Source organism: Vibrio anguillarum (assembly GCF_003390515.1).
Classification (GTDB): domain Bacteria; phylum Pseudomonadota; class Gammaproteobacteria; order Enterobacterales; family Vibrionaceae; genus Vibrio; species Vibrio anguillarum.
Map to the genome: position 1 here is coordinate 2,207,046 of NZ_CP031479.1, position 57,671 is coordinate 2,264,716.

Consider the following 57,671-nt stretch of genomic DNA (forward strand, 5'->3'; position numbering starts at 1 on the left):
CAGCGCGTCTTCTTCTGTGTAGTCTGGCAGCTCAAGATCCGTAAGGTCGCTCTCGTCTTCCTTTTCTTCTAGAGAAGGCTCGCTAATTGAAGCAAGTGCATCTTCTTCACTAAATTCAGGTAAGGCTTGCTCGTCAATCGCTTCAAAACTTTCTTGAGCAAGAGGCTCTGACGCCGCCTCTTGAGGCTCAGCTATCGCATCCGCCAGCGCGTCTTCTTCTGTGTACTCTGGAAGCTCAAGATCCGTAAGGTCGCTCTCGTCTTCCTTTTCTTCTTCTAGAGGAGGCTCGTTAATTGAAGCAAGTGCATCTTCTTCACTGAATTCAGGTAAGGCTTGCTCATCAATCGCTTCAAAACTTTCTTGAGCAACAGGCTCTGACGCCGCTTCTTGAGGCTCAGCTATCGCATCCGCCAGCGCGTCTTCTTCTGACTGCTCTGGCAGTTGGACTTCGGAAAGCTCGCTCTGTGACTGTTCTTCTAGCGATGGCTCATTAAAGGAAGCAAGGAGATCTTCTTCTTCTAACTCCACTAACTTGTCATCGTGGAGCTCCTCAACATGGTCCTTTGCCGATGATTCTGCTGAATTGGTTTGAAGCGGCTCAACATCAGCTTGGCTTGGTTCTTCGTCTTCCAGCTCACTAATGTCCCAGTCTTCATCTTGTGGAACTCCAAATTCGTTAGGGCTGACTTCTGGTTTGCTAACCTGTGCGGGTTCTATTTTTTCCGGGGATGTCGAGCTGCTTAGAGGTTGCTCCTCATTCGGCTTCAGATCCGGATAACTTGCCCCTTCAATTTCTGGGTTAAAATCAAATGAGTCGTCGATAAATTCTTCATCGATGTCGCCATCAACCACTCCCATCTGTTCATCATCCAGTAGAGGATCTTTTTCAGGAGCGGCACTTAGCAGATCGTCAATGAAGATGTCGCTGTTAAACTCGGAATCTTCAACGCTATCGTTTTCATTATCCAAAAACTCGCTATTTTGCTGTTCGGTCTCTTCGATATTCTGAGCATGCTGCTCGATTTCCAGCAACTCTTCAAATAATGCCGTACCATCTTCTTCAGCGAGACTATCCTTATCTTCAGCACCTTCTTGCTCTTGGTCTGCCTTTTCAAACTCAAGTGATTCAGAACCATTGTCAGTAAATAGTTCGTCCAATAGCTCTGTACTATTCTCATCCAGCTCGGTTTCAATGTCGGATTCCGTAGTTTCTTCACCCAATAACTCATACAGAGTTTGATCACCAGTGAAGTCAACATCATCAATATCTTCTTCGCTCGAAGCGATGTCTTTATCGGGCTGCACAAGTTCTTCAAGTAAGTCGGTGCTTTCCGATAAGTCTGTCTCGCTCTCTTCATCATCACCGAGTAGCTCATCGAGCAGTTCGACACTGTCACTATCAATTGCTAGGACGTCTTCATCTTGCTCTTCTAATAATTCATCCAGCAGCGCTGTTTCAGTGGAGGAATCAGTTTCTATTGAGGTGAGGTCAGATTGCGCTTCAATCGTTGCGAATAGATCATCAAGTTCACTATCCGACGCTAGCTCTGCTTCTTTTAAATCGAAGTTACCGCCGGTTTTTGCTAGCTCGGGCTCTTCTGAATCCAAGTTGAAATCATCTTCGGACTCATCCAATAATGAATCAAAGTCAAAACTATCATGATGATCGTCATCACTATTGGCGGCAAACAAATCGTCAAGTAGCGATTGATCTAAAGTATCGCTTCCGAGATCTTCAGCTTTCTCATCTCCAGCCAATAACGCGTCAATGTCGTCTTCAGAGATGGAATCATCATCATCGGATAAATCAAATTCTGTTTCGCTATCATCTTCATCTAATAACGCTTCGTCTAAAGCTCGCGCCATCTCATCGAGACCGACAGCTTTTTCGTCAGTACCAACACTGATGCCGTTACTGCTAGCGGTCAAATCTTCTAAATCCGCAGCAAGATCACCATCATCGCCGATACTCGCAAATGGGTCTTCGCCATCTTCACCTTCGAGGTTGAAGTCTAAATCTGTATCGTCTAAATCGGCAAAAATGTCCGATTCTTGCTCAGCATTGTCATCGATTTCATCATCCAGTGTGATGTCGTCACCAAATAACTTCTCACTATCATCAGACTCACCAAACAAGTCATCATCCAGCATTAAATCATCGTCAATATCTTCAAGGCTGCCAGCAGCCATTGGCGTTATGGGCTCTTGATTACCTTGAGTGACAACAGGCTGCTCCGTTGGCTTGGATCGGCGGCCAAGCAACATCACAACCAGTAAACCAATTAACAGACCAGGAATAAGGGCGAGAGCGGCGACCAACCAAGAGTTGGAAAGCAGTTGATCAAGTGCACTTGGTGCAAGCTTTTGCGCCTCTAGTGCTTTTCGACGTTCTTCATCAAGTAGCTTTTCAACTTCAGAGCGAATGCGGTTTTCGTCACCGAGTTCTCCTTTGAGTGCATCGACTTCAGATTGAACATCTGCCAGCATCAAACGTAACTTATGATTTTTCTCTTCAAGCGCCAGTAATTCAGTATCAGATTTCGCAACTTGTGTGCCAATATCTTTTAGCACAGGTTCACTCTTCGTCTTTTCAACAACTGGTTGAGCGGCAATAGAGGCAATTGTTTTTTCAGGCAAAGCTGTAGAAGCAGCAGTAACAGGCGCTGTTGGCTGCGCCGTATTAGCATTCAATTTGGCTTGATGCGCGGCCATGATATTGACCGCTTCTTGTGTGGGCGCACTATTTACCTGTGCCAATGATGGAACACGTAAGTTGCTACCCGGAATCAAACTGTGAATATTTTGATTTTCGAACGCCTGAGGGTTTAGCCGATAAATGGCCAGCAGGGTTTGTTGTACAGTGACGTTATTCGATGGGCGTAGTCGAGTGGCAATAGACCACAAAGTGTCGCTGTCTAAGGTTGGCCCAAAAAACGTCGATGGTTGGCTATTAGCCTGCTGAAGATTACGAGTTTGAGTGAGATTTTCTGAAAATTGAGGAGAAGACTGGATCTCACCATTCGGCCCAACCAGGCGAATGCTCTCGGCACTAACGATAGAAGTCTGAGTCACGGCAACCATTGCTATCGGCAACAGTAGACGCTGAAAAATTTGACGCATATAAGGCTCAGCTATGTGCTTGGAATAAATAAATACGATGATCTGTTTAATATATCGGATAACGCTAGCAAAACTATAGGACGCAAGGTAAAAAATGTGTCACGACTACGATAATCGCAGGAATCTCACACATTTTTCCCCGCTAAGTGAGCTTGCTCAGACAAAAACAGTACCATAATAAAAAGAAAGGCCAGCATTGGCTGACCTTTTTAAATAGTACTTAAGCTTACTCTGCGTCTATTTTTGCCCAAGTGTCACGTAGACCCACTGTGCGGTTAAAAACCAACGCTTCTGGTTTAGAATCTTTCGAGTCAGCACAGAAATAACCCATGCGCTCAAACTGATAACCTTGTTCTGCGCCCGCAGCAGCCAAACTAGGCTCTACAAAACCATTAATTTTAACCAATGAATCTGGGTTAATGGTTTCGGCAAAGTTGTCAGCCGCCGCTGGGTTGGGAACGGTAAATAGGCGATCATACAAACGAATTTCAGCTGGCAAGGCTTTATCGGCGGATACCCAGTGAATAACACCTTTCACTTTGCGTCCATCTGCCGGGTTTTTACCCAGAGTATCCATATCGTAAGTGCAGAATATTGTCGTAATATTGCCTTGTGCATCTTTTTCAATGCGCTCTGCTTTTATTACGTAAGCGCCGCGTAAGCGAACTTCTTTGCCTAGCACTAAACGTTTGTATTTCTTGTTGCCTTCTTCACGGAAATCTTCACGTTCAATCCACAATTCGCGAGTAAATGGAACTTCACGTTCGCCCATTTCAGGCTTGTTTGGATGATTTGCCAGCGTTAACGTCTCGACTTTACCCGCCTCAAAGTTTTCTATCACCACTTTTACAGGGTCAAGAACCGCCATGGCGCGAGGCGCATGTTCGTTTAAGTCTTCACGGATACAAGACTCTAACGAACTGAATTCGATCATATTTTCCTGTTTTGTCACACCTATGCGTTTGCAAAACTCACGAATCGATGCTGGTGTGAATCCACGGCGGCGTAAACCTGAAATCGTCGGCATACGTGGGTCATCCCAACCATCCACTAATTTTTCCGTAACCAGCTGGTTTAGTTTACGCTTAGACATTACCGTGTATTCAAGGTTTAAACGGCTAAACTCATACTGATGTGGTCGACAATCAATCGTGATATTTTCCAACACCCAATCGTACAGACGGCGGTTATCTTGAAACTCTAGGGTACAAATTGAGTGCGTGATCCCTTCCAAGGCATCCGAGATACAGTGGGTAAAATCGTACATTGGATAAATGCACCATTTGTTACCCGTTTGGTGATGCTCAGCGAAACGAACACGGTAAAGCACAGGATCGCGCATCACCATAAAGGATGACGCCATGTCAATCTTGGCACGTAGGCACGCTTTGCCTTCTTCGAAACCACCAGCGCGCATTTTCTCAAATAGGGCTAGGTTTTCTTCAATGCTGCGATCGCGGTACGGACTTGGCTTACCTGCTTGAGTCAATGTACCTCGATATTCACGGATCTCTTCTGGACTGAGCTCTTCAACATAAGCCAGACCTTTTTGGATCAACTCAACCGCGTATTGGTATAGTTTGTCAAAATAATCTGACGAATAACAAACATCACCAGACCATTGGAAGCCGAGCCATTTCACGTCGGCTTTGATTGACTCAACGTACTCCATATCTTCTTTTTCAGGGTTTGTATCGTCAAAACGTAAATTACACTGTCCCTGATAGTCCTGAGCAATACCAAAGTTTAAGCAGATAGATTTAGCATGACCGATGTGCAGGTAACCATTTGGCTCGGGCGGAAAACGAGTATGCACACTTGTGTGTTTGCCATCCGCTAAATCTTTATCAATGATTTGGCGAATAAAATTCGATGGACGAGCCTCAGCTTCACTCATCTATAGCACCTCAAAATTATTTAGTATCGTCAGAAGATTTTTCTGTATGTAAGAGCAGTAATGCTTGCAGAAACAGAAAGTTTGTCGCTAATGATCCACAATTATCCGCTCTTGCACAATAAAAAGTGGGCATTTCCTGCGATTATTTCAAGACATTGCCTTTTGTCTGGCTAGGCTAAGCAAAATTTCAGGTAAAGGGCGTAAGAAATAGGCAAAAGCTACCGTTGTGGGCAGCCTTAAATTTGAATAGCGCTCATTTGATGAATAAGAAAAACCTCTGCATAAAGCAGAGGCTTTAAAATAACCTAATCATCCGTTGCGATTAAGACTAAGGAAGTTTCACGCTAGAAAGATCTTCGTTTGCATTGATAGACTTCATCTCACCAGCAACGATTTCAGCAAGAGGGCCTAAGATAACTTGTAGGTTATTAGTACCCAGTTTCACCACACCCATAGCACCCAATGCTTTTAATGTTTTCTCGTCGATAATGCTCATGTCATTGACAGATAAACGTAAGCGAGTGATACAAGCATCGATGTTAGATAGGTTGCTGTGACCGCCTAGAGCTTTAAGGTATTGTTTAGCGAGCTCAGAAGACTCTTTCGCGCCTGATACTTTGCTATCGCTGTCGTCATCTTCGCGACCTGGTGTTTTAAGGCCAAATTTCAAAATAACGGTACGAAAAATCACATAGTACAAAGCAAAGAACACAATACCTTGAACTATTAGCATGTACCAATTAACCGCCAGTGGGTTACGTGATGACAATACCATATCCACAAGGCCTGCAGAGAAACCGAAACCCGCAATCCACTGCATTGAAGCAGCAATGAATACTGATAGACCCGTCAATGCTGCATGCAGTACATATAGTGCAGGAGCAAGGAACATGAACGAGAATTCTAGAGGTTCAGTTACACCGGTAAAGAATGAAGCAAAACCAGCTGCAATCATGATAGAAGCAACTTTCTCTTTATTCTTCGCTGTAGATGTGTGGTAAATAGCCAATGCCGCACCAGGTAGACCAAACATCATAATAGGGAAGAAGCCTGCTTGGTACATACCCGTTACGCCTGGGATACCAGTACCCTCAGCGATAGATTTTGCACCACCTAGGAAGTTAGGAATGTCGTTAATACCCGCAACGTCAAACCAGAATACTGAGTTCAGCGCGTGATGAAGACCAACAGGGATTAGCAAACGGTTAAAGAACGCATAGATACCTGCACCCGCAGAACCTAGACCTTGAATCGATTCACCAAACGATACTAGACCACCATAAACATGCGGCCATACATACATCAGAACGAAGGCGATAAAAATACCAGCAAACGACGTCAAAATAGGTACTAGGCGTTTGCCAGAGAAGAAGGCTAATGCTTTATGCAATTCTACAGTAGAGAAGCGATTGTAGATTTCAGCAGAAACAATACCTACTAAAATACCAACAAACTGGTTGTTGATTTTACCAAAAGCAGCAGGAACTGCGCTTGGATCAATACCTTGGATCTGTGCAACGGCTCCTGGAGAAAGCAAAGTCGTCACGACTAAGAAACCAACAAACCCCGACAATGCAGCAGCACCGTCTTTATCTTTAGACATACCGTAAGCCACACCAACAGCAAACAGTACAGACATGTTATCAATGATTGCAGCACCTGCTTTAATCAGGAATGCAGCCAAGGCACTGTTTGAACCCCACCCATTTGGGTCGATCCAATAACCAATACCCATTAGTATCGCGGCAGCTGGCAATGTGGCAACTGGTACCATCAACGCCTTGCCTACTTTTTGAAAGTATCCAAGAATATTCACCTTAAGTTCCCCCTATAGGATTTAGGATTTTTTGTATTTGGTTGAGCCACTTATTTTAGTCGCTCAATTTAGTCAAACTCAGTTTATGATATTAATTTTGCTCCGCAAATTAAAACCTTATCATTTGTGATCATAATCACCACAATCTGCCAAATACCAAGGTTTTTGCTAGCGAGATCATAAAACTTATTTTACAATTAAAAAAAATGGAAATTAGGCGATAATATTTGCCTGTTTCATCGTCGAATAGCATGTAAGCTAAACAACCCCGACTGGCTTTTTTCGTATAAAATGCAAACTATAACCATCAAATAACCCAGTCAAAACGAGCACTTAATTTTAATGTCATCCAGCATTGGCTGTTTGCTAGCAAGATAATTCGCGACCTAATTGAAGTAAGAAAAGAAAGCACCGTACTGGCACATTCCACCTTTCATTTCGTCGCCTCGCCAAATTTATAAAATATTGATAGATAAGGATTTGATGATTATGTACGCACTAACTAACTGTAAAATCTACACTGGCAGTGATGTGCTAGTTGACCATGCTGTGATTATCAACAACGAGTTGATTGAAGCGGTCTGTCCTATTGCGGATTTACCACAAGATATAGCGACACAAGATTTAAATGGTGCAAACCTAAGCCCAGGCTTTATCGACCTGCAATTGAATGGTTGTGGCGGTGTGATGCTGAATGATGAAGTAACGGCGACTACGATGCAGATCATGCATAAAGCCAACCTAAAATCAGGATGCACAAGCTTTTTGCCAACGTTAATCACCTCTTCAGACGAAGACATGCGCAAAGCGATTTCTGCCGCACGTGAATATCACTCTCAATATAAAAACCAATCACTGGGTTTACACCTTGAAGGGCCATATCTTAATGTGATGAAAAAGGGCATTCACAGTGTGGATTTCATCCGCCCTTCAGATGACAACATGATCGCCACTATGTGTGAAAATAGCGATGTGATTGCTAAAGTGACATTGGCGCCAGAGCACAACAATCCAGAACACATTGAACGTCTGGTGAAAGCTGGCATTGTGGTATCGATTGGTCACACTAACGCAACTTATACTGAAGCACGTAAAAGCTTTGAATCAGGCATCACCTTTGCCACACACTTATTTAATGCCATGACGCCGATGGTTGGACGTGAACCCGGTGTCGTTGGTGCAATTTATGACACCCCAGAAGTTTATGCTGGCATTATTGCTGATGGCTTTCATGTTGATTATGCTAACATCAGAATTGCTCACAAAATCAAAGGCGAAAAGCTTGTATTAGTGACCGATGCCACAGCTCCTGCAGGCGCTAACATGGATTACTTTATTTTTGTCGGTAAGAAAGTATATTACCGTGATGGTAAGTGTGTTGATGAAAACGGCACACTGGGCGGCTCAGCACTCACTATGATTGAGGCAGTGCAAAACACTGTTGAGCACGTTGGTATCGCATTGGACGAAGCTCTGCGGATGGCAACTCTGTATCCGGCAAAAGCAATTGGTGTGGATCACAAACTAGGCCGAGTTAAAAAAGGCATGGTGGCGAACCTCACTGCATTTGATAGAGACTTCAATGTTCAGGCGACGGTTGTTAACGGACAATACGAGCACAATTGATAATGAATGGCGGACAAATAGGTAACGTAGATTTAGTCAAACAACTCAACAGCGCAGCAGTGTACCGATTGATCGACCTACAAGGTCCGATATCTCGTATTCAAGTTGCCGATGTGAGCCAACTTGCTCCAGCAAGTGTTACAAAAATAACCCGCCAACTTCTAGAACGCGGCCTCATTAAAGAGGTCGCACAACAAGCCTCTACTGGCGGACGTAGAGCCATCTCCTTAACAACCGAAGTCGCCCCTTTTCACTCTGTCGCCGTACGTTTAGGCCGAGATTACATTCAGCTCAGCCTGTATAATTTAGGGGGCAAAGAACTCGCGTCGGACTATCACGAGTTTCACTATTCTCACCAAACACAATTAATTGAGGGGCTCCTTTTCCACCTCAATACCTTTATCAAACAACAGCAAGAGCGAATCGAACAGTTCATTGCCATTGGTATTGCCCTACCCGGCTTAGTCAACCCAGAAACGGGTGTCGTAGAATACATGCCCAACATTGCTATTGATGCACTCGCTTTAGGTGACATCATTCGTGATAATTTTCATGTTGAATGTTTTGTTGGCAACGACGTGCGCGGTATGGCGCTTGCCGAACATTATTTTGGTGCCAGCAAAGACTGTCAAGACTCTATCCTAGTCAGCGTTCACCGAGGAACTGGGGCTGGCATTATCGTCAATGGTCAAGTATTCCTAGGCTATAACCGTAACGTAGGTGAAATTGGTCATATCCAAATCGACCCACTCGGCGAACAGTGTCAATGCGGAAATTTCGGCTGTTTAGAAACGGTAGCCGCAAACCCGGCTATTATATCTCGTGTTAAAAAACTGATTGCTCAGGGCTATGAATCTAGCCTAGCGAATATAGAGAGCATTACCATCAATGATGTATGTGAGCACGCCAATCTCGGTGATGAGCTAGCAAAACAGAGCTTAATTCGAGTGGGTAATCAACTCGGTAAAGCCATTGCGATGACCATTAACTTGTTCAACCCACAAAAAGTGGTAATTGCAGGTCAAATTACAGCCGCTCAAGAGATCGTATTCCCCGCGATTCAACGAAATGTAGAGAATCAATCACTCAAAACTTTCCACACCAATTTACCCATAGTCGCGTCGCAGATTGATAAACAACCAACCATAGGTGCATTTGCTATGATTAAACGGGCAATGTTAAATGGTGTTTTACTTCAAAAATTACTTGGCGATTAAGCAACCGATTGAATTATAATAAAAGGCTGTGTCGTCATGACACAGCCTTTTTTACAACCAAAACATTATTTTTAAACCAAAGCATTACTAAAGGAATTTATGGAACTTATCCTAATTTCAACGGCTTTTTTCGCAGGGTTTATTGCCTTGAAATGCAATTTACCTCCGTTGGTTGGCTTTTTAGTTGCTGGGTTTGGCCTTAATGCTGCTGGCTACCACAGCAGCGATACCATTCTGACCCTAGCCGATCTAGGGGTTACCTTATTGCTGTTCACAATTGGACTTAAGCTAGAGATTAAAACCTTATTTGCGAGAGAGATTTGGGCTGGTGCCACGGTTCATAACCTCCTTTCGACAGGGATTTTCAGCATTGCTTTATTGATATTCAAATATTTAGGGGTTAGCTCTCTGGCCTCGATGTCAATTGAACAATTAGTTCTGCTTGGTTTTGCTTTGTCATTCTCCAGTACTGTTTTTGCGGTGAAATCACTGCAAGAGAAAGGAGAAATGAACGCGACATACGCCACTATCGCCATCGGTATTCTTGTGATGCAAGATATCTTTGCTGTCATATTTTTAACCGTCTCGACAGGAAAACTTCCTCATTGGTACGCTGCCACTTTATTGATCCTACCCTTTATGCGGCCACTATTTTACAAACTGCTCGACTGGGTTGGTCACGGTGAAATGCTTGTTCTGTTTGGTATATTTTTTGCCTTAGTGGTCGGAGCAGGATCATTTGAATTGGTTGGGATGAAACCCGATCTTGGTGCTCTGATTTTAGGCATGCTGCTAGCAGGCCATCGCAAAGCATCTGAGCTGTCAAAATCACTCTTTAATCTAAAAGAGCTGTTTCTCGTCTGCTTTTTCCTCAACATTGGACTATCAGAACAGCCCACAATGACTGGGTTTGCGCTCGCATTGTTGCTCTTACTGCTGCTTCCCATCAAAGGTATCCTCTATTTTTGGGTACTCAACCGCTTTAAATTCCGAGTGAGAACCTCATTGTTAGCCACCTTGTCTTTATTCAATTTCAGTGAATTCGGACTGATTGTGGGGGGGCTTGCTTTCAAAATGGGATGGATGTCGGGTGACATATTGGTCGCACTGGCCATTGCGGTATCCATTTCATTTGTAATCGCAGCCCCAATAAGCCGTAAAGGCCATGAACTCTATCAACATTCACGGCAATGGCTCAAAGAACATGCCGCTGAAAAACTCAACACCAAAGATCAATTAATTAATCCAGGCCATGCTCAGGTACTCATATTAGGGATGGGCCGCATCGGTACCGGTGCATATGATGAGTTGCGCTCTCGTTATGGCAAAATAAGTTTAGGCATAGAAGTCCGAGAAGAGGTTGCTCATGATCACCGCTCACAAGGGCGCAATGTTATTGCTGGTGATGCAACCGACCCTGATTTTTGGGAGCGTATTCTAGACACTGGTAATGTAAAACTCGTACTACTTGCTATGCCGCATCATCAGGGTAACCAAATCGCGCTATCGCAGTTACAACACCGTAATTTTAAAGGACAAATTGCAGCCATCGCCGAATACCCAGACCAATTGGAATCACTATTGGAAAGTGGTGTTGATGCGGCATTCAACATCTATAGCGAAGCGGGTAGCGGTTTTGCCCGTCACGTATGTAAACAACTCCAACCTAATTTTACTAAACCGTAATAATGTCTAGGTAAGCCATCGCAATTTTTAGGTAAAACATTGTCATTTCTATGCCCAACTCAATACGGCCCCAGAGCTTAGTTGGGCATAATTTACCCACCATCGCTCAAAAATAGAAAACAAATAGAAAAAATTCATACAAAGCGCACATTAATTAAATAAAATTCACCAAGATGCATCTTATGTGATATTAACGACACCATATGGTTGCTTTTTTTAACCAGAATGGCAAATTAGGTCCAACAGATTAAAAATCATCAAAAGGAAGTTGTATGTGTTCTATATTTGGCATTCTTGATATTAAAAGTGATGCAACAGCGTTACGCCCAATAGCGCTAGAGATGTCTAAAAAAATGCGTCACCGCGGCCCTGACTGGTCTGGCATCTATGCTTCAGAAAAAGCAATCTTGGCTCATGAGCGCCTTTCTATTGTCGGTTTAAACAGCGGCGCACAACCACTTTACAGCCCAAATAAAAAGCACATATTAGCGGTCAATGGTGAGATTTATAACCACAAAGAAATTCGTGCTCGTTACCAAGGTAAATACGATTTTCAAACCGACTCTGACTGTGAAGTGATATTAGCGCTTTATGCAGACATGGGTGCCGCGCTGCTTGAAGAACTCAACGGCATCTTTGCCTTTGTGCTCTATGATGAAGAAAAAGATGAGTACCTCATCGGGCGTGACCATATTGGTATCATTCCTCTTTACCAAGGCCATGACGAACACGGTAACTACTACATTGCATCCGAAATGAAAGCTTTGGTAAGCATTTGCAAAACTATCAGTGAATTTCCTCCTGGTAGTTACTACAGCTCGAAAGAGGCAGGTGCACAACGCTACTATATTCGAGATTGGAATGAATATGCGGCAGTCCAAGGCAATAGCAGCAGTAAAGAAGAGCTAAAACAAGCATTAGAAGCGGCCGTGAAGCGCCAACTGATGACAGATGTACCTTATGGTGTTTTGCTTTCTGGAGGATTGGACTCTTCAATTACGTCAGCCATTGCGAAACGTTACGCTGCAATGCGAATTGAAGATGATGAACAATCAGAAGCATGGTGGCCACAGCTTCACTCTTTTGCGGTGGGTTTAGACGGTGCCCCAGACCTTAAAGCGGCTCGCGAAGTTGCTGAAAAAATTGGCACTGTACACCACGAAATGACGTATACCATCCAAGAGGGTTTAGATGCTATTCGTGATGTTATTTACCATATTGAAACGTATGACGTGACGACAATTCGAGCCTCTACTCCGATGTATTTGATGGGGCGAAAAATCAAAGCCATGGGTATCAAAATGGTACTTTCCGGCGAAGGAGCGGATGAGATCTTCGGTGGTTACTTATACTTCCACAAAGCACCAAACGCGCAAGAATTCCACGAAGAAACTGTGCGTAAACTGCTGGCGTTGAACTTGTTTGACTGCGCTCGCGCTAATAAATCTTTAGCGGCTTGGGGAGTGGAAGGACGCGTTCCTTTCCTAGACAAAGAGTTTATTGATGTTGCAATGAGGCTTAACCCTGCTGACAAAATGTGTGGCAATGGCAAGATGGAAAAACACATTCTACGTGAGTGCTTTGAAGATTATCTGCCAGCCTCGATTGCTTGGCGTCAAAAAGAGCAATTTTCCGATGGTGTGGGCTATAGCTGGATTGACACACTAAAGAGTGTTGCTGAAGAAAAAGTTACCGATCAACAGATGGAAACAGCAAAATACCGCTTCCCATATAATACTCCAGCGACAAAAGAAGGGTATGTTTACCGCGAGATCTTCGAAGAGCTGTTCCCGTTAGAGTCTGCTGCACAATGCGTTCCTGGAGGTCCTTCTGTAGCTTGTTCTTCCGCCAAAGCAATTGAGTGGGATGAATCCTTTAAAAATTGTATTGACCCGTCAGGCCGAGCTGTCAAAGCGGTGCATAATGAAGCGTACTAACCAAAACGCTGGCTAATAAAGTAAATAAAAGGCGCAAAATGCGCCTTTTATGTGTCTAAAGAGCTTACTGTAGAGAGTCAATCACGAATCTAATTCTAAATGCTTATTATCAATGCTCATCGGTATCACTTGGCTGATCATTTTAACCAGCATAATCGATCGCGTCTCACCATCGGGCTCTTGGTAAATGGCATCAATTCCTGAGAACTGCCCACCCTTAAGTCGAACTACCTGCCCTTTTTCTGGAATATTGAACGATGCTACCGGTAATTTTAACTGGTCGAGTAACTTCAATTCCTCGATCAAATCACTGTCCAACTCCTTCGGATGTGAACCAAATCGGATGAAATCAACCACACCGCGAGTAGAGCGCACACTAGTAAAGGTTGGGCCAATTTCAAAATCAAAGTAAATGAACATATAGGAGGGAAAAAGTGGCTCTTTGACAACTTGCCGCTTACCCCGAAGAATTCTCTCTAGTTCAATTTCTGGGTAGAAACATTCGACACCTTGGTTTTCAAGGTGTGCTTTAGCACGCCTCTGATCGCCACGTTTACAATACAACAAATACCAACGTTTCATTTTATTCCTAGCTACTGCTTTTCTTTTTCTTGAATCCTAACACCATCCTCCTCCTCAATAAACGGCTAATAAACTGAACACAAAAATAAACCCTTAATGTCCGAACAAGGCAAATTCAAATAATCAGTAATGAAAGATAAGTTTTCATAACGCAACAAAACTTTGAGTATTGATAGACATGCATTTCAAAAACAATGAGTTAGTTAATAATGCCAGAATAAAATACTGATTTTACTCATTGCGATACGCTAAAAGCCCATGTATATCTAAAGCACAATTTTTCTCATCTCAAATACTAATAATTCTTATGACAAACCAACATCAATACTTTGGGCACCCAAGGGGCCTATTTTTACTTTTTGGCACAGAGCTATGGGAGCGTTTTTCGTATTATGCGATGTGCGCCATTTTGGTACTTTATCTTACAGACGCAACGATGAATGGCGGTCTAGGTTGGTCGACTAAAGATGCACTCGATCTTTACGGCACCTATACAGGGCTAGTCTACATCACACCGCTTATTGGTGGTTACCTTGCAGATAACTACCTTGGGCAACGCCGTTCTATTTTATTGGGTGGAGCGTTAATGGCCATTGGCCAATTTACGCTAGCACTACCTGCAGATGTGCTAGGCATTGGCTCTCTACACACTTTCTATTTAGGCCTTGCATTGCTTATCTGTGGTAACGGTCTATTTAAGCCCAATATCTCAACAATGGTTGGTGACCTATATAATGAAGGTGATAACCGTCGTGATGGCGCGTTCACCATCTTCTACATGGGGATCAATTTAGGTGCGCTACTTGCTGGTGTGATCTCTGGTTCAGTTACTAACTCATTTGGTTGGAAAGCCGGTTTTGTGGCCGCTGGTATTGGTATGCTGATCAGCCTTGTGATGCAAATGGCAATGGCTCAATCATGGCTTGGTAATATTGGCCGCGAACCAGCAGCTAAGCGCGATCTAAAACTGAAAAAATCAGCAAATAAAGAACCACTAACGAAAGCAGAAGTAGATCGTATCAAAGTTATCCTTGTGATGAGTTTGTTTACTATTGTTTTCTGGGCGGGTTTCGAACAAGCTGGTGGTTTAATGAACATTTACACGCAGCAATACACTGATCGTATGATGGGCGGTTTTGAGATACCTGCGGCTTGGTTCCAATCGTTAAATCCATTTTTCATTATTACTCTTGCCCCTGTATTAGCCGTATTATGGGTAAAATTAGGTAAGCGTGAACCAAACTCGCCAATGAAGTTTGCATTAGCGATGTTCTTCTTAGCCCTAGGCTTCCTATGTATGGTTGGTGCGGTTATGGAGCAAGGTGGTGACACTACCGTAAAAACATCAATGCTATGGCTTGTCGGTGCCTTCTTCTTCCATACCTTGGGCGAACTGTGTCTATCACCAATTGGTCTATCGCTTGTCACTAAACTAGCCCCACTACGCCTTGCTTCATTAATGATGGGAGCATGGTTCGGTTGTAACGCAATCGCGAATTATGTAGCAGGCCATGTAGGTTCTCATGTGGGAGAGCTTGGTGCGATGGCTATCTTCAGCGGTATTGCAGTAACAGCAACCATTGGCGGCGTCATTTTACTGTTGTGCTCTAACACGCTCGTTCGTTGGATGCACGGTGCAGAAAGAACCACAAGCTACGCTGAAGAAATTGAGGAGCAACAAGCTCAGTTAGTTTAGCTTCAAATACACCTAGTGGTAATTCAAGAATAATAATGACAAACGGTCACGCTATAGTGACCGTTTTTGTACCAGAAAAGAACTCAACTCATCAGCGTTTAACTAAGGAAGCCATCATTTCTATATGCATTGTCGAATCATTTAAGCACTCAATGTAGGTAAACGATTCTCCACCAGCGTGAATAAAAGTTTCTTTACCTTGCTCAGCTATCTCTTCTAGGGTTTCTAAACAATCCACCGAGAAGGCGGGTGTGATGATATCCAACTTTTTAATACCGCGGCTTGGCAGAGCCTCTAATGTTTTATCCGTATAAGGCTGTAGCCACTCTTCACGTCCAAAAATAGACTGGTAGGTCATGCCGATTTGGTCAGCATTCAAACCAAGTTCTTGTGCCAAAAGTTCTGTGGTTTTTTGGCAGTGCTGTGGGTAGATATCACCGTTATCGGCGTATCGCTTAGGGATACCGTGGTAGGAACAAAGCAAATAGTCACCTTGCCCGTTACGTTGCCAAGAGTCACGGACTTTACTCGCCAAAGATCGTATATAAGCAGGGTGATTATGATAATCACGAATAAAACGTAAATTGGGCGTCACAGGGATACGTTTCATCGCTTTGGCAAGGCCATCAAACACGGCAGCCGTAGTAGTACCAGAATATTGAGGGTACAGAGGCAGCACCACAATCTCTTCAACACCACGCTCCAATAATGTGTTGATACCCTCTAAAAGGCTTGGTGAACCATAGCTCATACCAAGTTCCACTGGTGTACCGAGATACTGTTCTAACGCTTGCACTTGGCGTTTAGAGTACACCATCAAAGGAGAGCCTTCTTCCATCCAAACAGATTGATATAACTTAGCAACCTTGGGAGCTCGCAGCGGAAGAATCACACCATGTAATAATGGACACCAGATCCAACGATTCATATCAACCACACGTTGGTCATGTAAAAATTGGCTTAAAAATCGTTTTACTGCCAATGCCGTCGGTTCACTCGGCGTTCCCAAGTTAACCAATAGCACACCCTGTTTTTGATTATTTTGCATTACTTCCATTCATCCATTTCATTGTTAATTGTTGAGTACGAATTCGCGGCAGGAAAGTTCATAAAAAAAGCGACCTTTAGGTCGCTTTCACTATAACAAAGTTAACAAGCCTATACTGAGCCAATTATGCTAATGCTTTCTCAATATCAGCGCTAACTTGAGCAACTGGCTTAGTGCCATCAAATTTTAGGTATTTCGTATTACCCATTTGTGCTTCTTTACCGTAGTAAGTGATCAGTGGCGCTGTTTGCTCGTGGTAAACACCTAAACGAGCACGAACGGTTTCTTCTTTGTCATCATCACGAACGACAAGATCTTCACCTGTTACGTCATCTTTACCTTCCACTTTTGGCGGGTTGTAAATGGCGTGGTAGGTACGACCAGAAGCCAAGTGAGCACGACGTCCCGCCATACGCTCAACAATAACGTCATCGGCAACATCAAACTCAATCACATAGTCAACATTAATACCCATTGCTTTTAAGCCATCAGCTTGAGGAATCGTGCGAGGAAAACCATCGAGTAAAAAGCCCTTTTCACAATCGGCTTGGGTGATGCGTTCTTTGATTAAGCCAAGGATGATTTCATCAGAAACAAGTTGACCAGCATCAATCACTGATTTCGCTTTTTTGCCAAGTTCAGTACCTGCTTTAATCGCAGCACGTAACATATCACCAGTAGAGATTTGTGGAATACCGTACTTCTCCATGATGAATTGAGCTTGAGTGCCTTTACCTGCACCGGGAGCACCTAGAAGAATGATGCGCATGTTTAATCCTCTTTAGAAAATTATGATTTATACCGAAGCTCACAACCAGATGAGACTTAAAACCAACGGTAAGTTTCGGTATAACGGTAATGAGATGAGTGAATAATAATTCGGCGAGCAACATACACAGCTTACCGATCGCATTCAAGCGATGCATTCTAACATACAAATTTAAGCGACTAACCAGATTAAGACTAAAGAATATAATCTTAGCCGGATGTTCGCTGCAAGTTTGCCTAAAATATCGCTCGTTCTCAGCAGAGAATCGCTATTCAAAGCAAAAAGCTCGCAGTTGCGAGCTTTTTGTTAGCCAGTTAGCTATTCAACCTTAGTCAAAAGCTGATTAATTGCGGTTAGGAATTGTGACGGATCTTCCATCGAACCACGCTCAGCGAGCGTCGCTTGACCTAATAAAACTTCAACCCAGCGACCAAATACTTGCTCATCCGCTTCATCGGCCATCCGTTTCACTAACGCATGTTCAGGGTTAAGTTCCAAAATATACTTCACCTCTGGTACCGGTTGACCAGCCGCAGCAAGCAATTTTGCCATCTGCGTACCCATCTCATAATCGTCGGTCACAACAACCGCAGGAGTACTTGCCAGTTTAAAGGTAGTTCGAACCTCTTTGACACGATCGCCAAGGTACTGCTTCGTACGTTCAACCACCGATTTAAACTCTTCTTCAGTCTCTTTATGCTTCTCTTTTTCCGCTTCATCTTCGAACTGGCTCAGATCTAGCCCTGCTTTGGTGATGGATTGGAACATTTTTCCATCAAACTCAGTGAGGTAGTTCATCAACCACTCATCAATGCGATCAAACATTAAAATAACTTCGATACCTTTGGCTTTAAACTGCTCTAGGTGTGGGCTATTTTTGGCCGCTGCATAGCTATCGGCGGTGAGGTAGTAGATTTTATCCTGCCCCTCTTTCATCCGTTCAACATAAGCCGCTAAACTAACCGTTTGCTCTGCTGAGTCAACCTCGGTCGAGGCGAAGCGCAATAGGCTGGCGATCTTCTCTTTATTAGCAAAATCTTCTGCAGGCCCCTCTTTGAGTACCAAACCAAACTCTTTCCAGAAGGTTTGATATTTATCAGCATCATTGCTCGCCATACGTTCAAGCATGGTCAATACACGCTTGGTACAAGCATTACGCAATGATTGAGTCACCTTGTTATCTTGTAAAATCTCGCGTGACACATTAAGCGGTAAATCGTTTGAGTCGATTAAACCACGCACAAAGCGCAAGTAGGACGGCATAAATTGCGCAGCATCATCCATGATAAATACACGCTGAACATAAAGTTTCAAGCCTGATTTATGATCGCGATTCATCATATCCCAAGGTGCTTTCGCTGGAATATAAAGTAGGCTGGTATAATCGTTTTTACCTTCTACACGGTTATGGCTCCACACCAGTGGGTCAGCATAATCATGGGAAACGTGCTTATAGAACTCTTGATACTCTTCATCACTGATTTCTGACTTAGAACGCGTCCACAACGCCTGTGCTTTGTTGATTTGTTCCCATTGGGTCTCTTCAGTCTCGTTACCTTCGTCATCACGAACCTTGGTTTGGATAGAAACTGGAATTCCAATGTGGTCTGAATATTTAGAAATCACATCACGCAGACGCCATTCAGAAAGGAACTCTTTGCCTTCCTCTCGCATGTGCAAAATGATATCGGTTCCACGAGACTCTTTATTAATGCTTTCTACTGTATATTCACCTTCACCTTGTGAATACCATTGAACCGCTTCGTTAGCGGGTAAACCCGCAGCGCGAGTTCTTACAGTGACCGCATCAGCGACGATGAAGGCCGAGTAAAAACCCACCCCAAACTGACCGATAAGCTGAGAGTCTTTAGATTGATCTTGGGATAGTTTAGAGAAAAACTCCGCTGTGCCGGATTTTGCAATCGTACCGAGATGTTCAATGACATCTTCGCGGCTCATACCAATACCGTTATCTGAAATGGTCAGCGTATTCGCTTGGGTATCAAACGATAATTTAACGCCTAAGTTGGCATCACCTTGATATAAATCGGCATTAGACAACGCTTGAAAACGAAGTTTATCCGCAGCATCAGAGGCATTTGAAATTAATTCGCGAAGGAAGATCTCTTTATTGGAATAAAGAGAGTGAATCATAAGATGAAGTAACTGTTTGACTTCAGATTGAAAACCACGAGTTTCTTTATTGGTAGTAGCCGTTTCGCTCATACTAGCTCCATAACATCTGAGTTATTTTCATTCACACACAGAGTGTGCAACCAAGGATGATTTGCTAGTAAGATGAGGCTGGCAATTGTAAATTCAAGGTCAATAATCATAAAAACACTGTTTTTTTCATTTATTTTGATTATGCTTGCCGTAATTTTTATCAAAGAAAATAAAAACTAGCATAATGTTTCATCAATTGCTTCCCCAAGCAGGCTAGGTTGATGGACGGTTAAACATGCCAACAATAAGAAGATTATCATGAGTAACATAGGCACAAAATTCATCCTTGCTAACCGATTCACGTTTGATCCCAATAGTAACTCTTTGCTTGAACAAGAAAACGAACAAGAGGCTGTTCGCCTTGGTAGTAACGAAAGTCGAATTTTACTTCTACTTTGTGAACGCCCAAATGAAGTCATTACACGCCATGAACTGCATGAGTTTGTGTGGCGTGAACAAGGTTTTGAAGTTGATGACTCAAGCTTAACTCAAGCGATTTCAACACTTCGTAAGATGTTGAAAGATCAAACCAAATCACCAGAATTCGTCAAAACCGTGCCGAAACGAGGTTATCAAATGATCGCCTCGGTGACTCGAGCAACCCCCTACTCACAAAAAAACACCACCAACGAGCCTGAAGAGGAACCGTTACTGGCCAGTGAGTCTATCCAAGACATTGACGCGGACACCACTTCGCAACCCGAAGAGACAACATCCCAAACCGTGACGACAGATCCACTCGCGAAAGTAAAAATAGGGAAAGAAAAGTTAACACTGCAAAGCAAATTGATGTTGGTTGTGGCTCTTTTCTTACCTATCCTAGCTCTCCTATTGACTAGCCCTGCACAATCAAAATTTAAACAGATTGCGGTTTATAACAACATAGTTGTGAATACGCCCATCAATCATCCAGACCTAAACAAATGGTTACCTTCTATTGAAAAATGCGTAAAAAAATACAATGAATCACATACTGGAGAACTGGCACCTAAGCAGGTGATTGCGACTGGTGGTCAAAATAATCAGCTCGTATTGAATTACATCCATAGTTCTGAGTTCTCGGGTGAAAATGTCACTTTACGAATTTTAGCTAACCAAGATGATTTGGCCAACGTGTGTAAATAAGGGCATAAATATGAATCCAAAAGTGGCAACCCTCATCTTAGCTATCTCTGCACTATTCAGTAGTTGGTTATACTGGGGCAGTGATTTAAAAATAGAACAAATCCTAACGGCGCAAGAATGGCAATCTAAAATGGTCACTGTGGTAAAACGCAGTCAACAGAATGATTCTGTTGGGCCAATCCGTCGGGTTGATGTCAATTCGAATGTGAAATATTTACCTAACGGTACTTATATTAGAATGTCAAATGTGAAGTTATTCGCCGTGGGTGGTGAAAGTGAAAGTTTCATTAATATCTCAGAAACCGGCACCTGGGATATCAGTGATAGCTACTTATTGATATCGCCTAGCGAATTTAAAAACATTAGTTCTAGTCAAAGTAAGGACTTTACCCCTGAGCAACTAGAACTGATTACTCAATTTTTCAAGATGGATGCTCAACAAAGTCGACGTATTGATGTCGTCAATGAAAAAACATTATTGCTCACCAGCCTAAGCCATGGTTCGACAGTGCTGTTCATCAATTAGCCATCGAGTAATCTGTAACTTCAATGAAGGGTCGAAAAGATCCTTTGTTGCGTATGGCCCTTACTTCTTCACAAAAGGTATACCATGGAAAAAGCCAATATTGAGATCTACTATTGCCGCCAATGTAATTGGATGCTTCGAGCCACTTGGCTAAGCCAAGAGTTACTGCATACTTTTAGTGAAGAAATTGAATCTGTGCGTCTCTACCCTGATACAGGGGGACGATTTGAAATCATGTGCAATGGACAACGTATTTGGGAACGTAAACATGATGATGGTTTCCCTGAAGCAAAAGTTCTTAAGCAACGAGTCCGAGATATCATTGACCCAGAGCGAGATCTGGGTCATTCAGACAACAGGTAAATCAGATAGCGACGGGTTTAAGAACTGGTCGCTAAACGATATTGCGCTAGTCCTTGCCCCTCTAGCCCTATTACTTGAAATAATCCATCCGTATAAATAGCGTAGCTTGGGGGAAATTCATTACGTGGAAAGGTCGCGGACCCCGGGTTGACAATAATGACATCATCTTGACCTTGCGCCATAGGGATGTGCGAGTGGCCATGGATCAAAACATCACCTTTTTTTAATGGTGGCCTATTTTGAGCATTATATTGATGGCCATGCGTTAAGAAAAAACGAGTTCCTGACTCCAAAACTACCCAACAAAAATCCATCATCATCGGAAAGTCGAGCAGCATTTGGTCGACTTCGCTATCACAATTGCCTCTGACCGCCACAATATGCGGCGCCCATCGATTCAAGCACTCCGCCACTGCGGTCGGATTATACCCATCAGGTATAGGATTACGCGGACCATGATTTAAAAGGTCTCCTAGCAGTACTAAAGTGTCTGCACCTGACTGTTCAAATAGACTGAGCACTTTTTCAGTAGCAGGCAGTGAACCGTGTAAATCCGAAGCAAAAAACAACTTCATACTTTTATCTCCGTATTTTGGAGCTACAGATTGTACGAATTTCAGCACACTTCGTCATCTCGAGTTATGGATAAACATTGTCATTTATCACCACGAACAATTCACGTATGCTAAATAAGTTTCCTATATTAGGTTAGATGGCAAACAAGCATCGCCACTTAACTAACATGGCTATCGTTCTCATCACCACCATTTAGGTAATATCGCACAGACCAATGAGGTAGAAACATGAAAATACTATTAACGGGAGGGACTGGCTTTATCGGTAAAGAGCTGATGAAACAGATTTTCACGCACAATATCTACCTCCTCACGCGCGATATAGAGCGTGCTAAGCAGCAGCTCGCCCATGTAGACAAAGGTAGTATCACCTACCTGACTTCCCTAGCGAGTTTAAAAGACGCGAATCAATTTGACGCCATTATCAATCTTGCAGGAGAACCGATCGCCGACAAACGTTGGAGCAAACAACAAAAAGCGATCATTTGCGCTAGTCGATGGGAAATAACAGAGCGGTTAGTTGAGCTCATCCATGCCAGTACTGAGCCCCCCTCCGTATTCATCAGTGGCTCGGCCGTCGGCTATTATGGTGACCAACAGTCTCATCCGTTTGATGAAACATTACATGTGCACCAACAAAGTTTTCCTCATCACGTTTGCGAAAAATGGGAGCGCATCGCACTCCAAGCGCAATCAGAAAAAACTCGAGTGTGCCTATTGCGTACGGGGATCGTGCTCGCTAGTGATGGTGGTGCTTTAAAGAAAATGCTGCCACCTTACCGTTTAGGCTTGGGCGGCCCTCTTGGTAAGGGTGAGCAGTATATGCCATGGATCCACTTATTAGATATGGCACGAGCGATAGCCTATTTATTAGACACGCCACATGCACAAGGTGCTTTTAACCTCTGTGCTCCACATCCCGTACCTAATAAGCATTTTAGCCAGCTATTGGCGAAAACATTACGTCGACCACACATACTATTCACTCCCAAATGGGTTCTAAACTTTGCAATGGGTGAAGCGGCTGTTTTACTGTTTGACAGTATTAGAGCAAAACCTAAAAAGCTAACCGAGCTAGGATTTCACTTCCAGTTTTCACACATAGAACCTGCGTTGAAAAATATATTACAGCATCGTGCTTAACCAAAACTGGCCTATATTTTTTGTGCATAGCAAGGTATACGATAATGACAAAAGCGATACTTATCAGTGGATAAACCGACGGTTGCATAAAGTAGCACAACCAACTTAATTGTCATTAATTCGTAACATTCATGTGACATGATACAACTCTGGATATCCCAGTTAATCCAATATAAAGCGTTACATGTGGTACGACGAATATGACATTACACCAATTAAATTGGCTCAGTGTCGGTGTTGCGCTGACACTATTTTTAATATTATAGACACCTTTGCTTGCCCTCTCTTTGAGAGATAAAAAACGCTACTTTAACGGTAGCGTTTTTTATTTGCCCTTGATATTCCAATTTTCACCCCTATTTCTAATACTATAAACTTGATTATCGCAAGGAAAATATCATGCAATCACCTTACATCGTTGAGGTCAATCAGCACAACTTTCGAGAGGTGTTCGAACGCTCAGTTGAGACTCCTATTCTCTTTTATTTTTGGGCACCCATGAATCAAGAGAGCGTACAACTCATTCCTGAATTACAAAGCGTAGCGCAACAACACAGTGGCGCATTCACATTGGCTCTTCTCAACTGCCAACAAGAACAGCAAGTGGCAGCACAATTTGGTGTTCAAGCCCTGCCAACAATCGCTCTGTTTATTAATGGTCAAGCGGTCGACGGTTTAGCAGGTGCTCAGACCATAGAAACAGTGAATGCAATGTTAAGCAAACATTTGCCAAGCCACGATGAAGTCGCGCTACAGCAAGCCTTAACACTGATAGAGCAAACACAACATTCGCAAGCACTCCCCTTACTACTAAGTCTACCTGACGATATGAAAGCAAAAGCAGAGGTCAAACTGGCCCTCGCTGATGTGTTTCTGGAAACTCAGCAGTATGAAGCGGCAGAAACAGAACTGGAACGCATCCCACTAGAGTATCAAGATGGTTACTACAAAGGCTTAATCGCCAAACTGGAGCTGCATAAGCAAGCCGCTGACAGCCCAGAGATTCAGGCATTAGAAGAGATTTTTTCCGCTGAGCCAAACAACGCTCACATAGCAAGTGAGTTAGCGCTTCAATATCATCAAGTTAACCGTAATGAAGAAGCTCTCGAGCTGTTATGGTCATTTTTACAAAGCGACCTCAATTGCCTCGATGGCGAGCTCAAAAAAGTGTTTATGGACATTTTAAGTGCTCTTGGACAAGGAAATAGTGTGGCAAGTCTCTATCGCAGAAAGCTGTATTCACTATTATATTAATAATATCAAGCAATTAAACTGGAAACGTTCTGCTTTGATTGTTAAAAAACCAGTATCAAATCTCATTATTTCATTTGTTCCATATCGATAACTGATAGAGAATGATCAATAGCAAAGCTCAAACGTTGATGAGAATCGCTCCTATATCCAAATGACTTGGAGATACCGGCAGTCGGCAAGTGAGTTCATCCCTATGAGCACAATAAGCTCTATGATTGGGGTGAACGAACTTAGCTAACACAGCGGCCGTTTCAATAGAGAAAGGAACATCAACATTAGGATTATTTAATACTAAAAAGGAACCGTTATGGCTATTGATTCACTCGTCGCCGTTGGCATATTTGTATTCGTCGTTATTTCATTTATCTTTTCTGCCGTGAAAACCGTTTCACAAGGGAGTAATTGGACAGTAGAGCGTTTTGGACGTTACACACACACCCTACGCCCCGGTTTAAATATCATTATTCCGTTCATTGATCGCGTCGGACAAAAAATCAATATGATGGAACAGGTGCTTGATATCCCAGCACAAGAAGTGATATCCAAAGATAACGCCAATGTTGTTATCGACGCGGTTTGCTTCGTGCAAGTGATTGATGCTGCGAAAGCCGCCTATGAAGTTAGCGAACTACAACACGCCATTCGCAACTTAACTCTAACCAATATGCGTACCGTACTGGGCTCGATGGAACTGGATGAAATGCTCAGCCAGCGTGACATGATCAACACTAAATTGTTATCGATAGTCGATCAGGCGACTAACCCTTGGGGTGTAAAAGTCACTCGTATCGAAATTAAAGATGTACAACCACCAGCAGATTTAACCGCAGCGATGAATGCGCAAATGAAAGCGGAGAGAAATAAACGTGCTGAAGTGTTAGAAGCCGAAGGCGTACGTCAAGCACAAATTTTACGCGCCGAAGGCCAAAAACAGTCTGAAATACTTAAAGCTGAAGGTGAAAAGCAGGCGGCTATTCTTCAAGCAGAAGCACGTGAACGCGCTGCCGAAGCGGAAGCTAAAGCGACAGAGATGGTTTCGAATGCGATTGCGCAAGGTGACATGCAAGCGGTTAACTACTTTATCGCTCAAGGATATACCGAAGCACTTAAAGCCATTGGTCAAGCAGAGAACAGCAAAATCATCATGCTGCCATTAGAAGCAACTGGGTTGATGGGTTCGGTTGCTGGCATTGCTGAAATGTTCAACCTGAAATCCTCACAAGATAAGTAGGCCTAACGTGATAGAGCTAATACAACAAATGAATTATTGGCACTGGCTCGCATTAGGCTTAGTGCTTGTTGCATTGGAACTGCTTGGAACTGCTGGGTATTTTCTTTGGTTAGGTATTTCCGCACTCATCGTTGGCCTTATCTTTGCGATGCTCCCCATCAGTTGGCAACTGCAGTGGATGGCTTTTGCAAGTTTATCACTCGTCACGACTTGGTTATGGTGGCGTAAACAATTTAAATCAGACCACGATGGTGACGAGACTCGTGATCTGAACCAGAAACAGAAACAGCTGATCGGACAAACAGCTCGTCTTAAAGAGAGCGTTCAAGAAGGGGCAACTTTTCGATTGCAGCTCGGCGATACGACGTGGACAGCAAAATGCCAGCAAAACCTAGAAGCCGATGTTGTGGTTAAAGTCGTAGATGTCGAAGGAATAGTGTTGATTGTTGAGCCTAAAGAGAGCTAGCTTCATTGAGTAAACATCAGTAAGAAAGTACATAAAAACCAAAAGTGATGAATTGCTTTTGGTTTTTTCATTTATGGGCAGCCCAATTGTAGTGTGTGCCTCCACAGCTCATTAGCTAATGAGCTCATTTTCACACTGACTTGTTCAAGTCGTTATGGCAACACTGCCCCTTCAAATTATCTATGATTGGGCATTCACTACCACCGTCGCCTGGACATTCGGTAATCCACTCTTCTAGTTGCAACTTAATCAATGAAAGCTCTGCCAGCTTCTGTGATACTTGTTTCAACTTCTCTTGCGCTTTCTCTTTGACTGCAAAACTGGTCCGGGACGGATCGTTGGCAAGGGCGAGTAAGGATTTACATTCCTCTAAACTAAAACCAACGCGCTTGCATCGCGCAATAAGTAAAAGATCATCAATATGCGCTTGTTGATAATGACGGTAACCATTTTCTGAACGAAGGGGCGGCGATATCAGCCCCTTCTCTTCATAAAGACGAATGGACTTAGCGGTAAGTGCTGTTAACTGAGAAACTTGGCTAATATTCATAGGCTAACCATTGAGAAATACAAAGACAAAAACACAAAAGGCATGGGAGTGAACCATGCCTTGTTAGTGCTAAAAATACAATGAAATGCCATTTACGCAAGAAAAATAGCCTTTACTCTTGGCTAATCAGCCACGCTAGAATCGCCGCTTTATCGGCTTTGTCAGTTTTCTGGTACCAATCGGCCATCATGGTCACTAGCTTATTTTCGCTCACCAGCGGCTGATTAACAGCGGCACGGTTTGCAAAGGCCCAATTGGCAAATTCTTGTTGCTCCGCGCTAGTTGCTTCGCCATAGAGATACTGCACCATTGTGAAACTAGTTGGCACGGCAGTCGTTACCGGCTCTGCACTGATTACTGTCTCACTAGCTTGAGCAGGCATTGGAGCTGCTTGACCACGTTTTTGATTAAATCCGACCTGATTCAGTGCACTGATTGAGGCGACTTTCGCTTGCGAATTATATTGATAGAGCTCTTTTTCATAATCTCGGATCAGTGAAAAACCTTGTGTGACTAAAACGTCTTGTTGAAACTCCACTGACTGCTTAGCTGCATTAGTCAAGACAACCGCAGGGTTCTTATCAAATGCTTTGGCAGTGGTTTCATCTTTGACCATCGATGCCGGTTTAAGCAGCACCTTACTATTGCTTTGATTAAAACTCACCACGATCGCCGGTGATTTATATTTATTTTGATTACCACCAAAGTGAATTACTTTGTCAAAACGTACCAAAAGCTGGTTTGCGCCATCAGGTAGAGTAATTTCATTGGTATGGCCAAACGATATTTCAGGTTCAACGCCATTCACGGCTAGAATCTGGAGGTTTCGATCTATATTCACCACCACATCAGCGTAGGAGCTAGCAGAAATAACCATTCCTAATAACGCGCTAATCATAAGTTTGTTCATTATTACCTCCAGTTAAAAGGCGAGCTATCGCTCGCCTCGATTTACACTTTTAATCTATATGATTAGAAGTAGTATTCTACACCCATCAAGAAACGAGTTTGGTCATTGGCATCAGCATTGCCTTTGCCATCACCGTCAGCAGGGGTCATCATATCGTAATTACGCACGTCAAAGTAGAGTACTGCAGATGGGTCAAGTACATACAATGCGCGTGCTGTAATTGCACGACTACTACTTTCTGCTTGTGTTTCACCGCCAAATTTCGCTTTAGTCGTAGCAGAATAACCTGCTTTAAATAACCACTCAGATGTTGCCCAGTAAGCTAGTGTTGCAGAGTAAGCATCCTGTTTTTTCTCAACATTATTTACTTCGTTAGTCATATGTTTCCAAGCAGCTGTCAAGCTCAACTTGTCAGTAATAGATACGTTACCACCAACTAAGTAATAAGCAGCTTGGGCTTCGTCTGTCTTAGCAGCCGTTGCATCAACCCATTTTTTCTCACCGTTAGAACTGTCAAATTCATAGTAGCCATCTTTAGCTGCAGTTACAGTTTTCTCTTTCGAACCAAGATAAGCACCACCGTGGATACCAAAACGTTCTGCGTTATAAGCTAACGCAAAGCTCACTACTGCGTTATCAGTAGAGCTTTCCATTTTGCTGGCAGATAGAGAGTATTTGAAACCACTGTAGTCTACAGAGTCGAAACGGATCACGTGGTCTGCACGGTCTTGGTAACCTGCACCAATTGCATTGTGCCAGTCAAATACATTACCTAAACCTGGGTTTGAGTGTGGCCAGTCTACATAATCGTAGATAGAAACAAGTTGACGCCCGACTTTGACTGTACCTACATCATCAAATGCTAAACCAAGATAGGTATCACGACCACCAAATTGACCACCAGTATCACCATTAAATGCGTTAGATGTTTCAATTTGCCACACAAAATCAGGGCCAAAATTATTGAATGATTGAGTGCCACGAAGCCCGACACGTGATTCAATTTCCACACCAACAGTATCATCTTTCGCGCTATCACCTTTACTTTCAAAGTAAAGGTTACCAGCAGCTTGACCGTACAACTGGACATTGTCCGTTAGTTGAGCAGCTTGAACACCAACTGCAGCCATAGCAACTGCAGCGCCTAAAAGAGTACGTTTAAACATTTTGTCCATGGAAAAACTCCTAAAAATAGATATAGCTGTTTTTATTTCCCCCTTAAGTTGGCCGCCGAAGGGAGAAATCATTTCCTATGTTGAAAACCTAAATTAGTCATTAATTTTCTGATTTTCTCTTTTCCTGCATACACATCGTGTATCCATGTTCACTAGACTAACTTCGCAACAGAAAACATCAATGAGAACTTAATTTTTATCTAAAAAAATATGAGCTACGGCAAACTTTGACCAAGTAAGTGATCGAGATCTAATAAGTCATAAAACAAAATATAAAAACAAAAAACTCATTAATTTTCAAAATGATACGAAAACAATTACACTAATAGCTTGAAGTGCATCGCAATAATAAATTGAAAGAGAGTAAAGTTCTTCTTGATTGGCATCGAAGCAAATGAGGGCTTTTTTTCTAATTACTGGACATTTTAATGTGGAGGTTTGAGATAAAAATAAAGCCTCAAAATTAATTTTGAGGCTTTATTAAGGAAGGGATGCTTAAAAAATTAGCTTTTCATTAACTCAAGCAAATCTTGTTCGCTGCGAATTTCGATCCCTAGTTCTTGCGCTTTTACTAATTTTGAACCGGCCGCTTCTCCGGCAAATAGTATATCGGTGTTTTTAGAGACGCTTCCCGTTACTTTTGCGCCAAGCTCTTGTAGCGCCGCTTTCGCATCACTTCTAGAGAGTTTCGACAAGCTCCCCGTCAAAACCACCACTTTACCAAGTAAAGGGAGAATCGCATCTTGGCTCGGCTTTTCGATATTAGGCCACTGGATACCGAGTTCGATCAATTCATTAATCACCCGTTGGTTTTTATCTTGCTCAAAAAAAGATGTGATGTGACTCGCAACGATAACTCCAACATCTTGAACTTCAAGTAGTTCTTCATGGGTCGCTTGGCGAATTTTGTCTAATGACCCGAAATGGAGCGCAAGATTCGCCGCCGTCGCTTCCCCGACTTCACGTATGCCCAATGAATACAAAAAACGGGGTAATGTGGTCATTTTGGCGGCATTCAGTGCATTAACGATATTTTGTGCTGATTTTGGTCCCATACGCTCTAACACCGTTAGCTGCCCTGCTTTTAGACGGAAGAGGTCCGCGGGCGTGCTCACCATCTCTTTATCAACAAGCTGCTCAATCACTTTTTCGCCTAAACCATCCACGTCTAACGCTTTGCGAGAGACAAAGTGCTTTAATGCTTCTTTGCGCTGAGCTTGACACACTAACCCCCCTGTACAACGGGCGACAGCTTCACCTTCAACACGCTCAATGTCAGAGTTGCACACCGGGCAGTACTGCGGGAAAACAATATCGACCACTGCATTAGAGCGTCTGTCTAACAACACAGAAACAATCTGTGGGATAACATCGCCTGCTCGACGAATAATAACGCTATCACCAATTTTCACGCCTAGGCGCTCAATTTCATCAGCGTTGTGTAATGTCGCATTGCTGACGGTGACTCCCCCCACAAATACAGGTTCTAACTTCGCAACAGGTGTAATAGCCCCGGTACGGCCCACTTGAAATTCAACATCGTTCAGGAGCGTTATTTCTTCTTGGGCAGGAAATTTATAAGCTATCGCCCAGCGAGGCGCCCGCGCGACAAAACCGAGCTTTTGTTGCAGTTCAATATCATCAACTTTAATCACCACGCCATCAATCTCATACGCGAGTTGAGCGCGACGAGTTAAGATACTTTGGTAGTACTCTTTCACTTCATCCATTGAAGAGACTAGACGTGTTTCAGGGCACATCGGCAGCCCCCACCCTTTTAACTGCAAAAAGCGCTGATAATGACTGCTTGCTAACTCAGCGCCTTCAATCACACCAACACTGTAAGCATAAAAATTCAACGGCCTTTGAGCTGTGATTTTTGAGTCGAGCTGTCTCAAGCTCCCTGCGGCTGCATTTCTTGGGTTAACAAAGGTTTTTTCACCTTTTTTGAGTGCTTGTTGGTTCAATCGCTCAAAACCGGCTTTAGGCATGAACACTTCACCACGAACTTCTAAACGAACGGGCCACCCTTTTCCCTGTAACTTCAGTGGAATAGCACTGATCGTTCGCACGTTTTCCGTAATGTTTTCACCGACCGCGCCATCCCCACGCGTGGCGGCTTGTACTAACACACCATTTTCGTAAAGCAAACTCACGGCTAAACCATCAAGCTTAGGTTCGCAGCAAAAAGCGTTAAAGTGGGCACTCGGTATCCGGTCTTGCATCCGCTTGTGAAAGGCATCAAGCTCATTCTCATCAAACACATTATCTAAAGAGAGCATTGGAATTTCATGAGTCACCTGGGCAAAACCCTCTAAAGGCTTACCTCCAACACGCAAGCTGGGTGAATCCGCTGTGACTAACTCCGGATACTGCGATTCCAACTCAAGCAGCTCACGCATCAAACGATCATACTCAGCGTCAGGAATTTCAGGGTTATCTTCTACATAATAACGTACAGCATGATAATGCAGCGTCTCACGAAGTTGGCTTAATTTGTGTTCTATTGTTTGCATCATAATTCTCTCGGATCATGAAAAAAGGCTCCGACTAGGAGCCCTTAATGGTCGATGTTTATTCTACGCGTCTACGCGTTGCGTGCGCTTTTAAACTCTTGGATTTGGCGTCGGTAGGCAGCCAATCGATCTGGCGTCATTAAATTACGCGCATCATCCAATACATTGCCACCTAAATCATCAGCGATTTGTTGAGCGGTTTTAAGCATTAATTTGAAATTTTGATCAGGCTCGCCGTAGCAAGGCAGTGTCATGAAGAATGAGATACCGCGAGTAGTAAACTCCGCAGGATCATGATGTGCCAATGTACCGGGTTGCATCATGTTGGCAACACTAAACAGCACTTTCCCTGTACCTGACAGATCGGCATGCCGGTGGAAAATATCCATCTCACCATAAAGAAGGCCGTTTTGCTGCATACTGTCAAAAAGCTTAGTGCCGACAAAGGGATCATTTCCCGCACAATGCACATTCAGCACAATCACTTCCATTTCGGCTTCTTGAACGTCGGATTTTTGATTATCGTCAGCAATGACATCATCTTGTTCACTGAGACTTGGGGATTCGGTTTTCATCGATATTGAGGGCACATCATCGAGTTCATCAAGCACATTTTCAGGTTCAAAGCTTGGTGAATAACCGTCAATGAGAGGGTCAACCGCTTCACTAAAATCTGGCTCTTTACGTACTTTGCGAATAATTTCGAAATCATCTTCCGGAGCAAATGAACGCTGGGTCGCAGATTGTGTATCATCGTGATCAACATCAATTTTACCAAGAGGCTTATCCTCAAACTTGGACTTCCCTTCTTTCTTACTGGTCCAAAGACCATGAAATAGCAACGCGGCTATCGCTAGCGCGCCAACAATTATGAGTACGAATCGCAATTCCTGCATGTTTCACTCTCAGTTTCTCGATGCATGGTTATTCTCAGCTTTACCAGCTTGAATTGAACGTGTCACCAACGTGGGTTATATCGGTCTATCGGGGTACTTTACCAAAAGTTTGTACCGATTTAGAACAACTTAATGTGAGAAGTTCAATACATGATGTGATTTTCACCACGCTTTTCTTCTTCGGCAGGTTGAGTAGAATAGCTTTTTAGCATTGATTAACAGATATTCACATGGATAACGGTATGACACTTAAGCAACGTTCAGGTTTTGGATACTTCTTTTTTGGTCTAGAGCTAGCACTCACCCCCGGCATTCGACGCTTTGTGATTCTGCCATTACTCATCAACATCATTCTCGTCGGCAGCGCTCTTTTTTACTTATTCAATCATCTCAATACGTGGATAGAACAGTTTATTGGTCAAATCCCTGATTTTTTATCTTGGCTAAGTTACGTTTTATGGCCATTGCTCGCGATCACTATCTTAGCCACGTTCTCCTATTTCTTCAGTACGCTGGCTAACTTCGTCGCTGCACCATTTAATGGGCTACTCGCAGAAAAAGTGGAAGAAAGATTAATTGGCGCTCCAATCAACAGCGATGGCATCTGGTCTATGGTCAAAGACATCCCACGTATCCTCGCAAGAGAGTGGCGAAAATTAATCTATACCTTACCCAAAGCAATCGGTTTGTTCTTATTGCTCCTAATTCCTGCCTTAGGACAAACCTTAGGCCCTTTGCTGTGGTTCATTTTCACTGCATGGATGTTAGCCATACAATACTGTGACTACCCATTTGACAACCACAAAGTGAGCTTTAACCAGATGAGACACAATTTGAAACAAAAACAGACCAAGGCATATAGCTTTGGTGTTTTAGTGTCGATTTTTACCACCATACCCATTGTTAACTTAATCGTCATGCCAGTTGCTGTATGCGGTGCAACAGCCATGTGGGTTGGTGAATTTAAAAACAAACTGCAGTGATGGTGCGAGGGAGATTCAACCTGCATATCCCTCTATAAGTTATAACTTTTTAATCCTTTTACGTTTTAAGGTTAACACCTATTCTGCATCTGTATCCACTCACGTGTCTTATCAGACAGCCAGGCACATATAACGTGTGTAATAAAGGAATATCGCAATGAGCAAAATTTACGAAGACAACTCTCTGACTATTGGTAACACTCCTCTTGTTCGCTTAAACAAAGTCAGCAAAGGTAAGGTACTGGCGAAAATTGAAGCGCGCAACCCAAGCTTTAGCGTGAAGTGCCGTATCGGTGCCAACATGATTTGGGAAGCAGAAAAAGCTGGCACACTGAAACCTGGCGTTGAACTTGTAGAGCCAACCAGCGGTAACACCGGTGTTGCTCTTGCATTTGTTGCAGCAGCTCGTGGTTATAAGTTGACGCTTACTATGCCTGAATCAATGAGTTTAGAGCGCCGTAAACTGCTTAAAGCTTTAGGAGCCAACCTTGAACTCACCGAAGCGGCGAAAGGCATGAAAGGCGCAATTGCTAAAGCAGAAGAAATTGTTGCCAGCAACCCTGAAAAATACTTGTTGCTGCAGCAATTCAATAACCCAGCCAACCCACAAATCCACGAAAAAACAACAGGGCCGGAAATCTGGGATGCAACTGATGGTGAGATTGACGTGTTCGTTGCAGGTGTCGGAACCGGTGGTACTTTAACGGGCACAAGTCGCTACATTAAGGGCCAAAAAGGCAAGGCTATCATCTCAGTTGCGGTTGAACCTGCGGAGTCGCCAGTCATTGCTCAAGCACTTGCTGGAGATGAAATCAAACCTGCGCCACACAAAATCCAAGGTATAGGAGCGGGATTTATTCCTGGCAACCTCGATTTATCCCTCATTGACCGTGTTGAAGCCGTCACTTCAGAAGAAGCGATTGAAATGGCAAGACGCCTCATGGAAGAGGAAGGGATTTTGGCTGGAATTTCATCAGGCGCAGCGATTGTAGCAGCGAATAGATTAGCAGAACTACCTGAATTTGAAGGAAAAACAATTGTAGCGGTACTACCAAGCTCAGGTGAGCGTTATCTGAGCACCGCACTATTTTCTGGCCTATTTACCGAGAAAGAGAACCAACAGTAATAGGTGGTTAAATCAAATTTTCGTTTAAAAAAGCCCCATACAGGGGCTTTTTTGTTGATCCTTGCCTCACCTTTGGTAATATCACCTCGTTTTATTTTAAGCTTCGAAATAAAGAAGTCAGAAACGTATTAACTATAATGACGAATGACAACATAGATTGAAATCGTGATTATGAAATTTAAATCAGTATCAGCTATGACACTAAAACAGCGTTACTCTGCTAGCAGAACCGTTGATTAGCAGTTAAGCTGTTCTGGTGAAGAAACTAACAAAAAATAAATCAATTGGGGTATATAACATGTACGAGAAGCAAGTAGAAATCACTGCAGAAAACGGCCTTCACACTCGTCCTGCTGCGCAGTTCGTTAAAGAAGCAAAAGTATTCGATGCAGACATCACAGTGACTTCTAACGGCAAAAGCGCAAGTGCTAAGAGCCTATTCAAACTTCAAACTCTTGGCCTAGTAAAAGGTACCGTTGTGACTATTTCTGCTGAAGGCCCTCAAGCTAAGCAAGCGGTAGATCACCTAGTTGCTCTCATGGACCAACTACATTAATCCGGTCCACTATTTCAAAGCCATTTTGTGAAAACAAAATGGCTTTGTTGGAAATAGTCTACATTTTGAGCTACTAATTACCGTTAGCGCAATAGTCCACATTCTCCCGTTTACAGTTGACCAATTTAAGGTAACGCTATGATTTCAGGCATCCTAGCATCTCCAGGCATTGCTTTTGGTAAAGCACTGCTACTTCAAGAAGATGAAATTGTCCTAAATACTCACTCTATTTCAGATGACCAAGTAGAAGCAGAAGTTCAGTGTTTTTATGACGCTCGTAACAAATCTTCTGCTCAGCTAGAAGTGATCAAACAAAAAGCACTTGAAACATTCGGTGAAGAAAAAGAAGCCATCTTTGAAGGCCACATCATGTTGCTTGAAGATGAAGAGCTAGAAGAGGAAATTTTAGCACTCATCAAAAATGACAAAATGCATGCAGACAACGCGATCTATACCGTGATCGAAGAGCAGGCTGCTGCCCTAGAATCTCTTGATGATGAATATCTAAAAGAACGCGCGACAGACATCCGCGATATCGGTACGCGCTTTGTTAAAAATGCACTCGGCATTAATATCGTTTCACTGAGTGATATTAACGAACGGGTGATTCTTGTTGCTTACGATTTAACACCTTCTGAAACTGCACAAATCAATCTTGATTACGTGCTGGGTTTTGCTTGTGATATCGGTGGTCGTACATCTCATACTTCAATCATGGCACGTTCACTTGAGCTTCCAGCGATTGTTGGTACTAACGACATCACTAAGAAAGTAAAGAATGGCGACATGCTTATTCTTGACGCCATGAACAACAAAATCATCATTAATCCTTCAGAAGCACAGCTTGAAGAAGCGAAAAAAATTCGTGATGATTTTGCTGCGGAAAAAGAAGAGCTCGCAAAACTAAAAGACCTACCTGCTATCACACTCGATGGTCACCAAGTTGAAGTATGCGGTAACATCGGCACAGTAAAAGACTGCGATGGTATTTTACGCAACGGTGGTGAAGGCGTTGGCTTATATCGTACTGAGTTTTTATTCATGGACCGCAGCGCGCTACCAACTGAAGATGAGCAATACCAAGCTTATAAAGAAGTTGCAGAAGCGATGAGTGGTGAAGCGGTGATTATCCGTACCATGGATATCGGTGGTGATAAAGATCTCCCGTACATGGATCTACCAAAAGAGATGAACCCATTTTTGGGCTGGCGCGCGATTCGCATCAGCTTAGACCGTCGTGACATCTTACGAGATCAGCTTCGTGGCATTCTGCGTGCATCTGCGCATGGTAAACTGCGTATCATGTTCCCGATGATCATCTCTGTAGAAGAAATTCGTGAGCTTAAAAACGCCATTGAAGAATACAAAGAAGAACTTCGCACTGAAGGCTTAGCGTTCGATGAAAATATCGAAATCGGCGTTATGGTTGAAACACCTGCGGCAGCGGCAATTGCGCACCACTTGGCAAAAGAAGTGTCATTTTTCTCTATCGGTACCAATGATTTAACCCAATACACTCTTGCGGTTGACCGTGGTAACGAAATGATTTCACACCTGTATAACCCACTTTCTCCAGCGGTTTTAACCGTGATTAAGCAAGTGATTGATGCTTCACACGCTGAAGGTAAATGGACGGGTATGTGTGGCGAGTTAGCGGGTGATGAACGTGCAACGCTACTTCTACTTGGTATGGGACTCGATGAATTCTCTATGAGTGGTATCTCTATCCCTAAAGTGAAGAAAGTGATCCGCAACTCAAACTTCGCCGAAGTTAAAGCGATGGCAGAAGAAGCACTCTCTTTCCCAACCGCAGCTGAAATCGAAGCTTGTGTGGAAAAATTCATCGCAGAGAAAACGCAATAATTCGCTAATACCAATGAGATAGACGACTAAAAATAGGTCGTCTATTGTTGGCGATTGGTATACTATAATTCGACAGAATAAAATTAAACGTTAGGAGCATGACACAATGGGTCTGTTTGATAAACTTAAGAAGCTAGTATCTGACGACAGCTCAGATGCAGGTGCGATTGAAATTATTGCCCCTCTTTCTGGTGAAATCGTCAATATCGAAGATGTGCCAGATGTTGTTTTCGCTGAGAAAATTGTTGGTGATGGTATTGCGATTAAACCATCAGGCAACAAAATGGTAGCTCCAGTTAACGGCACTATCGGTAAGATTTTCGAAACTAACCATGCGTTTTCAATCGAGTCTGATGACGGTGTTGAGTTATTCGTTCACTTTGGTATCGACACAGTTGAGCTAAAAGGTGAAGGTTTCACTCGTATCGCTCAAGAAGGCCAAGCGGTTAAAGCAGGCGATACTGTTATCGAATTCGACCTAGCGCTTCTTGAAGAGAAAGCAAAATCAACACTAACACCTGTTGTTATCTCTAACATGGACGAAATCAAAGAGCTGAACAAGCTTTCTGGCACCGTCGTTGTTGGTGAAACACCGGTTCTACGTGTAACTAAGTAATTCGTTAAAATTTTTATTATGTAAAAAACGCTGCTGATTTGCAGCGTTTTTTGTTTCTACAAAAACAGCTCAAATCGCACTACAAACCTAACGCGTATTGCAACAGTTTTTCCTTCACTGGGCCTGAATGTTCGGCCAACTTCAATACCGCGTTGCGCACCAACTTTGCTGGCAAAACCTCGTTGCTGAACGTTTTATAAAACAGATCCATTCCTGATTGCATCACTAAGTTATCCGGCCTTCTGCGTGTTTCATAATTCCGTAATTGCGCTTGTGTTAAAGCTTCTTGATTTTGTGTCATAGCTAACAACGCTTTTACATCTTTAAACCCTAAATTCACCCCTTGCCCAGCCAGAGGGTTAATCGTGTGTGCTGAATCGCCGACCAAAACACATTGCCGTTTCGCATACGTCTGAGCATGACGACGAGTGAGGGGAAATGCCCCACACTGCAACACGTTAATATCGCCTAGTTCCTCAGGAAAAGAGGCCAACACTTGCTCCCTTAACTGCTGCTTGTTCATCGCACACAATTGGCGAATTCGCTTTGGTGAGTCATACCATACCAAAGAAGCTTGATTACCCGGCAAAGGAAGAAACGAGCGCGGGCCGGATGGAAAAAATTGCTGCCAAGTAATATCTTGCTGAGGCTGATGAGTTTCGACATTGATCAACATGCAATGGTGTCGATAATCCCACGCGGTAATACCAATTCCCGCCAGCTGCCGCACAAGAGAATTTGCACCATCCGCACCAATCACCCAAGTTGCAGTAAGAGTTGCGCCTGACTCTAAAAGCACGCTATTTTGTTGGCCAAACACAATGTGCTTGAGCTTATCAGGACAAAAAACCTGCAAATTCGGGTAGTGCACAAATTGTCCCCACAATCCGATCTGAATAAGACGATTTTCGACCATATAACCCAGCTGAGGGAGGCCCAGTGCATCGCTATGAAAACGAGTACGGCACTCTGGGTGCTCCCAGGTTTCTAGGCGGCGATAAGGGCAAACACGCATTTGCATAATTTCATCCCATGCGCCTAAGTCAGTAAGTAACTGAACCGAAGTTTGCGAAATGGCTGAAACGCGCAGATCCATTGCTTGGTCTATTGTAAACGCTTCAGGCTCTATACCTTCGACCAGAGCAACCGTGCGACCTTGCTTAGCAAAGCCTATCGCCACTGCCGCCCCAACCATGCCACCGCCAATCACCACCACGTCAAAATTGTTCATTGTTTACACTTAATCGTCTGAGTTTTGAGTCGATTTTCATTGTACGTTTTCAGCTCTTTTTTGCGAATTTTTTTACACAAAAACCCTGCACTTTCTATGGTAAAAATCTAGAGATGACGGAACATGCGAGAGATTTTATTGGATGACTAGTCAGTGACTTTTTAAAGCAGTACAATACGCGGCTTACCGCCGAGATGGCGGCTACAATTTGAGCATTAGTTCAACCAATTTAGACCAATAAGACGAGCGAAAGTGAGATGAGTAAGAAACTGCTAATTAAAACCTGGGGCTGCCAGATGAACGAATACGATTCATCAAAAATGGCCGACCTGCTTAACGCTGCAAACGGCTACGAGCTAACGGAAGAGCCAGAGGAAGCAGATGTATTATTACTTAACACCTGTTCGATCCGAGAAAAAGCACAAGAGAAAGTCTTTCACCAACTGGGTCGTTGGAAAACATTGAAAGATAAAAAACCAGGCGTCGTGATTGGCGTTGGCGGCTGTGTTGCAACCCAAGAAGGTGATCACATTCGTGAACGCGCTCCCTTTGTCGATGTTATTTTTGGCCCGCAAACCCTACACCGCTTGCCAGAAATGATAAAACAATCGCAAACCAACGATGCGCCAGTCATGGACATTTCGTTCCCAGAGATTGAAAAATTCGACCGTTTACCAGAACCAAAAGCAGACGGCGCAACTGCATTCGTCTCTATTATGGAAGGGTGTTCAAAATACTGCACTTACTGCGTAGTACCTTACACTCGCGGTGAAGAAGTCAGTCGCCCGATGGATGATGTGTTGTATGAAATCGCGCAACTCGCGGCGCAAGGTGTACGCGAAGTCAATCTTTTAGGACAAAACGTTAACGCATACCGTGGCCCTATGCACGATGGTGAAATCTGTTCATTTGCTAATCTGCTACGTTTAGTCGCCTCCATTGATGGTATTGATCGCATTCGATTCACCACCAGCCACCCACTCGAATTTACCGACGATATTATTGCCGTTTATGAAGACACACCTGAACTGGTGAGTTTCCTGCATCTTCCGGTACAAAGTGGTTCAGACCGAATCCTAACCATGATGAAGCGCCCACACACCGCGATTGAGTACAAATCCATTATTCGCAAACTGCGTAAGGCGCGCCCAGAGATACAAATTAGTTCTGACTTTATTGTCGGTTTCCCCGGTGAAACAGATAAAGACTTTCAAGATACAATGAAGCTGATTAAAGACGTTGATTTTGATATGAGCTTCAGCTTTATCTTCTCCCCTCGCCCGGGTACACCAGCCGCTGATTACCCATGTGATTTATCAGAAGACGCCAAAAAAGAGCGTTTATATGAACTGCAGCAAACAATCAACGCACAAGCGATGCGTTACTCACGTTTGATGTTAGGTACAGAACAACGCGTATTAGTCGAAGGCCCATCTAAGAAAAATCTAATGGAGCTTCGCGCCCGTACCGAAAATAACCGTGTCGTTAACTTTGAAGGCTCCGCCGATCTGATTGGCCAATTTGTCGATGTGAAAATTGTCGATGTATTTGCAAACTCACTGCGTGGTGAGATTGTGCGTACCGAAAAAGACATGGACCTTCGCAGTGTGATTTCGCCAACGCAGATGATGGCGAAAACACGTCGAGAAAATGAGCTAGGGGTAGCCACTTTTACACCTTAGGTTTAAGCATAATGTCATACAGTGCTCGATCATAATCGGGCACTGTACCATGGCAAACTGAGAGGCAACATTGAGCAATAAAATTGTTACGCTAGAGATAGATCTAGAACCTTCAGACAACCGCCGTCTTGCTAGCCTGTGCGGTCCATTCGATGACAACATCAAACAATTAGAACGCCGTCTTGGTGTTGAAATTAATCACCGCAGCCAGTTTTTCACCATAGTCGGTAAACCACACACTGCCGCGGCTGCGTTGGATATTATCAAATCTTTGTACGTTAATACCTCACCCATACGTGGTCAAATTCCTGATATCGAACCAGAGCAAATTCATCTAGCCATCAAAGATTCAGGGATCCTTGAGCAGCCGTCTGAATCAAGTATTCAACATGGCAAAGAAGTCTTCATTAAGACCAAGAAAGGGCTGATAAAACCGCGTACGCCTAACCAAGCTCAGTATCTCGTTAACATGGTGACGCACGACATCAGCTTTGGTATTGGCCCTGCAGGGACAGGTAAAACCTACTTAGCCGTTGCCGCTGCAGTTGATGCGCTAGAGCGCCAAGAAGTTCGTCGAATTTTGTTAACACGGCCGGCGGTTGAAGCAGGTGAAAAATTGGGCTTCCTACCCGGTGATTTAAGCCAAAAAGTCGACCCGTACCTACGACCGCTTTATGACGCGTTGTTTGAAATGCTTGGCTTTGAGCGAGTAGAAAAGCTCATTGAACGCAATGTGATTGAAGTTGCGCCACTCGCTTACATGCGCGGACGTACGCTCAACGATGCTTTTATTATTTTAGATGAAAGTCAAAACACTACCGTTGAACAAATGAAAATGTTCCTGACACGGATTGGGTTTAATTCAAGAGCCGTTATTACGGGTGATGTGACACAAATCGATTTGCCGCGTGGCGCTCGTTCAGGTCTTCGCCATGCCATTGAAGTGCTCAATGAAGTTGACGAAATCAGCTTCAACTTCTTTTTGTCTGATGATGTCGTACGTCATCCAGTGGTTGCTCGTATCGTCAACGCTTACGAAAAATGGGAAGCTCAGGACCAAAAAGAGCGTAAAGCTCAAGAGCAACGTCGTCGTGAAGAGCGAGAAGTAAAGTCTGTGGATGTTTCTACTGAAGTGAATACAGTAACCGCAACAAAAAACGTTGGTGAATAATGAGTATCGAACTAGATTTACAATTAGCGGTCAAAAATGAGCAAGGGTTACCTACTTTTGATGATATCAGCCATTGGTTAACTCACGCGGTGACCCCATTTCAGGAACAAGCGGAAGTCACTGTGCGAATTGTTGATTCCGAAGAGAGTCAACAGCTCAATCGCGATTACCGAGGAAAAGATAAGCCGACCAACGTGCTATCCTTCCCTTTTGAGATGCCTCCGGGCATAGAGTTGGATCTGCTCGGTGACCTTGTCATTTGCCGCCAAGTGGTGGAACAAGAAGCCGATGAGCAACAAAAACCGTTGATGGCACACTGGGCTCATATGGTTGTACACGGCAGTCTACATCTGCTAGGTTATGATCATATCGATGATGATGAAGCCGAAGAGATGGAATCTCTTGAAACTGAAATTCTGCAAAAAATGGGCTTTGAAGACCCGTATATTGCTGAGAAGGAATAGCTCCAGACAATGAAGCTAGTACCGCTAAAGTCGGTACGATACGTGTGCTATCACACATCTGATAGCGAGGAAAATTAGAGAAACAATGAACGAAGATAACCCCCAGAATTCTGAAGGTCCGAGTAGAAAGTCCTTTTTTGAACGCCTAGGCCAATTATTTCAAGGTGATCCGAGAGATCGCCAAGAGCTTGTAGATGTGATCCGCGACTCTGAAATCAATGACCTTATCGACCATGACACAAGAGATATGCTTGAAGGTGTAATGGAGATTTCTGAGATGCGCGTGCGTGATATTATGATCCCACGCTCACAAATGGTCACTATCGATAAAAACGATGACTTGGATACCTTAATTGCGCTGATCACCGATGCTCAGCACTCACGTTATCCAGTGATCAGTGAAGATAAAGACCATGTTGAAGGCATTCTACTAGCGAAGGACTTACTCAAATATTTAGGTTCAGACAGTGCACCTTTTAACATTTTAGAAGTGATCCGCCCGGCAGTCGTGGTACCAGAAAGTAAACGGGTTGATCGCTTATTGAAGGAGTTCCGAGAGGAGCGTTACCACATGGCGATCGTCGTGGATGAATTCGGTGGCGTGTCTGGCTTAGTGACCATTGAAGATATTTTGGAAGAGATCGTTGGCGACATTGAAGACGAGTTCGATGATGAAGAACAATTGGATATCCGTAAGCTCAGCAAACATACTTTTGCAGTTAAAGCGCTGACCACCATCGAAGAGTTTAACGAAACCTTTGGTACTAAGTTCAGCGATGAAGAAGTGGATACTGTAGGGGGATTGGTGATGACGGCCTTTGGCCACCTGCCAAGCCGTGGCGAAGTTGTAGAGATCGACAAATACAGCTTTAAAGTCACCGCAGCAGATAACCGCCGAGTGGTTCAACTGCAAGTCACTATTCCTGATCTTGAATCACTTCCAGTGATAGCAGAAGAGTGACATAACCCCATTCACATCAGCAGAATGAGATAGATGATTAAAGCACTTTTTCATCGCCTAATGCGGCCGCTTGCGGCCGCTTTTGTTGGCGCATTAACCCCACTCGCTTTTGCTCCTTATCAGTTTTGGCCGCTGGCCATACTCACCCCCATGTTGCTATTGTTGCTCATTAATCAGCAACCAGCTAAAAAAGCAGCATGGATAGGTTACTGCTGGGGCTTAGGTTTTTTTGCTTTTGGCATCAGTTGGGTGCACGTCAGTATTGATACCTTTGGTGGTATGCCCAAAATTGCCAGCCTGTTCCTGATGTCATTATTGGTCGGTTATTTAGCCCTTTATTCTGGGCTTTTCGCTGGCTTACTCAACCGTTTTTTCCGTCATAACACCATCAGCCATTTTTTATTAGCCACCCCTGCGCTTTGGCTAATTACCGATTGGCTTCGAGGCTGGGTAATGACCGGCTTTCCTTGGTTATGGCTTGGTTATAGTCAAATTGATAGCCCGCTTGCCAGTTTCGCACCACTGGGAGGCGTTGAGCTGGTCACCTTCTTAACGCTCCTCTGTTCTAGCGCTCTAGCAATGACGTGGCTTAAGCGCTCTTGGATACTCGTGCTCATTCCTCTGACCATATTGGCGACGGGGTTTGGACTACGCAATTTCGATTGGGTCACTCCCGATCCCAGCACACAAACTCGCGTCGCACTGATTCAAGGTAATATTAAGCAAGCGGAAAAATGGCTTCCCAATCAGCGCTGGCCAACCATCATGGCCTACACCGATCTCAGTCGAGAAAACTGGGACGCAGATATTATCGTATGGCCAGAGGCAGCGATTCCCGCATTTGAATTCGAGATCCCTTCCTATTTGAGTAACTTAGATTCTGCGGCAAAAATGAACGACAGTGCGATTGTCACAGGCGTGCTCAACCAAAGCCCAGAGCGCTCTTTTTACAACAGCATTCTGGTACTTGGCACCAACCCTTATGGCGACTACCGTTATGACTCTGACGCTCGCTACCATAAGCATCATTTATTGCCATTTGGTGAGTTTGTGCCATTTGAAGATTGGCTCAGGCCCATCGCACCCTTTTTCAACTTGCCGATGTCTTCATTTAGCCGTGGTGACTATATTCAACCGAATCTGATTGCCAAGGGTAGACACCTAGCCGCGGCACTGTGCTATGAAATCATCTTCAATGAACAAGTCAGAGCGAATGTCACCGATGAAACAGATTTTATCTTAACCCTCTCTAACGATGCGTGGTTTGGGCATTCAAATGGCCCATTGCAACATATGGAGATTGCTCGGATGAGAGCTTTAGAGCTGGGTAAACCGCTCATTCGTTCAACCAACAATGGTGTCACCGCCGTGACGGATCACAAAGGTAAAATAACGCAGCAGATCCCACAATTTGAAACGGCCGTATTGAAAGCAACCATCACGTCGACCAAAGGAGAGACGCCGTATCACGCTGTCGGCACTTGGCCGCTCTACGTCTGGGTGTTACTCAGTTTGATCGTCGGATGGACAAGACGTCACTCACCTCACTCTTAACCTCAAAAAGGCGCATTTCAGCGCCTTTTTGTTGTTTTCTATCAGCAACAATTAAGGTTTTAATGGCTGACGAGTAAAAGCCGTTTGCCCACATTGAATACAAGGCATAATTTCAGTTGGATGATTATACTGGGTTTTATGCCCACAATGGTCACACACTAACATCCCAAGGCCTATCATCTCCCCCGCTTGATACAAACCTTGTCGTTCTAAATCTTGAAACAATTCCACCCATTCCACTTTTGTTTTATCGGTGATTTCAAAAAGCCCCTGCCAAATTGAATTGGTAATCATCAATGAAAATGGGCTGCTTCTGCTCTCTTCAAAGCTATCCGCGAATTCTTTGAGATCCGCTTTTACATAGGCAGAAATAAGCGCCAATTCATCTTTGGTGAGATTATTGGCAGCATCAACAACCTTACCTGATGTCTGCAAAACTTGGGACATTTCATCAGGACTATGTTTGAGCGTTTCAATCACGTCATCCACAATCTCTTCGTAACTTGTTTTACGTTTTGGCATCACCCACCTCCATCAAACCAGATTGGCTATTGTTGTGTACCCCTGCTTTAGGTATTCTATGTCGATCTATTAGACTCTGTTCTAACCGAACTCACAAATTCCAAGATAACCGGATATCATCGATGCAAGAGCAATATAACCCGCAAGATATTGAACAAAAAGTTCAACAGCACTGGGATGACAACAAGACCTTTGTTGTAAGTGAAGACCCAAATAAAGAAAAATTCTACTGTCTTTCTATGTTCCCATACCCAAGTGGCCGACTGCACATGGGTCACGTGCGTAACTATACTATCGGTGATGTAGTCTCTCGTTTTCAACGTCTGCAAGGCAAAAACGTCATGCAGCCCATTGGTTGGGACGCATTTGGCCTACCCGCTGAAAATGCGGCTGTAAAAAACAAAACGGCACCAGCACCTTGGACCTACGAAAATATTCAGTACATGAAAAACCAGTTAAAACTGCTGGGTTTTGGCTACGATTGGAGCCGTGAATTCGCCACTTGCACGCCAGAATATTACCGCTGGGAACAAGAGTTCTTCACTAAGCTGTATCAAAAAGGCTTAGTCTACAAGAAAACCTCTTCCGTTAACTGGTGTCCAAACGACCAAACCGTTCTCGCTAACGAGCAAGTTGAAGATGGCTGCTGCTGGCGTTGTGATACACCAGTAGAACAAAAAGAGATCCCACAATGGTTTATTAAGATCACCGCCTACGCACAAGAACTGTTGGACGATTTAGAAAACTTAGATGGCTGGCCTGAAATGGTCAAAACCATGCAGCGTAACTGGATTGGTCGCTCAGAAGGCGTAGAGCTCAAGTTTGGTGTCAACGGTCATTCAGATCTCGACGTCTACACCACTCGCCCTGATACCTTGATGGGTGTCACTTATGTGGGCATTGCGGCTGGTCATCCATTAGCGACCATTGCAGCGCAAAATAACCCGGCTTTAGCTTCTTTTATTGACGAATGTAAGAACACCAAAGTTGCAGAAGCTGAACTGGCGACTATGGAAAAGAAAGGCATGGATACAGGCTTAACGGCCATTCATCCTTTAAATGGTCGTGAAGTGCCTATTTATATCGCCAACTTTGTGCTGATGGATTACGGTACAGGCGCGGTGATGGCCGTACCTGCTCATGACCAACGTGATTTTGAGTTCGCCACCAAATATGGCCTAGACATCATTCCAGTCATCAAACCAGAAGATGGCTCTGAAGTCGATGTGTCTAGCGCTGCGTACACTGAAAAAGGAGTCCTGTTTGGTTCTGGCGAATTTGATGGTTTAGCCTTCCAAGCAGCATTTGATGCTATTGCAGCCAAGCTGGAGGCTGAAGGTAAAGGCAAGAAAACCGTTAATTTCCGTCTACGTGACTGGGGGGTTTCTCGCCAACGTTACTGGGGCGCGCCGATTCCTATGGTGACCACTGAAGATGGCCAAGTTCACCCAGTGCCAATTGATCAACTGCCCGTCATTCTACCAGAAGATGTTGTGATGGATGGTGTAACTAGCCCAATCAAAGCCGACAAAGAATGGGCCAAAACCACCTTTAATGGCGAGCCTGCACTACGTGAAACCGATACCTTCGATACGTTTATGGAGTCATCTTGGTATTACGCTCGTTACTGTTCACCACAAGCGGACGATATTTTAGACCCAGCGAAGGCAAACTACTGGTTACCAGTAGACCAATACATCGGTGGTATTGAGCATGCTTGTATGCACCTGCTCTACTCACGCTTCTTCCATAAGCTATTGCGTGATGCTGGCTATGTCACTTCTGATGAACCTTTCAAACAACTACTTTGCCAAGGCATGGTATTGGCAGATGCGTTCTACCACACGAACGAGAAAGGCACCAAAGAGTGGATAGCGCCAACTGACGTAAAAGTGGAACGCGACGGTAAAGGCCGCATCACTCAAGCCGTAGACAACCAAGGCCGCAACGTTGAGCACTCAGGCATGATCAAAATGTCTAAGTCGAAAAACAACGGTATCGACCCGCAAGAGATGGTTGATAAGTATGGCGCCGATACGGTTCGTCTATTCATGATGTTTGCCTCTCCGGCTGACATGACGCTTGAATGGCAAGAGTCTGGTGTAGAAGGTGCTAACCGCTTCCTAAAGCGCGTCTGGAAACTGGTTGCAGAACATAGCGCTAAAGGTGTGGCTGAAGCGGTAGATAGCGCCTCTCTGACTGGTGAACAAAAAGCGCTGCGTCGTGATGTGCATAAAACCATCGCCAAAGTGACTGACGATATTGCACGCCGCCAGACGTTCAATACCGCCATTGCTGCGATTATGGAGTTGATGAATAAACTCACTAAAGCGTCACAAGAATCCGTGCAAGATCGGGCCATTCTCGACGAGGCTTTAAAAGCGGTTGTCAGCATGCTTTACCCAATCACTCCTCATATCAGCTTTGAACTGTGGAATGCACTGGGTGAGAGTGATGTAGATAATACCGTGTGGCCGACCTACGACGAATCCGCCCTAGTGGAAGATGAAAAACTGATCGTCCTACAAGTTAACGGAAAACTTCGTGGTAAGCTGACCGTAGCCGCTGATGCAAGTAAAGATCAGGTTGAAGCACTCGGTTTAGCGGACGAGAACGTCATGAAATTTACGGATGGCTTAACCGTTCGTAAAGTTATCTATGTACCAGGTAAGTTACTGAACATCGTTGCGAACTAATATCGCAGCCTAATGTCGTAATAACTGGTTTATCAACAGGGTAGCTCGCTGCCCTGTTGATTTATCTTAGCGTTCTTACCCACAGAGCTATAGAGCGCTAAGATAAGTCACCTAAATATATGAGAACTTAACCCCAATGCGCCAAATTTCGTCTTACTCTCTGAAATTATCGTTAATTGTTATTATGAGCAGCCTACTCTCCGCTTGCGGCTTTCATCTTCGTGGCGATTACTCCGTTCCTGAAGAGCTCAATCGAGTCTCTGTCACCAGCTACGACCAATACAGTACCTTCACTCGTATGGTAAAAAATCAATTACGAATGAGTGACATTGAGATTGTTTCCCCCTCAGAGACGGTGCCAAACATCTATCTAATAAGCGAGAGTGTTGGTGAACGGACGCTTTCGCTTTATCAAAATACTCGTGCGGCAGAAAAAGAACTCACTTTTAATGCAGCGTATCGCGTCACTCTGCCTGAAGTGGGGATAAAAACGTTTTCAACCAGTGTAACTCGTAGCTATCTTGATAACCCATTAACTGCTCTCGCTAAATCGGTAGAGCGAGACATGATTGAAGACGAAATGCGCAAACTAGCCGCAACTCAAATTTTACGCCAAATGGCACGTTTAAAAGCCGATATTGCAGCGAATGAACATCAACTTGAACAACAAGAAAATGAACAGCAGCGAACAGACCAGCAGGCCTATGAGATAAACACCGTGGAAAGTGAACCGTCACAATTCACGGCTCCTGCGACAAACTAAAGGCGAGTAATGAGAATATTTGCTGACAAGCTGGCCGATCACTTAAACAAGCCCTTGATGGGGCTTTACTTACTGTTTGGCAACGAACCGCTATTGCTGCAAGAATCACGCGTGGCGATAGAGAAAAAAGCATTAGAACAAGGATTTGAAGAACGTCATCGTTTCAGTGCCGATGCCCATTTAAACTGGGATCAAGTCTATGACTGCTGCCAAGCTTTAAGTTTATTTTCCAGCAAAAAAATCATTGAAATTGAATTACCTGAAACGGGTGCAAATGCGGCAACAGCAAAAGAGCTCGTCGCCCTAGGTCAATCGCTTCATCCTGACGTACTACTTGTGATTATCGGTGAGAAATTAACCAAAGCACAAGAAAGCACTAAATGGTTTAAGACACTCTCAAGCCTAGGATGTTGGGTGAGTTGCTTAACCCCGGATATCAGCAAACTGCCACAATTTGTCATGATGCGCTGCCGCGCATTGGGGCTAAAACCTGATCAAGAAGCAGTGCAGATGCTGGCGCAATGGCATGAAGGCAATCTGTTCGCACTATCTCAAAGCTTAGAAAAACTCGCGCTACTCTATCCAGATGGCTTACTGACGCTGATCCGCTTAGAAGAGTCATTAAGCCGACATAACCACTTCACCGTCTTTCACTGGGTCGATGCGCTGCTCGAAGGGCAAGCGAATCGGTCACAACGTATTTTACGCCAGCTCATTACCGAAGGCACTGAGCCTGTGATTCTGATACGTAGCCTACAAAAAGAGCTGCTACTGCTGCTGCAAATGCATCAAGATTTAACCCAGATGCCGATTGGCTCAATCTTTGATAAGTACCGAATTTGGCAATCCAAGCGACCTTGGTACGCGGCAAGCTTAAAAAGACTATCGAGAGATAAACTCAAACAGCTGATTGCATTACTCACCCAAGCCGAAAGAGTAACTAAAACTCAGTATGAAACCTCAACTTGGCCAATATTGCAGCAAATCAGTGTTGAATTTTGCTTGCCACAGTCCGTTGTATCAAAGTTGGCTTGAAGGCGTGTTATACTCCGCGCCATTTTGTCAGTAACCAGACCAATTTTTAAAGGAGATGACGCTTGCAACACCACGAATTGAAAGACTTTCTTGCCGATAAAGCCGACGATATGAAAGCCATTGATATCAAAACCTTAGATGTTAAGGGAAAATCTAGCATCACCGATTACATGATCATTTGCACAGGCACATCAAAACGACATGTAGCCTCGATTGCCGAACATGTCGCAACTGAAGTCAAAAAAGTGGGCATGGAACCACTGGGTATGGATGGCGAAAGTGAAGGTGAATGGGTCGTGCTAGACATGGGCAGCAGCATGTTGCATGTTATGCAAGAAGAGCACCGTGATCTGTACCAGCTTGAAAAACTTTGGAGTTAAGTTTTGAAAATTCAGTTGATTGCCGTTGGTACCAAAATGCCGAAATGGGTAGAAGAAGGCTTTCAAGAGTACCGCCGACGTTTTCCACACGATATGCCGCTTGAATTAGTGGAGATACAAGCGGGCAAACGTGGCAAAAATGCGGATATTGCAAGAATTTTGCAAAAAGAAGGCGAAGCTATGCTCGCGGCCGTGCCAAAAAGCAATCGAATTGTTACTCTCGATATTCCAGGTAAGCGTTGGGATACCGAACAACTGGCGGAACAACTTGAAAGTTGGAAGCTCGATGCCCGTGATGTATCGATTTTAATTGGTGGCCCTGAAGGGCTTTCTCCTGCATGCAAAGCCGCCGCAGAGCAGAGCTGGTCGCTTTCGCCGTTGACACTTCCTCACCCTTTGGTTCGAGTGGTCATGGCAGAGAGTTTGTACCGCGCTTGGAGTATTACGGCTAATCACCCTTATCACCGAGAATAACTATTCATGTTACGTAAGCGTAGCCAAATTCGTGACTACCAATCAGAAGCTCGGCTGTTTCGCAACCGAGCAATTGTCTCTTTTATTGCGATCATCATGCTGGTGGGCGTTCTGCTTACCAATTTGTACCATATTCAAATTAACCAATATCAAGATTACAAAACGCGATCCAACGATAACCGAATCAAAATCGTCCCGATTGCGCCTAATCGAGGGTTAATTTATGACCGCAATGGTGTGCTACTAGCGGAAAACCGCCCAGTATTCAACTTAGAGATCACACCTGAGCAAGTGCGCGATATGGATGATACGATCACGCGCTTACAGCAATACCTGACCATCTCACCAGAAAAAATTGCCACCTTTGAAAAAGAGCGTCGTCAGACACGCCGGTTTAATTCAGTGCCGCTTTTGACACAGTTAACACCAGAAGAAGTGGCTATTTTTTCGGTCAATCAGCACAAGTTTCCCGGTGTATCAGTAAGCGCAAGCTTAAAGCGCTACTACCCCTATGGTGAAGTTCTCACTCATGTTATCGGTTATGTATCCAGGATCAATGACCGAGATATGGAACGTCTAGAACGCGAAGAGCGCTCAGCCAATTACCAAGCCACTCGTGATATTGGCAAACTGGGGATTGAACGCTTTTATGAGGATGTGCTGCACGGCACGGCTGGCTACCAAGAAGTTGAGGTCAATAGCCGAGGACGCATCATTCGCACCTTAAAATACGTCCCTCCCGTGGCAGGGAAAGACATTGTATTAAGCTTGGACATTGATCTGCAGCTTTATGTGCACAAGTTGTTGGATGGCCGTCGAGGTTCAATTGTAGTGCTCGATCCAAAAGATAACGGTGTCCTTACCATGGCATCAAGTCCAAGCTACGATCCAAACCCATTCGTACATGGTATTTCTAGCGCCGCCTACAACGAACTTCTCAATGACCCAGACCGCCCGTTAGTCAATCGAGCGACACTTGGTATTTACCCTCCCGGCTCAACGATTAAACCTTTTATTGCCGTCGCTGCACTTCAAGAAGGGGTTATAACCCCAACAACAACACGTAATGATCCTGGTTATTGGGTGATACCAAACTCCAAAACGCGGCCCTTCCGAGACTGGTTGCGCTGGGGGCATGGTCGAGTGGACATTAATAAGGCGCTCGAAGAGTCTGTCGATACCTTCTTTTACCAAATCGCCTACGATTTGGGTATTGATCGTCTCTCTAGTTGGATGATGAAATTTGGCTTTGGTGACTATACAGGTTTAGACATTTATGAAGAAGGCAAAGCGAACATGCCAACGCGTGAGTGGAAAATGGCACGTCACCGAACCCCTTGGTATCAAGGTGATACGATTCCGGTCGGCATTGGCCAAGGGTATTGGACATCAACACCGATGCAAATTGCCAAAGCGACTTCCGTGCTGGTTAATCACGGCAAAGTGATTGCGCCGCATTTATTGCGTTCGACGCTCAAAAATGGTGAAGAGTTTAGCAGGCAAGAGCTTTCAGAATTAGAAACTTCGCCACCGATCGAAGGGGTGCCGAAACGCTATTGGGACATCGCAATCAATGGCATGCGTCTTGTAAACCACGGTAAAAAAGGAACCGCACGGCGCTCATTTACCAATATGAAATATGTCAGCGCTGGAAAATCTGGAACTGCGCAAGTGTTTGGCTTGGCAGAAAACCAAGTGTATAAGGCCGATGAATTAGCCGAACACCTTCGTGACCATGCCCTATTCACAGGCTTTGCACCTGTAGATGACCCGCAGCTTATTGTCACTCTGGTACTCGAAAACGCAGGGGGAGGTTCTGGCAATGGTGGACCCGTTGTTAGGAAAATATTTGACCGCGCCATTCTAGGTAAAGAGGCTGAAAAATAATGGAACTGGATCCTTCAACAGGACAAAATCGAGCGCTTTTTGAGCGTTTGCACATCGACTTGCCATTACTGCTGGGTATTTTGTTATTGATGGGGTTTGGGCTGGTCGTGATGTACAGCGCCAGCGGTCAGAGCTTAACTATGATGGATCGCCAAGCCATGCGCATGGTACTGGCTCTCGGTGTGATGATCTTTCTTGCTCAAATTTCCCCAAGAACTTATGAGTCTCTTGCACCCTTTATGTTTTTCTGTGGCGTACTGTTGTTGCTCGGCGTGCTGTTTTTTGGCGAATCGTCCAAGGGAGCTCAGCGCTGGTTAAATTTAGGCTTTGTTCGTTTTCAGCCCTCAGAATTGCTTAAACTCGCAGTGCCTCTCATGGTCGCTCGCTACATAGGGAAACGTTCTCTTCCACCCACCTTTAAAACCCTAGTCGTTTCGCTGTTAATGGTGTTTATCCCTACCGTGCTAATCGCGAAGCAGCCCGATCTTGGCACTTCAATATTGATTGCAGCCTCCGGCATTTTTGTCATTTTCTTATCTGGAATAAGCTGGCGAATCATTTTTTCTGCCGCCGTGGCTTTGGGTGGCTTCATACCTGTGCTTTGGTTCTTTCTGATGCGTGAATATCAAAAAACCCGAGTCAGAACCCTTTTCAATCCGGAATCCGATCCTCTCGGTGCAGGTTATCATATCATTCAGAGTAAAATAGCCATTGGGTCTGGAGGGTTGTCAGGAAAAGGATGGCTACACGGCACACAGTCGCAACTTGAATTCTTACCTGAGCGGCACACCGACTTCATTTTTGCCGTCATTGCTGAAGAGTGGGGCATGATTGGCATCTTGTGTTTACTCGCTATTTATCTTTTTATCATCGGACGTGGTCTATACCTCGCGAGCAACGCACAAACGGCTTTCGGCCGAATGATGGCTGGAAGTATTGTACTCAGCTTCTTTGTTTACGTTTTTGTAAATATAGGTATGGTCAGTGGTATTTTACCCGTGGTTGGTGTTCCCTTAGCTCTCATCAGCTATGGTGGCACATCCATGGTCACTCTCATGGCTGGCTTTGGCATACTGATGTCTATCCACACTCACCGAAAAGCATTTTCTAAGGCAACCTAAGCATGAGAAAATCCCTATTTATCTTTATATTAACGAGTCTATTTCTCATCGGTTGTAGCTCTTCAAGCCGCTATTCAATAACAGACGACGTGGCCCCTAACACGCCACTCTCGGTTGAGCATATTGAAGATGCACATCCGCAATACGAACCCTATAGTTTGGGCGGCAACAAGAATTACACTTTGAGAGGCATAAACTACACCATTGTCAAAGAGGCCAAAGGATTTACAGAGAAAGGCCAAGCCTCGTGGTATGGAAAAAAGTTTCATGGACATCTGACATCCAACGGTGAAATCTACGACATGTATTCGATGACGGCCGCCCATAAAACGTTGCCGTTACCCAGCTACGTTAAAGTAACGAATTTAGATAACAAAAAAACTGCGATCGTTCGGGTAAACGATCGCGGTCCCTTTCATGAGGGACGAATTATTGATTTAAGTTACGCTGCCGCTTACAAATTGGGTGTAGTTCAAACCGGGACTGCGAATGTGGCTATCGAAGTCATCACCATCGATAAACCCATCACGACGTCACCACAGAAAAAGAAGGCTCAATATCTCATCCAAGTTGCCTCTGCAAAATCAGAGCAAAGAATACGAACTTTATCCGAACAATTGAGTCAAACATTGACGGTTGAAAGCTTTGTAGACAGTGTGAATGGCAGTCATCGCGTATTTTTAGGGCCATTTAATGACGATGCCCTGACTCAACAAACGCTAGAAAAAGTTAAATTACTCGGTTACGAGACCGCCTTCATCAAAGCGCAACCCGTCACTCAGTGACTTATCAAATCCAGTGATCTTGATTCAAGCTCTGGTTTGATAGGTCGTTTCTGTTAAGATATGGACAGTTAATAAGATAATTTGCATTCCTCATGAAAAAACACACATTCTTAAAACCGATTCTAGCGTCTTCTATTGCGCTTTCTGCAACCTTTACTAGCTCAGTATTTTCTGCGCCTATCGTGATACCTGATGCTCCTCAAATTGCCGCTAAAGGCTATGTGTTGATGGACTACCATTCAGGTAAAGTGCTGGCAGAAAAAGAGATGAACACCAAACTTTCACCTGCAAGTTTGACGAAAATGATGACCAGCTACGTGATTGGCCAAGAACTTAAACGTGGCAATATCTCTCCACAAGATAAAGTGGTGGTCAGTAAAAATGCGTGGGCTAAAAACTTCCCTGACTCTTCTAAAATGTTTATTGAAGTCGGCACCACCGTTACCGTAGAAGAACTGAACAAAGGTATCATCATTCAGTCTGGTAATGACGCTTGCGTGGCGATGGCTGAACACATTGCTGGCTCAGAAGACGCTTTTGTTGACCTAATGAATGCGTGGGCAAGTTCACTAAAAATGAGCAATACGCACTTTGCTAACGTACACGGTCTAGATAACCCAAATCTCTATTCAACTCCATATGACATGGCGCTACTAGGTCAAGCGTTGATTCGTGATGTACCAAACGAGTACCGTATTTATTCAGAGCAGAAATATACCTATAACGGGATTACCCAGTACAACCGAAATGGTTTGCTGTGGGATAAAAGTATGAACGTAGATGGTATTAAAACCGGTCATACGAGTAATGCTGGGTACAGTTTAGTTAGCTCTGCAACGGAAGGGAAAATGCGCCTCGTTGCTGTGGTTATGGGGACCAAAGATGAAAATGCTCGTAAATCAGAAAGCAAAAAACTTCTGAGCTATGGCTTTAGATTCTTCGAAACCGTTGCGCCACACAAAGCAGGTGAAACATTCGTCGAAGAAAAAATCTGGATGGGTGACAAAGATAAAGTGGCGCTTGGTGTCAATGAAGATACTTACGTTACACTGCCTCGCGGTCAAGCGAAAGATCTCAGCGCAAGCTTTGTTCTTGAAAAAGAGCTCAGAGCACCAATAAGCCAAGGTGATGTGGTCGGTAAGCTTTACTACCAGCTTGATGGCAAAGACGTGGCTGAATACCCTCTTTTGGCATTAGAAAATGTTGATGAAGGCAGCATATTTAGCCGTCTTTGGGACTACATTATATTGCTTTTCAAAGGGTTATTCTGATATCCCTTGTAGAAGATAAAACAAAGCCGCCTTACCGCGGCTTTGTGATTATTGAGTTCCATCAACATTCGCTGTAGTATTCGCCACCGCTAATCGAATTATCAACGGGAGTTTCCATTATGCTGACTATCAACTCTGATGCAAAACTCAAAGACTTACTCGAGTTTCCTTGTTCATTTACCTACAAGGTGATGGGCCACGCAAAGCCCGAACTTCCAGAGAAGGTTCTTGAAGTTATCCAACGTCACGCTCCAGGTGATTACAGCCCACGAGTTAAACCCAGTGCAAAAGGGACTTATCACTCCTTATCGATTAACATTACCGTCACCTCTATCGAGCAAGTTGAAATACTGTACAAAGAGCTAGGCGAGATCGATATCGTACGTATGGTTCTGTAGCCCAAAAACCGTGATTGAGATGCCTAGCCTCTCATTTTTTGATTTATTCAATTTTTTTTGAAAGCAGCTTAGGCTGCTTTTTTAATATAAATCATATAGCTAGCATATACCCCATCACACTAAGGACAAATTTATCGTCCTCATTAGTAGTCCATTCGCTGGAAGAAGTTTATAATCCAAAAACTTTATTTATACGGTAGATGAGTCACGCTGATGTTAAATTCGCTTGTTGTAAAACGTCTGGGTCGCCAAGAATACCTTCCTGTATGGGAAGCTATGCATGAATTTACCGATACAAGAACCGAAAGCACACCGGATCAGGTTTGGCTTGTCGAGCATCAACCAGTTTTTACCCAAGGCCAAGCAGGTAAAGCTGAGCATCTTCTCAATACTGGCGATATTCCAGTGGTACAAAGTGACCGAGGCGGCCAAGTTACCTACCATGGTCCAGGCCAACTGGTGGCTTATTTCTTGATCGATTTGCGCCGCAAAAAATTAGGTGTAAGAGAATTAGTGACCAAAATTGAACAGATCGTGATCAATACCTTGCAAGCATACCGTATTGACTCAGCCGCAAGACCGGATGCCCCTGGTGTCTATGTCAAAGGGAAAAAAATCTGCTCTCTTGGGTTACGGATCCGTAAAGGTTGTTCGTTTCATGGTTTAGCGCTAAACGTCAACATGGATCTCTCCCCTTTCCTACGCATTAACCCTTGTGGCTATCAGGGTTTAGAAATGGCCCAAGTCAGTGAACTGGGCGGCCCGACAGAACTACAAACCGTAGAAAAACAACTTATAATAGAACTCGTTAACATATTGGCTTACGAGCAAGTAGAATTCAGCACAGAAGCACCTCTTCAAAGGTAAAAAGCATGAGCAAACCGATCCAAATGGAAAAAGGCGTTAAATACCGCGACGCTGATAAAATGGCATTAATTCCTGTAAAAAATATGCCAGCCGCCGAACAAAAAGAAGTTTTGCGTAAGCCCGAGTGGATGAAAATTAAGCTGCCGAGTGATAGCCAACGCATCCAAGAGATCAAATCGGCAATGCGTAAAAATAATCTCCATTCGGTGTGTGAAGAAGCGTCTTGCCCTAACCTAGCAGAATGCTTTAACCACGGAACCGCCACCTTTATGATTTTAGGCGCCATCTGTACAAGACGGTGCCCATTTTGTGACGTTGCTCATGGACGGCCAAATGCCCCAGAGACAAACGAACCACAAAAACTCGCGCAAACCATTAAGGATATGAAGTTGAAATACGTGGTTATCACCTCAGTTGACCGTGATGACCTACGTGATGGTGGTGCCCAACATTTTGCCGACTGTAACCGTGAAATTCGAGCATTAAACCCAGAGATCCGTATCGAAACGTTAGTACCGGATTTTCGTGGCCGAATGGATATCGCCCTTGAACTACTCAAAGATAACCCACCGGATGTGTTTAACCACAACTTAGAAACCGCACCACGTCTATATCGTAAGGCGCGTCCTGGGGCAAACTATAAATGGTCACTGGAACTGTTGAAGAAATTCAAGCAACAACATCCAAGTATCCCTACCAAATCAGGCATCATGATGGGGCTTGGTGAAACAAAAGAAGAGATAGTGGAAGTATTGAAAGATCTTCGAGCTCACGACGTCACAATGCTTACTCTTGGTCAATATTTAGCACCGAGTCGCCATCACCTGCCAGTTGAACGCTACGTTCCACCGTCTGAATTTGACGAACTTAAAGAGATCGCACTAGAGCTTGGATTTACTCACGCCGCCTGTGGCC

49 protein-coding genes (1 of these 49 only partly in view) are annotated in these 57,671 nt (G+C 44.0%); 34 read left to right on the plus strand and 15 right to left on the minus strand.

Annotated features, from left to right (window positions below; translation table 11 throughout):
• The 3 genes from DD616_RS13495 to nagE form a co-directional block, all read right to left on the minus strand.
• Positions 1-3,120 (minus strand): FimV/HubP family polar landmark protein (locus DD616_RS13495; protein WP_208871791.1); only part of this gene is annotated, 3,120 nt, incomplete at its 3' end.
• Positions 3,121-3,346: 226 nt separating this feature from the next.
• Positions 3,347-5,017 (minus strand): glutamine--tRNA ligase, encoded by a 1,671-nt coding sequence (gene glnS / locus DD616_RS13500; protein WP_208871792.1) that lies wholly within the window; start codon positions 5,015-5,017, stop codon positions 3,347-3,349.
• Between the two features lie 328 nt (positions 5,018-5,345).
• Positions 5,346-6,833 carry an N-acetylglucosamine-specific PTS transporter subunit IIBC gene (gene nagE / locus DD616_RS13505; protein ID WP_013857296.1) on the minus strand — a complete coding sequence of 496 codons (1,488 nt, stop codon included), beginning with the start codon at positions 6,831-6,833 and terminating at the stop codon, positions 5,346-5,348.
• A gap of 489 nt (positions 6,834-7,322) precedes the next feature.
• Between nagE and nagA the strand changes: the two genes are divergently transcribed.
• From nagA to asnB, 4 genes are all read left to right on the plus strand, one after another.
• Positions 7,323-8,459: an N-acetylglucosamine-6-phosphate deacetylase gene (nagA, locus tag DD616_RS13510; RefSeq protein ID WP_026028127.1), complete on the plus strand. Its 1,137-nt coding sequence runs from the start codon at positions 7,323-7,325 to the stop codon at positions 8,457-8,459.
• Positions 8,460-8,461: 2 nt separating this feature from the next.
• Positions 8,462-9,676, plus strand: a complete 1,215-nt coding sequence (gene nagC, locus DD616_RS13515) for a DNA-binding transcriptional regulator NagC (RefSeq protein WP_026028126.1) — start codon at positions 8,462-8,464, stop codon at positions 9,674-9,676.
• 99 nt (positions 9,677-9,775) lie between these two features.
• A complete protein-coding gene (locus DD616_RS13520; protein WP_019282279.1) occupies positions 9,776-11,362 on the plus strand; it encodes a cation:proton antiporter domain-containing protein in 1,587 nt (528 codons plus the stop codon).
• 272 nt (positions 11,363-11,634) lie between these two features.
• Positions 11,635-13,299, plus strand: coding sequence for an asparagine synthase B (gene asnB / locus DD616_RS13525; RefSeq protein WP_017045499.1), 1,665 nt, complete (start codon positions 11,635-11,637; stop codon positions 13,297-13,299).
• A gap of 81 nt (positions 13,300-13,380) precedes the next feature.
• On the opposite strand, the gene rfaH is transcribed toward asnB, so the two are convergent.
• Positions 13,381-13,881, minus strand: a complete 501-nt coding sequence (gene rfaH, locus DD616_RS13530) for a transcription/translation regulatory transformer protein RfaH (protein ID WP_013857303.1) — start codon at positions 13,879-13,881, stop codon at positions 13,381-13,383.
• A 307-nt stretch (positions 13,882-14,188) separates the two neighbouring features.
• Here rfaH and DD616_RS13535 point away from each other — a divergent pair, with 307 nt between their 5' ends.
• Positions 14,189-15,577 carry a peptide MFS transporter gene (locus DD616_RS13535; protein WP_208871793.1) on the plus strand — a complete coding sequence of 463 codons (1,389 nt, stop codon included), beginning with the start codon at positions 14,189-14,191 and terminating at the stop codon, positions 15,575-15,577.
• A gap of 91 nt (positions 15,578-15,668) precedes the next feature.
• Here DD616_RS13535 and hemH read toward each other — a convergent pair whose 3' ends face one another.
• From hemH to htpG, 3 genes are all read right to left on the minus strand, one after another.
• Complete coding sequence (gene hemH / locus DD616_RS13540) at positions 15,669-16,625, minus strand: ferrochelatase (protein ID WP_500691286.1); 957 nt, start codon at positions 16,623-16,625, stop codon at positions 15,669-15,671.
• Positions 16,626-16,749: 124 nt separating this feature from the next.
• Complete coding sequence (adk, locus tag DD616_RS13545) at positions 16,750-17,394, minus strand: adenylate kinase (RefSeq protein WP_013857306.1); 645 nt, start codon at positions 17,392-17,394, stop codon at positions 16,750-16,752.
• A 318-nt stretch (positions 17,395-17,712) separates the two neighbouring features.
• Positions 17,713-19,620 (minus strand): molecular chaperone HtpG, encoded by a 1,908-nt coding sequence (gene htpG / locus DD616_RS13550; RefSeq protein WP_013857307.1) that lies wholly within the window; start codon positions 19,618-19,620, stop codon positions 17,713-17,715.
• Between the two features lie 258 nt (positions 19,621-19,878).
• On the opposite strand from htpG, the gene DD616_RS13555 reads away from it, so the two are divergent.
• From DD616_RS13555 to DD616_RS13565, 3 genes are all read left to right on the plus strand, one after another.
• Positions 19,879-20,745 carry a winged helix-turn-helix domain-containing protein gene (locus DD616_RS13555; protein ID WP_017045495.1) on the plus strand — a complete coding sequence of 289 codons (867 nt, stop codon included), beginning with the start codon at positions 19,879-19,881 and terminating at the stop codon, positions 20,743-20,745.
• A gap of 10 nt (positions 20,746-20,755) precedes the next feature.
• On the plus strand, positions 20,756-21,271 hold the full coding sequence (locus tag DD616_RS13560) for a regulatory protein ToxS (protein ID WP_026027495.1): 516 nt from the start codon (positions 20,756-20,758) through the stop codon (positions 21,269-21,271).
• Positions 21,272-21,355: 84 nt separating this feature from the next.
• Complete coding sequence (locus tag DD616_RS13565; RefSeq protein ID WP_208871795.1) at positions 21,356-21,634, plus strand: Rdx family protein; 279 nt, start codon at positions 21,356-21,358, stop codon at positions 21,632-21,634.
• Between the two features lie 17 nt (positions 21,635-21,651).
• On the opposite strand, the gene yfcE is transcribed toward DD616_RS13565, so the two are convergent.
• Positions 21,652-22,209, minus strand: a complete 558-nt coding sequence (gene yfcE / locus DD616_RS13570; RefSeq protein ID WP_026028955.1) for a phosphodiesterase — start codon at positions 22,207-22,209, stop codon at positions 21,652-21,654.
• Between the two features lie 228 nt (positions 22,210-22,437).
• Between yfcE and DD616_RS13575 the strand changes: the two genes are divergently transcribed.
• From DD616_RS13575 to DD616_RS13590, 4 genes are all read left to right on the plus strand, one after another.
• Positions 22,438-23,352 (plus strand): TIGR01777 family oxidoreductase, encoded by a 915-nt coding sequence (locus tag DD616_RS13575; RefSeq protein ID WP_208871796.1) that lies wholly within the window; start codon positions 22,438-22,440, stop codon positions 23,350-23,352.
• A 399-nt stretch (positions 23,353-23,751) separates the two neighbouring features.
• Positions 23,752-24,606, plus strand: a complete 855-nt coding sequence (locus DD616_RS13580; protein ID WP_208871797.1) for a thioredoxin family protein — start codon at positions 23,752-23,754, stop codon at positions 24,604-24,606.
• Positions 24,607-24,913: 307 nt separating this feature from the next.
• A complete protein-coding gene (locus DD616_RS13585; protein WP_013857314.1) occupies positions 24,914-25,837 on the plus strand; it encodes an SPFH domain-containing protein in 924 nt (307 codons plus the stop codon).
• Between the two features lie 7 nt (positions 25,838-25,844).
• Positions 25,845-26,303 (plus strand): NfeD family protein, encoded by a 459-nt coding sequence (locus DD616_RS13590; protein WP_017049492.1) that lies wholly within the window; start codon positions 25,845-25,847, stop codon positions 26,301-26,303.
• Between the two features lie 130 nt (positions 26,304-26,433).
• On the opposite strand, the gene cueR is transcribed toward DD616_RS13590, so the two are convergent.
• From cueR to zipA, 5 genes are all read right to left on the minus strand, one after another.
• On the minus strand, positions 26,434-26,853 hold the full coding sequence (gene cueR / locus DD616_RS13595; protein ID WP_017043453.1) for a Cu(I)-responsive transcriptional regulator: 420 nt from the start codon (positions 26,851-26,853) through the stop codon (positions 26,434-26,436).
• Between the two features lie 112 nt (positions 26,854-26,965).
• Positions 26,966-27,763, minus strand: coding sequence for a YccT family protein (locus DD616_RS13600; RefSeq protein WP_013857318.1), 798 nt, complete (start codon positions 27,761-27,763; stop codon positions 26,966-26,968).
• Between the two features lie 62 nt (positions 27,764-27,825).
• Positions 27,826-28,938, minus strand: a complete 1,113-nt coding sequence (locus DD616_RS13605; protein ID WP_013857319.1) for a porin — start codon at positions 28,936-28,938, stop codon at positions 27,826-27,828.
• Between the two features lie 503 nt (positions 28,939-29,441).
• Positions 29,442-31,457, minus strand: coding sequence for an NAD-dependent DNA ligase LigA (gene ligA / locus DD616_RS13610; protein ID WP_047689606.1), 2,016 nt, complete (start codon positions 31,455-31,457; stop codon positions 29,442-29,444).
• A gap of 68 nt (positions 31,458-31,525) precedes the next feature.
• The gene (zipA, locus tag DD616_RS13615) at positions 31,526-32,350 is read right to left on the minus strand and encodes a cell division protein ZipA (RefSeq protein ID WP_013857321.1); all 825 of its coding nucleotides are present in this window, start codon (positions 32,348-32,350) and stop codon (positions 31,526-31,528) included.
• Positions 32,351-32,580: 230 nt separating this feature from the next.
• On the opposite strand from zipA, the gene cysZ reads away from it, so the two are divergent.
• The 5 genes from cysZ to crr all read left to right on the plus strand — a co-directional run bounded on the left by cysZ (position 32,581) and on the right by crr (position 37,494).
• A complete protein-coding gene (gene cysZ, locus DD616_RS13620) occupies positions 32,581-33,333 on the plus strand; it encodes a sulfate transporter CysZ (RefSeq protein ID WP_013857322.1) in 753 nt (250 codons plus the stop codon).
• Positions 33,334-33,490: 157 nt separating this feature from the next.
• Complete coding sequence (cysK, locus tag DD616_RS13625; RefSeq protein ID WP_013857323.1) at positions 33,491-34,459, plus strand: cysteine synthase A; 969 nt, start codon at positions 33,491-33,493, stop codon at positions 34,457-34,459.
• 298 nt (positions 34,460-34,757) lie between these two features.
• Entirely contained in the window at positions 34,758-35,015 is a 258-nt protein-coding gene (locus DD616_RS13630) for an HPr family phosphocarrier protein (protein WP_026027491.1), read from the plus strand.
• A gap of 138 nt (positions 35,016-35,153) precedes the next feature.
• On the plus strand, positions 35,154-36,878 hold the full coding sequence (gene ptsI / locus DD616_RS13635; RefSeq protein WP_013857325.1) for a phosphoenolpyruvate-protein phosphotransferase PtsI: 1,725 nt from the start codon (positions 35,154-35,156) through the stop codon (positions 36,876-36,878).
• Positions 36,879-36,984: 106 nt separating this feature from the next.
• Entirely contained in the window at positions 36,985-37,494 is a 510-nt protein-coding gene (gene crr / locus DD616_RS13640; RefSeq protein ID WP_010317358.1) for a PTS glucose transporter subunit IIA, read from the plus strand.
• Between the two features lie 79 nt (positions 37,495-37,573).
• On the opposite strand, the gene DD616_RS13645 is transcribed toward crr, so the two are convergent.
• The gene (locus tag DD616_RS13645) at positions 37,574-38,725 is read right to left on the minus strand and encodes a 2-octaprenyl-3-methyl-6-methoxy-1,4-benzoquinol hydroxylase (protein ID WP_208871798.1); all 1,152 of its coding nucleotides are present in this window, start codon (positions 38,723-38,725) and stop codon (positions 37,574-37,576) included.
• 257 nt (positions 38,726-38,982) lie between these two features.
• Between DD616_RS13645 and miaB the strand changes: the two genes are divergently transcribed.
• The 5 genes from miaB (at position 38,983) to lnt (ending at position 44,557) form a co-directional block, all read left to right on the plus strand.
• Positions 38,983-40,407: a tRNA (N6-isopentenyl adenosine(37)-C2)-methylthiotransferase MiaB gene (gene miaB / locus DD616_RS13650; RefSeq protein ID WP_208871799.1), complete on the plus strand. Its 1,425-nt coding sequence runs from the start codon at positions 38,983-38,985 to the stop codon at positions 40,405-40,407.
• 70 nt (positions 40,408-40,477) lie between these two features.
• Positions 40,478-41,578 (plus strand): PhoH family protein, encoded by a 1,101-nt coding sequence (locus DD616_RS13655; protein ID WP_017045820.1) that lies wholly within the window; start codon positions 40,478-40,480, stop codon positions 41,576-41,578.
• Positions 41,578-42,042 (plus strand): rRNA maturation RNase YbeY, encoded by a 465-nt coding sequence (gene ybeY, locus DD616_RS13660; RefSeq protein WP_013857329.1) that lies wholly within the window; start codon positions 41,578-41,580, stop codon positions 42,040-42,042. The genes DD616_RS13655 and ybeY overlap by 1 nt, the downstream gene beginning before the upstream one ends.
• An 85-nt stretch (positions 42,043-42,127) precedes the next feature.
• Positions 42,128-43,003 (plus strand): CNNM family magnesium/cobalt transport protein CorC, encoded by an 876-nt coding sequence (gene corC, locus DD616_RS13665; protein ID WP_010317353.1) that lies wholly within the window; start codon positions 42,128-42,130, stop codon positions 43,001-43,003.
• Positions 43,004-43,036: 33 nt separating this feature from the next.
• Positions 43,037-44,557: an apolipoprotein N-acyltransferase gene (gene lnt / locus DD616_RS13670; protein WP_199867931.1), complete on the plus strand. Its 1,521-nt coding sequence runs from the start codon at positions 43,037-43,039 to the stop codon at positions 44,555-44,557.
• A gap of 51 nt (positions 44,558-44,608) precedes the next feature.
• Here lnt and DD616_RS13675 read toward each other — a convergent pair whose 3' ends face one another.
• Complete coding sequence (locus DD616_RS13675; protein ID WP_029388304.1) at positions 44,609-45,079, minus strand: zinc ribbon-containing protein; 471 nt, start codon at positions 45,077-45,079, stop codon at positions 44,609-44,611.
• A gap of 122 nt (positions 45,080-45,201) precedes the next feature.
• Between DD616_RS13675 and leuS the strand changes: the two genes are divergently transcribed.
• From leuS to lipA, 12 genes are all read left to right on the plus strand, one after another.
• A complete protein-coding gene (leuS, locus tag DD616_RS13680) occupies positions 45,202-47,775 on the plus strand; it encodes a leucine--tRNA ligase (RefSeq protein ID WP_208871800.1) in 2,574 nt (857 codons plus the stop codon).
• A gap of 136 nt (positions 47,776-47,911) precedes the next feature.
• Positions 47,912-48,538: an LPS-assembly lipoprotein LptE gene (locus DD616_RS13685; RefSeq protein ID WP_088732067.1), complete on the plus strand. Its 627-nt coding sequence runs from the start codon at positions 47,912-47,914 to the stop codon at positions 48,536-48,538.
• Between the two features lie 9 nt (positions 48,539-48,547).
• The gene (gene holA / locus DD616_RS13690; RefSeq protein ID WP_013857334.1) at positions 48,548-49,573 is read left to right on the plus strand and encodes a DNA polymerase III subunit delta; all 1,026 of its coding nucleotides are present in this window, start codon (positions 48,548-48,550) and stop codon (positions 49,571-49,573) included.
• Between the two features lie 62 nt (positions 49,574-49,635).
• Positions 49,636-49,953, plus strand: a complete 318-nt coding sequence (gene rsfS, locus DD616_RS13695) for a ribosome silencing factor (protein ID WP_013857335.1) — start codon at positions 49,636-49,638, stop codon at positions 49,951-49,953.
• A 3-nt stretch (positions 49,954-49,956) separates the two neighbouring features.
• Positions 49,957-50,427, plus strand: a complete 471-nt coding sequence (gene rlmH / locus DD616_RS13700; RefSeq protein ID WP_013857336.1) for a 23S rRNA (pseudouridine(1915)-N(3))-methyltransferase RlmH — start codon at positions 49,957-49,959, stop codon at positions 50,425-50,427.
• Between the two features lie 6 nt (positions 50,428-50,433).
• A complete protein-coding gene (gene mrdA, locus DD616_RS13705) occupies positions 50,434-52,314 on the plus strand; it encodes a penicillin-binding protein 2 (RefSeq protein ID WP_013857337.1) in 1,881 nt (626 codons plus the stop codon).
• A complete protein-coding gene (gene rodA / locus DD616_RS13710) occupies positions 52,314-53,435 on the plus strand; it encodes a rod shape-determining protein RodA (protein WP_013857338.1) in 1,122 nt (373 codons plus the stop codon). The genes mrdA and rodA overlap by 1 nt, the downstream gene beginning before the upstream one ends.
• A gap of 2 nt (positions 53,436-53,437) precedes the next feature.
• Positions 53,438-54,220 carry a septal ring lytic transglycosylase RlpA family protein gene (locus DD616_RS13715; RefSeq protein WP_208871801.1) on the plus strand — a complete coding sequence of 261 codons (783 nt, stop codon included), beginning with the start codon at positions 53,438-53,440 and terminating at the stop codon, positions 54,218-54,220.
• 92 nt (positions 54,221-54,312) lie between these two features.
• The gene (locus tag DD616_RS13720; protein WP_017045828.1) at positions 54,313-55,491 is read left to right on the plus strand and encodes a serine hydrolase; all 1,179 of its coding nucleotides are present in this window, start codon (positions 54,313-54,315) and stop codon (positions 55,489-55,491) included.
• 119 nt (positions 55,492-55,610) lie between these two features.
• Positions 55,611-55,889: a DUF493 family protein YbeD gene (gene ybeD, locus DD616_RS13725; RefSeq protein ID WP_208871802.1), complete on the plus strand. Its 279-nt coding sequence runs from the start codon at positions 55,611-55,613 to the stop codon at positions 55,887-55,889.
• A 213-nt stretch (positions 55,890-56,102) separates the two neighbouring features.
• Complete coding sequence (gene lipB, locus DD616_RS13730) at positions 56,103-56,756, plus strand: lipoyl(octanoyl) transferase LipB (protein ID WP_017043433.1); 654 nt, start codon at positions 56,103-56,105, stop codon at positions 56,754-56,756.
• 5 nt (positions 56,757-56,761) lie between these two features.
• A protein-coding gene (gene lipA, locus DD616_RS13735; RefSeq protein ID WP_013857343.1) for a lipoyl synthase crosses the window boundary here: on the plus strand, positions 56,762-57,671 show its 5' portion. It continues 59 nt past the right edge of the window; only the first 910 of its 969 coding nucleotides appear in the window; it begins with the start codon at positions 56,762-56,764; the stop codon falls past the right edge of the window.

Bases quoted from the DNA above. Each gene is read 5' to 3' on its own strand.
- glnS (WP_208871792.1), bottom strand. From the start codon at position 5,017: ATGAGTGAAGCTGAGGCTCGTCCATCGAATTTTATTCGCCAAATCATT.
- nagA (WP_026028127.1), top strand. From the start codon at position 7,323: ATGTACGCACTAACTAACTGTAAAATCTACACTGGCAGTGATGTGCTA.
- nagC (WP_026028126.1), top strand. From the start codon at position 8,462: ATGAATGGCGGACAAATAGGTAACGTAGATTTAGTCAAACAACTCAAC.
- DD616_RS13520 (WP_019282279.1), top strand. From the start codon at position 9,776: ATGGAACTTATCCTAATTTCAACGGCTTTTTTCGCAGGGTTTATTGCC.
- asnB (WP_017045499.1), top strand. From the start codon at position 11,635: ATGTGTTCTATATTTGGCATTCTTGATATTAAAAGTGATGCAACAGCG.
- rfaH (WP_013857303.1), bottom strand. From the start codon at position 13,881: ATGAAACGTTGGTATTTGTTGTATTGTAAACGTGGCGATCAGAGGCGT.
- DD616_RS13535 (WP_208871793.1), top strand. From the start codon at position 14,189: ATGACAAACCAACATCAATACTTTGGGCACCCAAGGGGCCTATTTTTA.
- hemH (WP_500691286.1), bottom strand. From the start codon at position 16,625: ATGCAAAATAATCAAAAACAGGGTGTGCTATTGGTTAACTTGGGAACG.
- adk (WP_013857306.1), bottom strand. From the start codon at position 17,394: ATGCGCATCATTCTTCTAGGTGCTCCCGGTGCAGGTAAAGGCACTCAA.
- htpG (WP_013857307.1), bottom strand. From the start codon at position 19,620: ATGAGCGAAACGGCTACTACCAATAAAGAAACTCGTGGTTTTCAATCT.
- DD616_RS13555 (WP_017045495.1), top strand. From the start codon at position 19,879: ATGAGTAACATAGGCACAAAATTCATCCTTGCTAACCGATTCACGTTT.
- DD616_RS13560 (WP_026027495.1), top strand. From the start codon at position 20,756: ATGAATCCAAAAGTGGCAACCCTCATCTTAGCTATCTCTGCACTATTC.
- DD616_RS13565 (WP_208871795.1), top strand. From the start codon at position 21,356: ATGGAAAAAGCCAATATTGAGATCTACTATTGCCGCCAATGTAATTGG.
- yfcE (WP_026028955.1), bottom strand. From the start codon at position 22,209: ATGAAGTTGTTTTTTGCTTCGGATTTACACGGTTCACTGCCTGCTACT.
- DD616_RS13575 (WP_208871796.1), top strand. From the start codon at position 22,438: ATGAAAATACTATTAACGGGAGGGACTGGCTTTATCGGTAAAGAGCTG.
- DD616_RS13580 (WP_208871797.1), top strand. From the start codon at position 23,752: ATGCAATCACCTTACATCGTTGAGGTCAATCAGCACAACTTTCGAGAG.
- DD616_RS13585 (WP_013857314.1), top strand. From the start codon at position 24,914: ATGGCTATTGATTCACTCGTCGCCGTTGGCATATTTGTATTCGTCGTT.
- cueR (WP_017043453.1), bottom strand. From the start codon at position 26,853: ATGAATATTAGCCAAGTTTCTCAGTTAACAGCACTTACCGCTAAGTCC.
- DD616_RS13600 (WP_013857318.1), bottom strand. From the start codon at position 27,763: ATGAACAAACTTATGATTAGCGCGTTATTAGGAATGGTTATTTCTGCT.
- DD616_RS13605 (WP_013857319.1), bottom strand. From the start codon at position 28,938: ATGGACAAAATGTTTAAACGTACTCTTTTAGGCGCTGCAGTTGCTATG.
- ligA (WP_047689606.1), bottom strand. From the start codon at position 31,457: ATGATGCAAACAATAGAACACAAATTAAGCCAACTTCGTGAGACGCTG.
- zipA (WP_013857321.1), bottom strand. From the start codon at position 32,350: ATGCAGGAATTGCGATTCGTACTCATAATTGTTGGCGCGCTAGCGATA.
- cysZ (WP_013857322.1), top strand. From the start codon at position 32,581: ATGGATAACGGTATGACACTTAAGCAACGTTCAGGTTTTGGATACTTC.
- cysK (WP_013857323.1), top strand. From the start codon at position 33,491: ATGAGCAAAATTTACGAAGACAACTCTCTGACTATTGGTAACACTCCT.
- DD616_RS13630 (WP_026027491.1), top strand. From the start codon at position 34,758: ATGTACGAGAAGCAAGTAGAAATCACTGCAGAAAACGGCCTTCACACT.
- ptsI (WP_013857325.1), top strand. From the start codon at position 35,154: ATGATTTCAGGCATCCTAGCATCTCCAGGCATTGCTTTTGGTAAAGCA.
- crr (WP_010317358.1), top strand. From the start codon at position 36,985: ATGGGTCTGTTTGATAAACTTAAGAAGCTAGTATCTGACGACAGCTCA.
- DD616_RS13645 (WP_208871798.1), bottom strand. From the start codon at position 38,725: ATGAACAATTTTGACGTGGTGGTGATTGGCGGTGGCATGGTTGGGGCG.
- miaB (WP_208871799.1), top strand. From the start codon at position 38,983: ATGAGTAAGAAACTGCTAATTAAAACCTGGGGCTGCCAGATGAACGAA.
- ybeY (WP_013857329.1), top strand. From the start codon at position 41,578: ATGAGTATCGAACTAGATTTACAATTAGCGGTCAAAAATGAGCAAGGG.
- corC (WP_010317353.1), top strand. From the start codon at position 42,128: ATGAACGAAGATAACCCCCAGAATTCTGAAGGTCCGAGTAGAAAGTCC.
- lnt (WP_199867931.1), top strand. From the start codon at position 43,037: ATGATTAAAGCACTTTTTCATCGCCTAATGCGGCCGCTTGCGGCCGCT.
- DD616_RS13675 (WP_029388304.1), bottom strand. From the start codon at position 45,079: ATGCCAAAACGTAAAACAAGTTACGAAGAGATTGTGGATGACGTGATT.
- leuS (WP_208871800.1), top strand. From the start codon at position 45,202: ATGCAAGAGCAATATAACCCGCAAGATATTGAACAAAAAGTTCAACAG.
- DD616_RS13685 (WP_088732067.1), top strand. From the start codon at position 47,912: ATGCGCCAAATTTCGTCTTACTCTCTGAAATTATCGTTAATTGTTATT.
- holA (WP_013857334.1), top strand. From the start codon at position 48,548: ATGAGAATATTTGCTGACAAGCTGGCCGATCACTTAAACAAGCCCTTG.
- mrdA (WP_013857337.1), top strand. From the start codon at position 50,434: ATGTTACGTAAGCGTAGCCAAATTCGTGACTACCAATCAGAAGCTCGG.
- rodA (WP_013857338.1), top strand. From the start codon at position 52,314: ATGGAACTGGATCCTTCAACAGGACAAAATCGAGCGCTTTTTGAGCGT.
- DD616_RS13715 (WP_208871801.1), top strand. From the start codon at position 53,438: ATGAGAAAATCCCTATTTATCTTTATATTAACGAGTCTATTTCTCATC.
- DD616_RS13720 (WP_017045828.1), top strand. From the start codon at position 54,313: ATGAAAAAACACACATTCTTAAAACCGATTCTAGCGTCTTCTATTGCG.
- ybeD (WP_208871802.1), top strand. From the start codon at position 55,611: ATGCTGACTATCAACTCTGATGCAAAACTCAAAGACTTACTCGAGTTT.
- lipB (WP_017043433.1), top strand. From the start codon at position 56,103: ATGTTAAATTCGCTTGTTGTAAAACGTCTGGGTCGCCAAGAATACCTT.